Consider the following 57,671-nt stretch of genomic DNA (forward strand, 5'->3'; position numbering starts at 1 on the left):
TCGTAGTGACCAGCCTGGCCTCCGAGGCTCCAGAGACTTTGTTCAAGACCTATAGACAGCGGGGCAATGCTGAGAACCAAATTAAGGAGCTGAAATGCGGGTTTGGCTTTGACAAAACAGACAGCTCAACTTTTGCACGGAACACTGCACGAGCCTTGATCACCGGTATTGCCTATAACCTGGTTCAGCTCTTTAAACAGCTCTTTGTCTCGGAAGACCGTCGTTCAACCATCTCCTCGCTACGGTTCAGTCTCTTTCACATCGCCGGTAGGATTACTTGGCACGCCCGTCGTGTGGTGATTCATCTTGCTTCTAACTATGTTTACAAGAACTGGTTTAGTCGGCTCATGGACGAAGTCCATCAGTTGGCGACCTGAACTGAATAACTGAATAGGTCGTGCGTCGAGCCGAAAACTGGGTCGGTCTGTTCGTGGTGCATCGATCACCAACTTCTCCGCTCAGTCAGTATTCGCAACGCTCCAAACGTTGCTTTCAGACCGGCCAGATGCGATTTCATGTCCCAAATACCGAGGTGAATAATCCAGGTTTGGTTACTTTGAACACGCCGGTCTTGATAGATTGGCCCCAAACTTGCTTGACCATCACGGAAAATGTTCGGTGCCATTCAGGGATTGCGACGTAATCAAAGCCCAACACCGCCTGCTTGAACTGCTCGCGCGACATGTTCCAATTCTCTTGGCCGACGACTTGATCAGAGAAAAAGTAATATCTCCCCACATAGCCGGCATAATAATTAGCGACGTCGTCCGCATGTGGATCAACAATCGCGACTTTGTTGTGGTTAAGCGTGGTACGTTGCGTCATGATCCGATCCAACTGTTGTGGCAAGGCATTCTTATTTTGCCGATTGGCATACGCGACGCCGTTGGATTCGGAAAACATCATGATGATCGAGAAGATCAATAACACCAATGTGGTGACTTGATAGGCGTTCTTGGTGAAGATGGAATGGAACGTGCGCAGGCTGCGCTTTTCGTAACGCTGTTCGTACATGCTTTCATCCATCACCACCACTGCAACCATTGTGGCCAGAAACAACCCGAAAATCACAATGCTGGACATATAGCGCTCATAACCATCCAGCAACTTGGCTTCACTGTATGGCATGGCCAGGACATACATGCCAAACAAGCTGATGACATACAAGCCAAACATGACATCCAGCCAAACCGCCGTCTTGAGTAATGGATTACGCCGCTTACTCCACAGGCGAATCACCAGCCAACCGATGAGCAACGCCGCATTGATCAGTAAGATGCCACTGGCCGAAAGCGAATGGCCAGACATTAACGTCTGGATCATGCGCCTGCCGATCCCCATGATCTGGGCCGTGGTTTCGTGGGCCAGTTGGTGCTGATAGGCAGCAGTCGAAATCTCATGCTTCGATAAAGTGAAGGTATGTTTGACGTGCCAATTCCACCAGGCAAATGGCAAATAGGCCACGATGCCAGTGGCTAGCATCGCCCCAATCGATGCCAAGCCCTTGCGCCACCAAGCCCCCTTGACGGTGTGGGCAACTTGATTGCCCAGATACACGACCATGACGACCACAAAGAACGTGCCTGAATTCTTCACAAGCAAGATACTGCCGCCGATCAAAGCCACCGTGCCTAGTTGCCACCAAGGATGACGCCGGTAAACGTACACTGCCGCCACCCCAGCGACTGCCAACACGGGCAAGATATAATCCACCAGCAGATTGTTCATGCGAATGGCGATGTTAAAGACGTTCGAAATGGCAATGACGAAGCACAACAGCAGTGAAAACAAGCCTCGCGACTTATCTTTCAACACCCCAAACATCGCGTACAAGCTACTCCAAATCAACAAGAATTGGGCGACTAACATCACGCCTGCCCGGAAGCCCAACAGCTTCACGATGCGGGTGATGAATAGCGCCGTGGCCGGCGGATAGGAAGTGTATGTGATCAAGGCATCATGCGCGCCGGGCAAGCGATTCGTGTACGTCAGAAACTTGACGATCAGGGCCCAATGCGTGTAGTTGTCATAATGGATCAACGGACTATTGTACAAAACGATGCCCATGAAGATACCCATGGCGATCATCCACAGATCAAACAGATGGGTGCCGCTGAATGGAAAATTCAGCTTGCCCAACAACAAGCCCAGCACGACTACCGCAAACAACAAGCACCCTAAGCCGTTGACAAAATACATGCCAAGCAACAGCTGGTGACACATCGCAAAGCCATACATGATCAGGATTTGTAATAAGAAGCTGGTGATCCAGGCCAGATGGACTTCCGCCCCTGCAACGCGCAAGGCAAAATCAAATCCAAATAACGAAAAGACTAATATCAGGATTCCAAACACACGCAACTACTCCTTAAAGTCGGGTCGCTGATTATGGTTGAGCTTAAGCATCAACGCGTCAATGCGCTTGAAGCGCATGACAAAGTTCATGTATAGCTCATCAAAAGGCGTGATCCAACGGTCTTGCGCCGATGGCAACAATTCATTCTCCCCGTCGTAGATCAACTGCAGGTAGTGATTACGATCTGCAGCGCTAGCTAATTTTGTCATAGCGGCACCATAGCCCGGCACTTCCTCTTGGGTCTTGCGGGCAATTTGCCCTGCGACCTTGATCCGGTAGCCATCATGGACCAACCACCCGGTGAAATGGTCGCCATGTGCCAGTTGCGGGCTTTGATCTTTGAAATGAAACGAAAAGCCGCCGTCAGAGATATCTTCAGTTTCGATCGCGGCATCAACCCCATCAACCGTCATCGCGCCTGACACATGGCGCTCAAAGCGTTCTGAATTGCGCACGATCCCGCGCCCTAAGCAGATGAACACACAAAACGATAGGTTGATGAAATGCATGACTAACCAGAACGTGATCACGGAGCCCACCAAGATCTCAGGCCCCCACTTGCCATAGTTGAATACGACAATGGCGACCAACGTCATTGCCCACATGATCAGATACGGTAAGATGTAGAGTTTATCTTTGAACGTCGAACGGGCTTTCTTATTGGTGACTTTGAACTTTTTGGCCTTGATGCCTATCGTTTCCAGCAATACCGGCAGGAACAAGTATGGCGCAAAGAAGGTCTCTTGGACCTCACCCCAGCGCTCATCGCGTATTTTGCTGGAAGCATCGCCTAACACAAAATGCAATAAGAAATAGCCTGGCGCCCATACCACCATCAAGACCCAGAAATTGGCATTCACCACTTGGATCTTAAACAAGGCATACAGCAAAGGCGCCGCAATATAAATCAAACGACGGGAAAACGACCACCAATACAGATATGAATTGATCAAGATGACCCGGTTGAGCAAGGGAATCTTAGGATTCAAGAAAATATGCAAGTTGCGACAACTTTGCATCACGCCTCGCGCCCAGCGGGTCCGCTGCTTGATCACGCCTTTGATATCGACCGGTGTCGTCCCGCTGGATTCAGGCTTTGCCGTGGCCAAGCTCGTATAACCTTCAAAGTTGATCTTGGCACCCAATTCAAAATCCTCTGTCAATGTATCCGTCGGAAAGCCGCCCACAGCATCTACCGCCTCGCGTAAGAAGACCGCGTTGGAGCCGGTGAACAAGGCCATTTGGTTGGCGCCGTTGAGAATGTTCACGTCGCGAGAGAAGAAATCTTGTTCATTGGCGACGATTTTCTCAGAATACAGATTAAACTGGAAAATATCTGCATTGTAGAAACTCTGCGGCGTCTGCACGAACCCCAATGGTGCCGTATCATTGTCATCGGCCAAGCGCTGCGCCCAATTCTGAGTGAAAAACGGTACCGAGTGCATCAAAAACGTTGAAAACGGGATCATATCAGCGTCAAGAATCGCGAATAACGGCGCGTGCAGTTGCTCAAGCGCATGATTGATGTTGCCTGACTTGGCCTGCTTATTATCGGCCATACCGATGTAGCGGATATGGTATTCTTTCGCCAAGGCTGCCGCTTCAGGACGATTGCCGTCGTCACACAACGCAATGGTGACCTTACGCTTGTCCGGATATTTGATGAAAGTCGCGGCGTTGATCGTCTTGCGCAAAAGCCCCACGTCTTCATTATGGGTGCAAATCAAGATATCCACTGCCGGCAACGTCATGTCTGGCGTCAACGGCGGCACTTGGATGCGCTGTTGTTTTTTGTCGTTCAACATCCGCAAGATGATCAAGATGAACGCCGTGAAGTTTGAAAACAGCTCACTGCCCACCAGCAACAGGGCAAAAATCAACACCGGAATGGCCGCATGCCACGGGATCGTGAAGAAGACGCGCCACAACAAATAAATGACTGACAACACCAGTGCCAAAACATATACAAACCGTTTCTTTTTAGACATGCCCATGGGTATATGTTTTCGCCTCCACAAAAATCAACCGTTTTTGCACTTGATAGCTTACCAAAAACAGCAAGAAGTCGATGACCATCTTGACCAGGGTCAAACCCAGCGTGTCTTTGCCCACCAAGTTAAATACCGCGCTCAGCGCCGTCGTGAACAGCCCTGACAAGCTCATCTGCACCACCATCACAGCGATGTATTTCAACAACGTGCGCTCACCTTTGCCATCAAAGACGACATGATGATTCAACAAATAATTTGCCACTGCCGACAACAGGCGCGCTGCCACCGTGGCAAGCATCACAGCAGATAAGTTTGCCGCAGCCAGCAGATGGATAAATAACGCAAATAAGCCGATGTCGACAACAAAGGAAACCAAGCCGCTCAATGCGAACTTAAAGAAGCGCCAATAGATCGCAATCGAGTCTCGAATCACCCGGAAATGCGAACTGCTGTTGCCATCTAAGTAAATCGTTTTGATCGGTTGTTCGACAATTGCCACCCCGTTAGCCTTGGCTTGCAACAACATGGTGAATTCAAACTCGAAGCGGTTGCCTGGCATGTTCAGGGCTTTTTTGGCGTAAGCCATCGGGATCACTCGCAAGCCGGTTTGCGTGTCAGAGACCTTCAGCCCTGTCAACATGCCCACCAACCGATTGGTCAACACATTCCCAAGCCGACTGCGAAACGGAATATCCTTAGAAAACTGTCGACAGCCCATCACCAAGGCATCTGGTTGCAACAAAAACTTTGCCACACATTTCTTCAGATCTGCTATGGTGTGTTGCCCATCGGCATCCAATGTTGCAATACCAAGCAGATCAGGTTCATGCTTGGCAAAATAGGCAAAGCCGGTTTTTAGTGCCGCCCCTTTGCCAATATTGTGTGGATGGTGAAGCACCACCACCTGGTTGGCAAAGCGTGTTTCGATTTCTTTAAAGATCGTTTGCGCGACGGTACCATCATCCACAACCAAGATATGGTCAGTGAGGTTCGCCGAGACGATGCTGTGCAATAAACTGATCAAGCGCTGATCGGGGTCTAATGCTGGAATCAAGACGCCAATCCGTGTGGAATTAGTTAACATAAATGTCACTCCCAATGTTTGCCGTTTTTATACAGAACCCGGCAATAATCCCCATTTATCGCCGTAATATTCGGATTCACTAGCTCAATCATAACATTATAAATATCTTAATTATGGCAATTTTGTGACATTTTAAGGCGTTTTTTTGGAAAATTTGGGACTGAGTTTTTACTTGTCAGGCTTTCGACCATCCTAAGAAACCCCACAGTCTCAATTGTTGAGGTTGTGGGGTTTCTTTGATTAGATTAGCTTGTAGATATTCTTGATGGCTTTGTGAGCTGCCACGCATTATTTATGCGATCGGCTTGCCCAATACTGGAAGTAATCGGTCCGCAACGCCCCGTTATACAGCTTGCGGCGCTTGGTGGCTTTGCTGCCAAAGGCCTTTTCAAAGCCGAGGTCGGCGGTCAAAATATACTTGCTCCAGCCGGTCAGTGGCGCGTAGGTTTGGCCCATTTCGCGGTACAGCTTGCGGGCGGCGTCGAGTTCTCCCAGCCGCTTCCCATAAGGCGGGTTGGCGACAATAACGCCGCGCGGCTTGTCGGTTTTGAAGTCTTTGACGGCCAGCTGTTTGAAGGTGATGTCATTGCCCAAGCCGGCTTGCTTGGCGTTTTCTTGGGCGATCTCGATCATCTCTTGGTTGATATCATAGCCGGAGATGTCGAGTTCGACATCCCAGTCGGCCGCATCCATCGCGTCGTCTTTGACCTTTTGCAAGATCTCAGGAGCGATGAATCGGAAGTCTTCAAAGGCAAAGTGGCGCTGCAACCCTGGGGCGATATGGTGGCCGAGCAACGCGGCTTCGATCGGGAGCGTTCCGGAACCGGTGGTCGGATCGACAAACGGCATGTCGGTATGCCAATTGGTCAGCATGACCAACGCCGCGGCGAAGTTTTCCTTCAGCGGCGCGTCCCCTTTGGCGACACGATAGCCGCGCTTGAAGAGACTTTGACCGGTGGTGTCGATGGTCAACGTGGCAATGTCTTTTAAGATCGAGACTTCCAGCGGATAAGTGGCGCCGGTTTCCGGCAGGCGGCCGCGGCGATGGTAGACGTCTGCGAGTTTGGACACGATCGCCTTTTTGGTGATGGCTTGAACGTCCGGTTCAGAGTGCAGCGTTGAGCGCACGCTCCGCCCGGCAACCGGAAAAGCCGCGTCCATCGGCAGATAATGGTCCCATGGCAAGGCCTTGACCCCTTCGAACAGGTCGTCGAAGGTGGTCGCCTTGAATTGGCCTAAGACGATCTTCACGCGGTCGGCCGTGCGCAGCCAGACGTTGGCGCGGGCGATGGCTTCTTCGTCGCCTTGGAAGTAGACCTTCCCGTTTTCACTGCGGGTCTCATAACCCAGATCCTTCAACTCACGGGCGACCAGCGCTTCAAGCCCGGCGGCCATATGTGCGACTAATTGATATTGCATATTTGCTCCTTCATTGTTCGTATTGCTTCTATTATAGTTCATTAAATGTCGAAAAAAAACGACCCGGATCGCTCCGAGTCGTGCCTGCTTGTAAACCTCTATAAGCCATGTTTTGTTCCAGCTCGCCTTCAGGCAGGTGAGCCTTCAGTAATCATCTATCTCAGCTTACGCTGTTGGGGGCATCAGTTCAAATTCCCTAGCCCTTGCGCCCCTACCAAAGTTTGGGTTACTCGCTCGCGGGGTTTACCCGTTCCAAGCCTAACGTTTCCATTAGGCATCGTCTCTGTGGCACTTTCAGGCGCAACCGCATGGCCGAAGCTTTAGCGATTGCCACCGCCGTTACCGTTGCCGGTACTCAGGCTTATTGGGCCTGACGCGAACACTACAAGCATCGCAGCTTGTGCGGGCATGGACTTTCCTCACCTGACAGATGCCAGGCGCGATTACTCGAAGTTTACAAGTGATGGATTAATATTGATCGATCCCGCTTCCGGAATTGTGGTTGCCAGTATTGTTGGCGCCACCGTCGGACAACTTACTGCCGAAGACGTGACGCTCCAAGTTGCTCAGACGCTTCAAGATGTCATAGTTGGTGACATTCCCGTTAGGTTGTTGCGGCGTTGCCGTTGCAACGTTCTTCGAAACGCTGAGTTGCTTGGTGAGCTCATCTACACGGCTGAATAGTCGGCTATTCTCTTCGTTCAGGCGGTCGATTTCGGCGACGAAACTCTCGTAGTCCCGAATAATCCCATCGAGGAACTCATCGACTTCATCTGGATCATATCCCCGGACTTTGTTCTTAAAACTCTTATCCAAGATATCCTTAGGTCCATATTGGATCTTGAAGGTTGACTCGTTCTTGTTATCCATATCGAACACCTCATCATTACAGCACAGGATACATTTATCATACCATGTCTTCCAAATCCATGCACGAGTTTTCTACAAAATCTGGCATTATTCGTCATTTTCCGCCAAATCACGGGCCGCATCATCAAGATCATCTACCGTGATCGTCGTCACCGGATAGTCGCGGCGGCCGCCTTCTGCCAGCGCCGCCTGATAGCCGTATTGGGTCTTGCCTGGGTAGTCGGTGTCATAGAGAAACAACGCGCCATCGGTGTGTTTCGCCATGAAGCGGTTGTAGCCGGATAACTGCGCCGGCCGCGAATACGGGGCCTGACTGGTGGCAGAGGTAAAGGTGACGCGCTTTTGCAGGCTGTGCAACTTGGCCTGGTTGTCGTCGTTCCATTGATGACCAAAATCAGTGAACGGCAACATGACCGCGATCTGTAAATTTGGATAGGTTGGTTGCAAATCCAGCGCCACTTCTGCGCCCCACTGTTCGACACCAAGCTCGCCGCCGGTGATCAGCCAGTCGAGCCCGTCTTCCAGATAGGCCGTCAAACGGTCTTTTAAGAGATATTTAATCACTTTGAGTTTCGGATCTTCGTCGCCATGAACGCCGAGTTCCCAGGCGCGATAGCCTGATAGCCACAATCGAGATAACACAGTTGGCCTTCTTTCCAGGGGATGCGTTAAGGTTTGGGTGACAATCGTGTATAATGTTGCTAGGAGTGTGATCGGATGCCAATACATTATCCTAATGGTAAGCCATACCAGAAGCAGGCGCAAATCGCCAGCACGCCAGTCGCTTATGGCGGCCGCGGCATGACGCTTGAAGAAGAGCTGAATGCCAGCAACGACTACTATCGCCAAACCAAACAAGCTGTGGTTTATAAAAAGCCGACGCCAATCCAGATCGTGAAGGTCGACTATCCACAGCGGAGCATGGCGGTGATCCGCGAAGCATATTTCAAAACGCCATCGACGACAGATTATAACGGGGTGTATCGCGGCAACTACCTTGACTTTGAGGCCAAAGAGACCAAAAACAAGGCTAGTTTCCCGTTGAAAAATTTTCATCCTCACCAGATCCGGCATTTTGCGGCGTGTCTCGAACAAGCCGGGATCTGTTTTGTCGTGATGCGGTTTGTGACCTTGCACCGCCTGTTCGTTTACCCCGCCAGCGATCTGGTTTTGGCGTGGCAAGCGGCAGATCAAGGCGCGCGCAAGTCGATCCCGTTGGCGACCATTGTTGCAAACGGCTTTGAGTTGCATCCCAAGCTCCAGCCACCGATCCCTTATCTATTGGGAGTCGATTGGTTAATTCAAACAAAGGTAGGAATCTCGCATGAGTAAACAAGCCCCTTCTCGGATGGCTCAGCGCCATAAGCGTTCAGGGAAGTCTGCGCCAAACGGGCGTCTTTGGGTGCGCATCTTGAAGTGGATCGCCATCGTGTTTGTCGTGGCGTTATTGGCTGGGCTGGCGTTGTTTGCATGGTATGCCAAAGACGCCCCTAAAGTGACCGAAAACCGCCTGAAGAGTGCGGGTAGCACCATTATCTATGATGACAAGGGCAAAGAAATCACCACCTTGGGCGTCGAGAATCGGACCTATATCCCAGACGACCAGATCCCCCAGACGCTCAAAGACGCGGTCGTGTCGATCGAAGACCGACGTTTTTATAAAGAAAAGTTTGGCGTCGACCCGATCCGGATCGGCGGCGCGTTCTTCAACAACATTACCAACCGCAGCAACGGTCTGGAAGGTGGTTCCACCCTCACCCAAGAGCTGATCAAGCTGTCTGTGTTCTCGACCAAAGCCAGCGACCAAACGCTACGCCGGAAGGCCCAAGAGGCTTGGTTGGCGATGCAAGTCGCACAGAAGTATTCCAAATCCCAGATCCTTGAGTATTACATCAACAAAGTCTGGATGGACAACAACCAATACGGGATGGCAACGGCGTCGAAATACTACTTCAGCAAACCACTGAAAGATTTATCGCTGGCCCAAACTGCTATGCTGGCAGGGATGCCGCAATCACCGGCGGGCTACGACCCATATAACCACCCTAACGCAGCCAAAGATCGGCGCGATGACGTGATTAACGCGATGTTGCGTGATTCCAAGATCACCGCCCAAGAAGCCGCCGCGGCCAAGGCCACCCCGATCACGGAAGGCTTGGTGCCGCAAAAGAGCACAACCACGACGAACACGAACGACAAAGTGGTCGACTCCTATCTGACTTCAGTCGTCGCGGAAGTCAAAAAGAAGATGAATACCAATCCGTATACGGCCAACCTGCGCATCTATACCAACATCAATATGGATGCCCAAAAAGAGTTGTACAACATTGTCAACTCCGACCAGTACGTGAACTTCCCGGATAACAAGCTGCAAACCGCTGTCACGATGACTGACCCGAATTCCGGTAAGGTCATCGCCCAAATCGGCGGTCGTAAAACCGGTGACGTTCAGCTCGGGTTCAACCGCGCGACGCGCAACACCCGCAGCAACGGATCGACAATGAAGCCACTGATGGATTACGGGCCGGCAATCGAGTATCTGAACTATTCAACTTACCAACAACTCGACGATTCACCTTACACTTACGCCGGCACCGACAAGCAACTGTATGACTGGGATAAGAAGTATCAAGGCATCATCTCGATGCGCAAAGCACTGGTCGGTTCCCGGAACGTACCAGCGGTACGAACACTGGATGCAGTTGGGCTGACGCGGGCAAACAACTTCTTAAAGGGCCTGGGCATCACCCTTTCAAAGAACGAACAATTCCTTTCCAGCGGGATCGGGGCTTCTGTGACAACGGAACAAGAAGCCGGTGCGTATGGCGCCTTTGCCAATGGCGGGACGTATTACAAACCTTACTACATCAATAAAGTCGTCGCCGCCGATGGCACCACCACCAGCTTCGATGCTACCGGGACCCGGGCGATGAAGTCCAGCACTGCGTATATGATTACCGACATGCTCAAAGGCGTGCTGACCGACAGCAGTGGCACTGGTACTGCCGCCAAGGTCTCAGGCCTGCACGAAGCCGGCAAGACCGGGACGACGGACTACACCGATTCGGAGCTCGCGGCTAACCCTGCATTAGGGGCTACGGGAATCTCCAAAGACTCCTGGTTCACCGGCTACACCAAACAACGTGTGATTTCGGTCTGGACCGGCTATGACAAGCCGACTTATGCGGGCTTGAATTACACGCAACAAGAGATTGCGATGAAGATCTACAAATATCTGATGAGCTATGAGTACGATCACAACAACTTGACCAATAGTGATTGGAAGAAACCTAGTTCCGTCTTGGTCGAGCATATCTTGGAAGGCTCAAACCCCGGCACCGCTGTCAGCGGCTCCACTGCCAATACGACGCGGGAGTTGTATGTCAGAGGCTACGGCCCGACATCTAAAACTGCAGTAGCAGGCACCGGCCGTGCAACGACTGACTCGAGTAGCAGCAGCGTCAGCGAAAGTTCTGAACCGTCAAGTTCCAGCTCCAGCATAGAATCTAGTTCCAGCAGCGATTCAAGCTCCAGCATTTCGAGCATCATGTCCAGCTCCAGTGCCGCGACAAGTTCGCAGGCGCCAAGTAGCAGTGCCTCGAGTGCGCCGGCTTCGAGCTCCTCGAGCGCCGCTTCCAGCGCCCCTGCCTCGAGTGCTGCCAGCGCTTCACAATGATAACCTGAAAAATAGCCCACTCCGAATCGATTCGGAGTGGGCTATTTTTTTATTCGCTATCGAGACCCAAGATCTGCTTGATGTCCTCTGGTGTCAGGCTGCCTTTGTTGCCGGTGCCTGAAAGCACCTGGTCGACAAAGTCGCGCTTTTGCGCCTGCAGCTTAAGAATCTGTTCTTCGATGGTGCCTTGCGTCACCAGGCGGTAGACGTCGACTTGGTGTTTTTGGCCGATGCGATGCGCCCGAGCGATGGCTTGATCTTCAACGGCGGGGTTCCACCAGAGATCACACAAGATCACCATGTCGGCGCCGGTCAGGTTCAAGCCGGTACCACCTGCTTTTAGCGAAATCAAGAAGAACTGGCGCTTTCCAGCATTGAAGGCATCGACCATCGCCAGGCGTTCTTTGGCCTTGGTGGCGCCTTGAAGCACGAACGCCGGTAACTTGGCGGCATCCAAGCGGGCTTTGATCTGTGCCAGCATCGTGGTGAATTGCGAGAAGATCAAGACGTGACGACCGTTGGCGGCCGCCTGTTGGATCAATTCGCTGAGTTGTTCGAGCTTACCGGATTCGCCGGTAAATTCAGGCATGTATAACGCCGGCGTGTCGCAGATCTGACGCAGGCGGGTGAGCCCAGCGAGGATCTCGAGACGGTTTTTGACGAAGCCCGACGCCGACAAGCCTGCCACCTTGACCTGCATCTGCTTGAGTTGCGCGAGGTAAACCGTTTTTTGGGCGGTCGTCATCTCGTTAGTGAGCGTGGATTCGACTTTTTCCGGCAGGTCTTTGAGGACTGTCGCCTTCTCCCGACGCAAAATAAACGGCTTGACCTGTAGCGCGATGGTTTCCGGGGAAAGCTGGTTGAACGCCTTTTTGGCCGGCAACAGGCCTGGCATAACCAAAGCAAACAGTGCCCACAGCTCTTCGGCCCGATTTTCAACCGGCGTACCGGAAAGCGCAAAGGTGTTGTGGCGCTTGAGCCGGCGGAGGCATTGGTGGGTCTTGGACCCGGCATTTTTAACATATTGGGCCTCGTCGAGCACCAAATACTGCAAGTCCCGCGCGGCGTAATCGTCAGCATCGCGCAAGATGCTGTTATAGCTAGTGATCAACAGTTCGTGTTGGTCATCTGCGATCATCTCCCGCCGCACCGCCTTAGTGCCATCGACCACGGCCACGTTGATATCAGGCGTGAACTTGTGGCATTCTGCCAGCCAGTTGTAGAGCAAAGACGCCGGCACGACCACCAAGCTGACCTGGTTGGCAGCCAAATGGTCGTGCAAAAACGTCAGCAGCTGCAGTGTCTTGCCCAGGCCCATTTCATCAGCCAAGATCCCACCGAAACCGTGGGCGTTGAGCATCTCCAGCCATTGCACACCGGCCAGTTGGTACGGGCGCAAGGTGGCATGGACTGGACGGGGCGTCATCGGGAAAGCTTCCGGATGAGCGAGATCGCGGGCAAGCGTGGCAAACTGGGCATCAAATTCTGCTGTGTCCCCGAGCGCAGCCTGCACGACCAAGGCTTGCGCTGCCGGTACCTGCACCACCCCACCGCTCGGGCGCCCTTGTTGCCTGAGTTGTTTTAACGCGTGCGACATCTGCGTCAGCGATTCATCGACTTGGACGATACTGCCGTCTGCACGGGTCACGTAAGGCTTGTTGGTTTCTAACTGCGCCAAGATGGCATCGACTTCTGAATCCCCGATGCCGTTGAACGTGAAGTTAACCGCCAACAACCCGCCGCTTTCGCTGACCTTAACCTTGGGCGCTAACGCCGCCCCCGCTTGCAGCCGGGCGGCCAAGGCGGAATCGAGCGTCACGACGCCATTGGCGCGCATATTGGGCAACTCCGCCGTGAAGAAGTGATAAAGCGCCTCTGCGTCGTCGAAATCTCGGCGCCAAACTGAACCCCGTGGCTTGAATCCGAGTCCTTTGAGATACGCGTGGGCTTGTTGTTCTTGGGGCATGTTGCGCGCTACCGGGGTATCAGTGGCCCCGTCTTGGATCAGTGTCCCGTTGTAATCAAAGCTGAGCGTCAACTCAGCGGCATTGCCCGCCCGGTGCAGGTCAAAATGCGGCGTCATCGGCGCCGGCACCAGGTCTGCTGGGGCCTGCACCGTGCCAATTTGATGGAAATATGCCAACAGTGCGACCAGGCTGTCTTTTTCTGCGGCCTTGAAGCGCAAGACTTCCGCCTCTTGATCAACGCCGGCCCGGGCTTGGATCGATGCGATAAAGGTGGTCAACACGTCTTGCTGGGCGGTAGAAATCGTGTAGCAGGTATCGCCGCGAATCACAACATGTTCATCTGGCACCACCCCATCTGCATAGATCCCGACGGCCAGGGCATAATCGCCGTTCGTTTCGGTGACAGTGGCGGTATAGACTGCCGCTTCCGGCGTCAGCGCTTCGAGCTTTGGCGCCGGCCCGACCGGAGTGTTGCCATCAGGGGCAAACACGATGGGTAACTTGGCCAGCAGCGGCTGCAGGTGCTGGAAGCTGCCCAGCGGCAACACCACGTACCGCTTGTAGTCGCTCATGCCCCGCAGCTGATATGATGCCGGTAGCTCCATGCCGGCGATGGTCGCCAACAGCTCCCGCTCTTCAGGTGTGAAGACAGCCGGTGACAGCTTGAAGCGCGCCTTATTGGTGGCGAGAAATTCACCGTTATGGCCATAGGCGTTGAGAAAATCACCGAGTTTGCGGATGATATAGCGCTTGTTGCTGCCGCGCTCACCGATGCGGAATTTCAGCGCAAAGCGGTTGCCGATCTGGTAGGTTTCGTCGACAAAGCGCACCACCACCAGCGTGATTTCCAGTGCCAGCTTCGGTGCCGGGGCTTCAGGCAAGCCGTGAAAATACGCCGGTGCTTGAATGCCAAGTTGGGCAACCAAGCGGGCCCCTTCTGATGTTTTGGTCGCCGCGGAGGGGAAAAGCGTGTGCGGGCGGGCTTCGCCACTGGGATCTGCGATGAAGTCTTCAACGGAATTGGCGTGTTCTTGGGCGTAGATCACCACCGCGGCGACGTGTTTGCAAAAGCCGTGCGCACCAAAAAATGGACAGTCGCAACCGTCTTCTGATGCGTCGACGCCAACGGTCACCACATACGGCCAGGTGCCGTAGACGATCGCGTTGATAACGCCGAGATCAGCGTCGACGTCATCGATTTGCACGTCCCCGTTTTCGACGATTCGCCGGCCACGCGTCCACATGATACTGGGCATTTTTCTATCCATCTCAACCATCCTTTTCTCCGCTTCGGCTACCAGATCACTGTTCGTTCAGCGGCAGGTGGTTGACCGGGACCTGGTGATTGGCCAATAATTCCACCGCGTAAGGGTCGTTGCGGTAGTCGTTGGCGTAATAGATTCGCGAGACCCCGGCTTGGATCAGCGCCTTGGTGCAGTTCAAACACGGGAAAAACGTCACGTACACGGTCGCCCCGCGCGTCGACACACCGTTGAGCGCGCATTGCAAGATCGCGTTCATCTCCGCATGCAGCGTACGGATACAGTGGCCGTCGCGCATGAGGTGGCCGGCGTCGTCGCAATGCGGGTCGCCGGAGATGCTGCCGTTGTAGCCGGTGGCGATAATGCGGTGGTCTTTGACCAACACCGCCCCGACCGTCGCCCGCTCACACGTCGAGCGTTCGGCAACATTGCCGGCCAGTTTCATGAAATAATGGTCCCAAGACTCGCGGTTGGCGTGCCGCTTGGACGGTAAGATCGTATCAGTCATGCTTGTTCCCCCTTGTTGAGTGGTTGATACCATTGGGCAAAACGTTCCCATTCCGGCGGTAACTTTGGATCGCGGGCGGTCAGCCACTCCCGCCCCACCCGGATCAGCGCGCGGTGCAGATTGATCCAGGTGGCTTGTGGCATCAGGCTTTCCAGCCGGCGCTGGATCTGGTCCGGCGTGGCAGACGCGGGAACGATTGCAAAGCCCTTGCAAATGCGGCTGACATGCGTGTCAACGGCGATGCCTGGAAGATTGAACGCATCGGTGCGCACCACCGTCGCGGTTTTGCGCCCAACGCCTGGCAGCGCGGTGAGCTCGGCGTATGTTTGCGGCACCGCCCCGTCGAAGCGATCGACCAGCTGCACGCTTAACGCGTGCAGGTACTTGGCTTTGTTGTGGTACAACCCGAGACGGTCGATGTAAGGTTCGATCGCCTCGGGGGTCGCTTCGGCCATCGCCTTGGCGTCTGGCAGCGCCGCAAACAGCTTCGGGGTCACCGCGTTGACGGCAACGTCGGTGGTTTGGGCCGACAACAACACGGCCACCAAGATCTCAAACGGATTCTTGGCGTTGAGCGTCGGCGGTACGTTAGGATATCGTTGTAACACCGCGTCGAAAAATTCTCGTGCTTGCTCGTCAGTCATGTTGCCCTCCTTGTTAAAGCCGGTTGCGCTGCGCCTGGTAGGCCTGCACTTGTTGCGGGGTCGTCAGGTGTTGTTTCTCCCAGGCGATCAAGATGCGGTCGATGTAGCGCAAAGAATACTTTTGGTTGACCACCGCTTCGCGCAGCGCCAATTCGATGACGCCAGGATCGTAGTGATCGATGTTCAACCAGTCGCTGATGGTTTGCTGCTCGATCGGCGACAGCGGCCGGGCAAACTCGATTTCGATCTGGTTGAAGACGCTGCTGCCAGCACTGCTGGGCACCTGCGTTGTCGCTGTCGGCGTGTCCAGCAGCCGGCGCAACAGCGGCGTGACGTCGTATTGATCGACGCTGTGGCCGGCGTTGTCGGTGTGGCTGACCAACGCGATGGCTTGTTTTTGAATCAGACTGTTGATGGTGGTGTACACCGCACTCGGCGTCATCTTCACCGCCTGCGCAAACGCGGCGGGTTCAGGCGCTTCTGGGTGGTGTTGCCCCCAGCGCGTCAAAAACAAATACACGACAAACTCACTGTGTGTCAAATCACTTTGGGCATAATGGGCAAACAGCGCGTCTGAGAAACTGGTTTGGCCGGTTTGGATGAAGCTATTCAAAGCGTCAGACATGCAATAAATCCCCCTTGAGATAGCACAACAGGGTCAAGACGGCGGTCTCGACCCTGTGTGTGATTACGGCTTGATCCGGTTGATCATGCGTGGGAACGGAATCGCTTCGCGCAGGTGATCGAGATGGCAGATCCAGGTGATGGCGCGTTCGAAACCGAGGCCGAAGCCGGAATGCGGAACGCTACCATACTTACGCAAATCTAAGTACCATTCATATTCGTCCAGTGACAGGCCTTTGGCAACAATCTGGGCTTTGAGCTTGTCATAGTCGACTTCACGCTCGGAGCCGCCAATGATTTCGCCATAACCTTCCGGTGCCAGCAGGTCAGCGCAGACATAAGTGTCGTCGCGGCCTTCTTCTGGCAACATGTAAAACGGCTTGATTGACTTTGGGTAGTTCAGCACGAACACCGGTTGTTCGAACTGGTCGGACAGATAGGTTTCTTCAGGAGAACCGAAGTCATCGCCCCACTTGACGTCGAAGTCTGCTTTTTGCAACATTTCGATGGCTTCGTCGTAGCGGATCCGTGGGTATGGCAATTTCGTGTACTTCTTGAGCGTGTCGACGTCGCGGTCGATCAGCTTCAGTTCGTACTCGCAGTTGTCGATGACACTTTGAACCAAAAAGGCGATGTAGTGTTCTTGAATCTCCAGGCTTTCGTCTTGATGCATGAAGGCCATTTCCGGTTCAATCATCCAAAATTCGGTCAAGTGCCGGCGAGTCTTGGATTTTTCCGCGCGGAATACCGGTCCGAAAGTGAAGACCTTGCCATACGCCATCGCCCCTGCTTCAGCATACAGCTGGCCGGATTGGCTGAGGTAAGCAGGCTTATCGAAGTATTCGGTTTCGAACAATTCGGTGGTGCCTTCTGGGGCACTGCCGGTCAGGATCGGTGGGTCCATCTTGATGAAGCCTTCGTTGTTGAAGAATTCATAAGTTGCGCGGATCATTTCGTTGCGGATCTGCTGGATGGCAAACTGCCGCTTGGAACGCAACCACAGATGACGGTGATCGAGCAAGAACTCGATACCGTGTTCCTTAGGCGTGATCGGGTAATCTTCAGACTCACCGATCACCTCGATGGTGTGCACTTCGATTTCATAACCAAAATGGCTACGGCTGTCCTCGTGGATCGTGCCGGTGATCGTCATGCTGGTTTCTTGGCGCAGTTCTTTAGCGGTAGCAAACGTTTCTTCGGAAACCGCGTTTTTCAACACGACGCCTTGGAAAAAGGCCGACCCGTCACGCAGTTGCAAGAACGCGATCTTGCCGCTGGAACGTTTGTCGGTCAACCAGCCGTTGATGGTTACTTCTTCATCAACGTGCTGGGCGGCATCTTTGATACGGATTGTTTCAGTCATAGGTTCAAATTTCTCCTTGTGATGATCTCAGTTGTTGCCAACGAACGCTGCAATGCGGTCAAGGGCTTCCATCAGGCTGTGCATATCCTTGGAATAACTCAACCGTGCGTGTTCTGGCATGCCAAACGCGCGCCCTGGTACCAGCGCGACGCCGGTTTCGCTCAGCAAGGCCGCGACAAAGTCGTCGACGCTGGCGTAGTTGGTGAGCTGTGCGGCCCGCCGCACGTTCGGGAACAGGTAAAAGGCCCCTTGCGGCTTTTGAGCAAGCTCGAAGCCAGGGATCTTGATCAGGCGATCGTAAACCGCGTTCAAGCGCTGTTCAAACGCTTGACGCATGGTTTCAACCGGTGCTTGGTCGCCGGAAAACGCCGAAAGTGCCGCATATTGGGCGACGGCGGTCGCGTTGCCGGTGGCGTGGCCAAGCATGGTGCCAACGGCGGTGGTGATTTTTTCCGGGCCGGCCAAGAAGCCGATCCGCCAGCCTGTCATCGCATAAGACTTGGAAACCCCAGAGATCAAGACCGTGTTGGCGGTGATCAGCGGATCGATTTCGATCATCGAGGTGTAACTGGTGCCGTTATAGATCAAGTCACGATAAATATCGTCAGCCACGACCAAGATGTCGTGTTTCAATGCCCAATTGCCGATCAGCGTCAGCTCTTGGCGTGAATAAATTGCCCCGGTCGGATTCGTCGGTGAGTTGATAATCACGGCGCGCGTCTTGCCAGTGCGCTGTTCTTCAAGTTCATCGACAGTCACCTTGAAGTTCGCCTTGGCAACGACCGGCCGCGGCACGCCACCAGCCAGACGGATCTGCTCGACATAAGAAACCCAGCCCGGAATTGGCACCAGGACCTCTTCGCCTGGATCTAACAACACCTGGAACAAGGCGTATAAGGCGAATTTCGCGCCGGTGGTTACCACGATCTGCTTGGGATCGTAATGGACTTTGGTCTGCGCCTCAACATGTTCGCTGATGGCTTCTCGCAGCGGCAAAATCCCAGTGGCCGGCGTGTAGAAACTCGTCAGGTTTTGGTTAATGGCATCAATGGCGGCTTGGTTGATCGCCTTGGGTGTTTCAAAATCAGGCTGGCCAATCGATAAATCGATGACATCTTCCCCCCGCGCTTTCATCTGCTTGGTGAGGTTTGAGACGGCTAAAGTGGCAGAAGGCGCCACGTTGATGACACGCTTTGCTAAATGCATAAATTCATCCCCAATTCTACTCGATTACAAGTTTGCGACGGCAAAAAGCTGTGCACCGCTCTTGAAATCATACGTCACATAGCCTAGTTTACCAGACTTTGCGCGGTAGCCAACATCCCAAACGAATTTCTTTCCACGTTGGCTGAGGCCAACGGAGATGATCTTCTTGGGGGCAAAGCTGGCGATCGCCTTGTTTTCCGCGGTTTCACGCGTGATGCCGGCGTTTTGCTTCAGTACGGTGACATGGCCGTTGTGTTGCGCGATCAACACGTAGATGCGCTGGTTTTTCTTCGTGGTACCGGCGACGGTCAGATAAGACTGACGCTGTTTATCCCAATAAAACGCGCTGACGTCTTGCACGTCAGCTTTTTTTTCGGCGATGGCGATCGCCTCTTTGCGAACCTGGTGAAGTGGCGCCAGACTGCGCGCATAAATGCCTAAAACAACAACGATCAACGCCAAGCCGGCGATGATCCATGCGCGACGCTGCCAATTGCTGCGGTTTGCTCTACGCATGTGAGTCCTCCTTTGAATGGTTCAGTGGTTGATGATTTAACCACGCATGGGCGTAACGCGTGATCGTGGTGACATCCAGTTGCATCGGTTTGAGATTGGGCAAGGCGTGTTGGAGTTGGCGGCCGTATTTGGTCGTCACCAGCCGCGAATCCAAACAGACGAAGACGCCGCGGTCGTGTTCAGTGCGGATCAGCCGCCCGAAGCTTTGCCGCAGGCGGATCGCCGCGATCGGCAAGGCGTCGGCGGTGAAGGCGTCGATACCTTGAGCTTCGAGCTGCTGATGTTTGGCCCAGGTGAGCGGTGCTTGCGGCGCGTCAAACGGTAGCCGCGTGAGGATCACCATTTCCAACTGCTTGTCCGGATAATCGATGCCTTCAAAGAAACTGGCCGCGCCTAACAAAAGCGAGTTGTCTCCGAGCGCAAACCGCTTGGCGATTTTTTCCGCGGAACCGGTCACCCCTTGCGCCAAGATCTCTTTGTTCCCAGCGATTGGTAATTTCGCTAACCGCGCATAAACGGCCGCGATCATCTTCAAAGACGTAAACAGCGCGATGGTTTGGTGCTTGCCCTCTGCCAGCTTACTGATGGCAGCCACCAGGTAATTGAGGTACTCACCTTCGTCACCGTTGGGCTCAGGCGCTTGCGGGTCGACGAACAGCTGGGCTTGTTGTTTGTAGTGAAATGGACTGCGAAGCTGCAGGCTGGGCGTATCAGCTGGCAACCCCAGCTGCTTGGTGAGAAACGCAAAGCTACGATCGACGACCAAGGTCGCCCCGACGATGACCGGGGCAACAAATTTTGCGAGCATGGCGTGAACGCGATCGGCAACGTCGAAACGGTCCCAAGCGATCTGGAGGCTGAACACATCACGCCCGTTGGTCAGCTGCAGGCGACATACGCCGTTGCGCCCGTCTGCTAGAGCATCCAAGTCGACCGCCGGCAGATCTTGGGCGGTGGTCGTGATCGCCGCCACGACGGCGACTAGCGCCTGAAACAGCGCGGCGTCATCGCGAGTGAAGCGTTCGGGATGGCTGGTAAAATCTGTGGCTAGTTGGTTGCCAACGGCGACGACGGCATCCAGCTGCGCGTTGAGCTTGGGGATGACCCGCGCCAAGTCCGCCGCCAACCAAGCGGCATCGGTGTCGATCAGTGTCTGCTCATGGAACCCTTCCGGTAACGTCGGACAAAAGCGTTTGAACAGCCGTTGCTGGGTCGATTCGATCGTGGCGATCGTCGCGGCGACCGCTGTCGCCAGGCTTTGCAGCTGATAGGTGTTGACCTTTGAATGCGCGTAAATGGCTAACAGGCTATTTTTGCCCGGATGGTCGATCAACTTGGCGAGCCGCTGCAGGTGTTTGCGCAACTTGGCAAACGCGATCCGCTGTGCCTCTGCCGCCGCGACGTGGCCGGCAAAATGTTGCGCCTCATCGACGACCAGATAAGGCCGCTTGGCGGCGAGTGCTTCCACGTGATGGGCCAGATATGCGTGGTTGGTGATGATGATCTGACTTTGGGTGATCCGGGTCTGCAGGCGCGCATAAAAATCATACTGCCGCCACGGCCCGTTGCTGGCACCGGCTTGGTTACCGTTGTGACTGACCTTGTTGAACAAAGGGGCGCGGTAATTGGTCAGCCGTAGCTCTTCCAAGTCGCCGGTGGTGGTTTGAGTCAGCCACACGACCAGTTTCATCTCTAAGAGTCGCGTCAGTCGATCGGCGTCAGGCACCTCAAGCGCCGTGTGGAATTCCGCCAGGTTGAGGTAATGCCGTGGGCTTTTGACCACCACCGCGGCCAGCGGCAGATCACACAACGCCGCCACGGTTTGGACCTGGTCAAAGACTTGTTGTTGCAACACGGTGGTGGCGGTGGTGACGACCAGTTGCTGCGTCGTGTCGACGACAAACGCGTAAGGCAACAAGTACCCCATCGTTTTGCCCAGCCCGGTGCCGGCTTCGATCAGCAGCGGTTGTTTGGTGGTCGTCGCATTGTGATAGATGGCATCCATCATCCGAGCTTGGGCGGCGCGTAACTTGAAGCGCGGCGCTAACAAGGCACGTTTGGCCTTGTCTGTTAGCGGATAATACCGCTGCGCCAGGCTCTCAAGTGGCTGAGGCAAGCGTTTGAGCACCAATTCGCCGACTTGCACCTGATCGCTTGCCGGCGTCACGCCGGACTGCAACTGGGCGGCCAAAAACTGCCCGGTTTGCCGCGCCAGATGACCGCTAAGGTGCACGAGCAACTTCTGGATGCTGGTCGGTAGCGCCTGGAACTTGGCGGTCAAGGTGTTGAACAGATGCGCGGTACTAATCGCATCACTGTCTGCGCGGTGCGGATTAAGATGGGTGATGTTGAGCGCTGCTGTCAAGTCCGATAATCGGTAGCTGCCTTGTGTGGGCAACAAGATTTGGGCAAGCTCGACCGTGTCGATTGCCGGATTGGTCAGCGCCGGTAGCCCTACCCGCTCGAATTCAGCACTCAAGAAAGGATAGTCAAAATTGACGTTGTGCGCGACGATCACGGTATCTGTCAGCTTCTTGGCGAGATCAGGGGCCACTTCAGCAAAATAAGGTGCCGCGACGAGGTCGTCGGGATGCAGGTGTGTCAGCCGCTGGATCGCCGCGGGTACCGGTCGATCTGGATTGATCAGCTGGTTGATCGTCGCGATCACCTGCGAATTTTGGACGAAGGCACACCCGATCTGGATGATGCGGTCGCCATTTTTGACGGTGGTGCCGGTTGTTTCAAGGTCAAGCACCGCATAAATGGTGTCTGAAGACATGACTTCACTCGTTTCGTTAATAATGTATCTATTCTACTATTCTTGAGCGCCCTTGGCTACGGCAACGGTACTGCCATGCACCAGTGAAACCAGATAGCGCCCAACGACCGGCCGGGGTTGCATCAGCGCCAGTGCTTTGGCATAAAGCTGCAGCTGGGTGGTGTAGCGCGGCAACAAGGCGTCAGCATTGGCGACCCGATCGGTTTTATAGTCAAACACAACGATGCCATCAGGTGTGTCGATGAAGCCGTCGATGATCCCATGGACCATGATGTCGCTGCTGGCATCACCTGCCATTGTGGCAAAAACGTCACTGGCCGGCAGCAACAGTGAAAACGCGACTTCGCGCTGCAATGAATCTGCATGCGCGGCGATCAACTGGCCAAACTCAGACTGGCAAAAGGCCACCAAGTTGGTTTGGTTGATGCCTGCCGCGACATCTGCGTCGACCTGATCAGTCGCGACCAGCTGGCCAATGGCATCAGGCACGGCGTTTGCGGCCGGTTGGTGCCAGTCGAGGATCTGCAGCACCCGGTGCGTCGCCGTCCCGATGGCAGTGGCCGAGACGCCTTGCGGCCGGGCTAAGAATTTCGGCGTCGCAAAATCGCTGACAAAACGGTTGCCGGCGAGCTGGCGGCCGCTTTTGACCAGCTCTGCGTTGGTCGGGTCTTCACTCAGCGCCCGCTTGATCTCGGTGACGCTTTGAAAACCGGTGGTTTTGGTCGCCGCGGCATGCGGATACTGCCAATCAAACCAGGTGGTCAGATCGAGATCCAACGCCGGCATGGTCGTTGTTTCGACCTTGGCCGGTTGGCTGGTTGTCGCAACTTCTGTTGGCGTGGCAAATTCGATCTTGGCCTGGGCGTTGAACGTTTCCGGCAGGCCGTCGCCATCAAGGGCCGGTGTGCGCAACAGCGCCATCAGCAGCCAGTCCAGGTAACTTTTACCCTTGGCGCGCAACTGGGCCGGCAAGATCTGCGAACCGGCACTGGTCGCACTTTGCCAAGGCTTGAGCGCGGCTTCTTTGTCTTTGACGGTCCCCACGATGTATAAGTATTGTTTGGCGCGGGTCAGCGCGACATACAGCAGCCGCATTTCTTCGGCCAAGAGTTGTGACCGCTTTTGCGTCTTTGCCTGCAGATACTGCGGCAAGAGATAGCGCACCGAAGACTCAGGATCCGTCCATTGGATTCCGGCCAGTTCCGGCGTGAGGACCGACGTGGCGCTGAGGTCGCGCAGATTGAACTGCTTTTCCGCCGACAGCAGGAACATCACCGGGAACTCCAGGCCTTTGCTGGCGTGAATGGTCATCAACGACACGGCATCGACATCAGGATCGACGGTGACAGCGGTGTCGAGGTCTTTGTCTTGTTTTTGCATCAGCTCGATGAAGTGGATGAACGCAAACAAGCCGCGGAAGCCGCCGTTTTCGTAGTTGGCCGCCCGGCCGGCCAGTGCGCGCAGGTTGGCCTGGCGCTGGTTGCCACCTGGCAGGCCGCCGACGTAATCCAGATAACCGAATTCGTCGTAACACCGCCAGATCAGCTCGACCAGTTCGTGTTCCTTGGCAAAGTCGCGCAGGTCTGCCAACTGCTGTTGGAACCGCTTGGCCTTGGCCTGGGTTTTTTGGCGCCAAGTCGATGCTGCCGGCGCGGCCAAAAATGCTTCCCAAGCGTCATCGAAGCTGGCTTCGGGCTTGGCCAACCGGATCAACGCGAGCTGATCGGCAGACATGCCCACCAGCGGCGAGCGTAACGCTGCGACTAGCGGGATCTCTTGGTGCGGATTGTCGATCAGCCGCAAGAGACTGAGCATCGTCATCAGCTCCGTGGTTTTGAAATAGTTTTGCGCGTCTGCCACCACGATCGGCACATTGGCGGCGGCAAAAGCGCTTTGAATCGTGACGTTTTGGGTGCGACTGCGGACCAACAGAGTAATGTCGCGGTATGCGATCCGCCGGGTACGCCAAGTCTGGGTCTTTTTATCAAACCCTTCATATAAGACGGCCTTGGGGTCGTTGACTAACGCTTGGATCTTGGCGATGACGCGTTGCACCTGCCGAGTCGCCTTATCGATTTCCGCCTGTTCTGTAGCGTCCGCGTCTTCTGTGGCGGATTCGTCGACGTTCACCAACAGCTCGGTGGTCGGCGCAAAGTCAGCTGGTGCGTCGAAGGTCCCGCGTTGCAGTTGGGCGTCTTGATCGTAGTCCATGTCCCCGACTTGTTCATCCATCAGCTGGCTGAAGATCAGGTTCGTGAAGTCGATGACGTTGCTGGTGGACCGGAAGTTCTTGGCGAGTACCAGCCGCTCGCCTGGCGTGTCGGCATCGCCGAAGCGGTGATACTTCGCCAAAAACAGCCTCGGGTCGGCCAAGCGGAAGCCATAAATACTCTGCTTGATGTCCCCCACCATGAACCGGTTGCCAGGCGTCAGCTGGCTGACCTCATCTAGAAGCGCTTCTTGCAACGGATTGATGTCTTGGTACTCATCGACAAACACCTGGTCGAAGCTGGTCTTGAAGTTATCCGCGATCGGCTTGCCGGTGTGGGGGTCAATGCTTTGCAAGATCGCCAAGGCGTTGTGGGCGATGTCGGTGAAGTCTTGCAGGTGACGCTCTTGTTTTGTTGCCGCAAATGCATGGAAGAATTCTTGAGCAGCGGTGCTGAGCGTCTGCATTAGCGGATAGGCGTGTTCAAGCGCGTGCTTGAGATCATCGGGCGCGATGGTCAAAGCGTCGGCAACATCTTTGGTGAACCGATCTTTGATCGCGTTGCGTGCAGCTTTGGTGTGGTCTTTGGCTGCCTGGGCCGCGTCTGACGCCGCCTTGCCGCTTGGCCAGCTTCCCCATTTGAATGCGGCCAATGCCTCATAGGCCGCTTGATAATCTGCCGGGGCGCTGGCGGCCAGCACCTTGAGCGCTTCGATCGTCTGATTGAGATTCTCGATGCCTTTAAGGTGGGCCTTGTCATCAGGATCAAGATCTGGGAGCAACGCTTCCAATTCCGCGGCGGCTTCTCGGCACTGCGCGGCGATGGTCGGCCAATAGCGTGTGGCGTAGTCTTGGTCGAACGTCTCTGGTGCATACGGCGTCGCCAAATCTGCCAGCCACTGGACGGGATTGGTGGTGGTGTTGGCAAAGTCGATCAGTTTAAAAACTGTCGTCATCAAGCCGGAATCATCTTGACCTTGGCTGAAGTTGTCCGCCAAGGCGGTGAAAGCCGCTTGCTCGTCGCTGGCGTACAAAACCTCGCAGACATCCCCCCATACCTCTTCTTCCAAGATGGTCCGCTCGATCGGATCGGACAGCAGACGAAACCCGGGATCCAACTCGATGGCATAGTAATACTGCTGGACGATCTGATTGGAAAAGGCATCCAAGGTCATGATCGGCGCCCCGTTTGAAATCGCCAGTTGGGTGACGAGATGCCGGTGGATGGCCGGATCCTTTTCTGCGTCGATTGCCTCTTTGAGCTTTTTTTGAATCTTCAGCTTCATGTCTGCAGTCGCGGCGTTGGTGAACGTCACGATCAGCATGCGCGACAGCTGTTGGCCTTGGCGCAAGCGATGCAAGATTCGCTCGACTAACACGGTGGTTTTACCTGATCCGGCGCTTGCAGAAACAAGCACGTCATGGCCGCCATGTTCAATCGCCTGGCGTTGGCTCGGTGTGTACTCCGGCATCTTCTTCCTCCTCGATCTTCTTCAAAACTGTCGCTTGATCCAGCGGGTCAACGTGATGGTACCGGTCTTTGCCGGTCGCCGGATCGAACAACATGATGGCTTGGTAATCGCTGTTGGTGATCGTGGTGGCTTCTTGTTTGAACTGAATCGGTGCCAGTTCGATGTCGCCGGCCATGATGGCTTCTGCGGCTGTCACGATCTCGCGGCGGTTGTGCGCCAAATACAAGTCCAGCTGCGCTGGGGTGACGAACTTCGAACGGCTGGCATAGAGGCCACCGTTTTTCAACGTTTCCAGCTGCACGATCGGACTGGCGATACCGCCATCAGGCAATTGGTCATCCAATGCAGTCAACAATGGTAACGCCAGCGAATAGTCATCAGGCAACACCAGCAACCCGAGCATGCGGTGTTGCTTAAACAGCTCGGTTTGCTCGGACTGCCCTTTGCGATAGCTGGCCTTGTAATCGATGGCCGGCTTTTGCATGTGCATATACACCGCCCCGGCTGGCCGCTGCTTTGGCAAGTCGTGTTTGGCCGCGTCAATATACGTCAGCATCTGCATGGACACGCCGTAAAAGGCTTCTTGCGGCTTAAATTCATGTTTGCTGGACTTATAATCGATCACCATGAAGTAGTCTTGCCCGTCGATGCTGACCATATCCAACCGGTCGATGATGCCACGGACGCTGATCTGACGCCCGTTTGCCACCGGCAACACCAACGGCGCCATGGCGATTTTCGGATCGCCTAGGCCAAACGGTTGCTCCGTGCGCTTAGGGCGAAAATGCGTCCGCTTTTGCTGATCGCGAATGGCCTTGACCATCGTGGTCAACAGCGCCTGCATGCGATAGGTAACGTAGTGCATCCGGTTGCTTGAAGACAAGATCTCCCAGCCCCCTTTGCCGATCACCTTGGCCAACGTGTCGCTGACCAGTTGCGCGACCTGAGCGTCGCTTCGCTTGACCAACGGCAGCTCGGGATCATTGATGGCGGCTTTAAGCGCTTGGTCGAGGACGGCATGATAAAAGCTCCCGGAATCCAGCGACGTCAGCGCAAATTCCGGCCGTGGCTGCAGATTCAGCCCGTATTTCAAGAAATATTCAAACGGGTTGCGATGATACGTTTCAAGTCGAGAAATCGAGACGTTCAGATGTTCACCGTACAGTTTCTTGGCCAAGTCAGGATCGAGCTTACCGACACTGTTGTCGTAGTCAAGGCTGGCGTCCAAGTGCATGGCCAAATCGTGCAGGTGCGCTGAGCGTTGTTTGATGGCGGCCAACACTGCCGGCCACGCGTGGCCGATGGCGACGTTGTGGTCGCGACTGAGACGCGCGACGCGGACAAAGTCGCTCAACAGGCTACGCGGCGTGCCGGCGACTTCTTTGACCGCCGTCGCCAACCCTGCCGGCCCCCAGGTGATCTCTTTCACCCCTAGCGCCTGGGACAAGCGCGTGTAATACACAGACGGATGATTTTCTTGGTCCGCAAAGCCGGGATAACTGATCGTCAGCGTCTGGCTTCCCGCCAGCATCGCGACGTAGTTGATGAAGGGATCGCCAAGCGAAGACTGCGGCCCGTTCAACGGCAACCAGGCGGTGTCTGGCAGATAAGGCTGTAACTGCTCGCGGTCGTCTGCAGACAACAAGGCGGAATCGTCGGGCACGTCAGGCATCACCAGGCTTGTGGCGCCGATGACAAAGACGTGTTTGGCTTTTGGCAGCCGGGTCAGCGCGGTTTCAGAAACCACGACTTGATCCAGCGTCGATGGAATCTGGGTGTACGTCGCACTGGCAAAACCCGCGGCGATCAAATCGCGGAACTGGCCTTCATCAAAGGGCGTGTTCCCGAGGATCGCGACGTAATTGTCTAAGATCCCAACAAACGCCTCCCAGGCTTGTTCCCCAGCCTGGCTTGCCGCCAGGTCCCCGCGGTCGATTGCGTTTTGCCGCCAGGCCGACAGTTGCGCGACGACGCCGTGATTGATAAGCCACTGATACAAGGCAGTTGCGGCTTCTTGGCCGGTGGTTGCGGCTTTTAACGCGGCATACAACGGCGGCAGGCTGGCTTTCACGAAGCGGCGAACCGTGTTGATCGCGGCAGTTTTATCCGGATCGAACGCGTCTGGCTTGGTTTCGTCTTGACGCCGGCGGAAATACTGCCAGTCTTCATCTTTCAGCCAAGCGCTGCCGGTAACCCCGGTGCGCAACAAATGATTGTCGCACAAATCGACGGCGTGGCGCCAATCGTCAAGCGCGATGTCATCTGGCACGACCAACTCGGTGCGCAATAGCCGCATGACGTCTTGATATTGATAGTGATGGTCGTTGATGGCAAACAGGCTATCCATCAGCGCCACCAGCGGATGGTGTTGCATCGGCTGTTCCCGATCGACAAACACCGGCAGGTCGTATTCGGCAAAAATCGGCGCGATCAGGTCTTGGTACGGGTCGAGGTGCCGAGCGATGACGAGGTAGTCACGATACCGCGCCCCGGCGTGAACGCCTTGATCGATCAGCTGTGCGACGCGACGCAACTCATTGTAAGGCGAATCGGCCTTGGCCAAGGTGATGCCGCCGTCTGCTTCGAGCTTGGTCTGCCAAGTTTTGGCATCTGCCAGCGGCGCCATCTTGGTGTCCGCGACAAAAAAGGCCTCGGTCGCTGCCATCGCGGTGCTGATCGCCCGCGGCGCCGCTTGGATCGGCGGCAATACCGGTACCTTCAATGAAGTTGCGCGTTGGGCTAAGCGCGCGTACAACCGCTTGGCCGGCAAAAACAAATCGGGGCCTTGCACCTCACCGCTAGGCGGCGTGTCGAGCGTTAAGCAGACGCTGACACACGCGGCGTTGGCCATCATCATATCAACGAGTTGGGCTTCACTGGCCGCCAGATCGTTGAAATGGTTGAGGATGAAATAAGTATGGCTGAGGTCGGCTTCGGTGAGGGCCCGGTTCAACCCCGCCAAGAGGCTTGGTTGCGTGGCAAACGGGCCGATGGCAGCTTCATAGGCGTGCATCATCACGACCAGGTCTGCGAGCTTGGCGCGGTGGCGATCAGATCCTGGCAACCCGGCGACCGCTTGCGCCAAAATACCTGCGTCGATGCGGCCTTGCAGTAATTCGGCCAGCTGGGCAGCCAGCTTTTCCACGAAGCCCTGCGCGCGAACTAAGCCGTTGAACAGCTGCAACTGGTCCGCGTTTTCTTCCAGCAGGCGCGCCACGAGCATAGTGTTGCTGGTGGTGTCTAGCCGCGGTTGCGCGTACAGCGGCGAGTCTTTGAGGAAGTACCAGGCCAAGCGCGAAAACGACAAGACCTGGACCCGATTTTGCGCCACCGCCGCATGAGGCGTTTGGCGTAACCCTTGCATCAGGCTGACTTCGGATTCGAATTTGACGTGGTTGGGCACCAAATAGAAGACTTGGGCTTTCAGATCAGCCAATGCGGCTTGCACCTGCGCGATGACTGCTTGGCGGTGGTCGGCACTGGCGGTGCCAAGAATGAACTGTAAGGCCATGATTTCCCCTCCTTGATAACTCTTTCAAGTGTAGCACAACCTAGCCGATTTCCATGCTTTAGGGTATAGTTTAAAGGGAAGTTTAGAGGGGATAAATTATGCATGAAGCAAGTGGCAAAAGTTTTGCCAAAATCATCTTGATCGGCGAGCACGCGGTAGTTTATGGCTACCCTGCCATCGCTTTGCCGGTGAAGTCCATCCGCTTGGTCGCCAAGCTGATCCCGCGGGCGGATCATCACCAACAGATCGTCTCTGAGTTTTATACCGGGGCACTGGACGCGGCGGCAACGACGAATTTTGCCGGGATCGCGCAACTGATCATGGACCTGCTGGCACATTTTGGGCAGGCCCAAGCCGGCTTGACGTTGACCATCGACAGTGCGTTGCCGCCTGAGCGCGGCATGGGCAGCTCTGCCGCCACCGCCACGGCGGTCGTGCGGGCCATTTTCGCGGCCTGTGACGCCAAGCTGTCGCGCGCGGAGCTGTTGGCATGGACGGCACGCTCCGAGCATGTCATCCATGGCAACCCCAGCGGGCTTGATGCCGCGACGACCAGCGCCGAGGCGCCGCAGTGGTTCACCAAGGGCCACCCGACGAAACCGATCGCGTTTCCGAGCAACGGAACGCTGGTAATTGCAGACACCGGGATCCCCGGCCAGACCAAAATCGCCGTTGGCGCCGTCGCCATGCGCCTGGAAGCCAACCCGCGTGCAACCAAACCGCGCCTGGCCGCCATCGGAACGGCGGTGCAACGCGCCGCCCGCGCGCTGGCAGAAGACGACCTGGTCGCTTTAGGGCACCAACTGGATGTCGCGCAGACCCAGCTGGCAGCCCTTGGTGTTAGTAACGCGCAACTCGATCGCTTGATTACTGCAGCGCGCGCTGCCGGAGCTTTGGGCGCCAAGCTGACGGGATCCGGTCAAGGCGGTTGTTTGATCGCATTAGCTCAAGACGCCCAGCAAGCTGCCGCGATCCAAACGGCGCTGATTGCCGCAGGCGCGACGGCCGCTTGGCAGTATGATTTTGCCGCAGAAGCAGATTGAGGAGGAAAACATGTCGACAGTCACGGCTCGGGCCCACACCAACATCGCATTGATCAAATATTGGGGTAAGCGCGATCCCGCGTTGATCTTGCCTTACACCAGCAGCGTCTCGTTGACGCTGGCAGATTTTTATACGGACACGACCGTCAGCTTTGAACCGACGTTAGACCAAGACCGCTTCACCCTCGACGGCACCTTGCAGCCGACGGCAAAAATCAGCGCCTTCTTGGATCTCGTGCGCCAGCGTGCCGGCATCACGGCCAAGGCGACGGTGGTGTCGCACAACCACGTCCCCACCGCCGCAGGTCTGGCGAGTTCCGCGTCTGCCTACGCGGCGTTGGCGTTGGCAGCCAGCCGTGCCGCGGGATTGACGTTAGACGATCAAGCGCTGTCACGTCTGGCCCGCCGTGGGTCGGGCTCGGCGACGCGCAGTATCTATGGGGGCTTGGCGATCTGGCACCGCGGCGTCGACGACGCGTCGAGTTTCGCAGAGGCCTTGCCTGATACGAGCTTGCCGTTGCGGATGCTGGTCGTGATGGTCGACAAAGGCAAAAAGCCGATCAGTTCGCGGAATTTGATGGCCAACACCGTTGCCACCTCGCCTTATTACCCGGCATGGGTCGAACACAACGAACAAGCCGCCAAACAAATGGTGGCGGCCCTAGCGGCAGCAGATTTCGAAACGATCGGCCACCTCACCGAACAAAGCAGCATGCAGATGCACGCCGCGATCCTCGCCAGTGACCCGGCGTTCACCTACTGGACGCCGGAGACCCTGCAAGCCTGGGCGATCGTGCGCGACTTGCGAGCGGCAGGCGTACCGGCGTATGCGACGATGGATGCCGGCCCCAACGTCAAGATCTTGACGCTGGCGCCTTATGTTGCCCAGATCCATCAGGCCTTGACGCCAGCGTTTGCCGGGCGAGTTTTGGCAACCGCGCCGGGACCGGCGGCACGCGTTCTTTCGGAGGAAGCATGATGACAGAATCCCTGCAGTCTCACCGCAAAGACGAGCACCTTTTTTTGGCGGAAAAATTCTACAAGGCCCAAGCGGCGGCGGGTTTTGACCAAGTTCGCCTGCTACACGACCCCCTGCCGGAAATGACGGTCGCAGAAGTCGACGTGCGGCCGCAGATATTGGGTTGGCAATGGCCGTTTTACATCAACGCCATGACCGGCGGCTCCAAGCAAACCGGCGCGTATAACGCCCGCCTCGGCCGACTCGCACACGCCTTGCATCTGCCGATCGCAAGCGGCTCACAATCTGTCGCCTTGCGCGAACCCGCTCTCGTCGACACCTTCTTGCCGCTGCGCCGCGAAAATCCCGATGGCTTCGTGCTGGCCAACCTCGGCGGCGGTGCCACCTGGCAACAGGCGCAAGACGCCATCTCAATGCTCGATGCCAATGCACTGGAGATCCACCTTAACGCCGTTCAAGAAGCCGTGATGCCCGAAGGCGACCGCGACTTCCGGTGGCTAGACCACATCCAAGACATTGTCGCCCATGTCGACGTCCCAGTCATCGTCAAAGAGGTGGGCGCCGGGATGACCCGCGAAGCGATCGCTCAACTGGTGGCCGTCGGCGTGGCGTACATCGATGTCGGCGGTCGCGGTGGGACGAATTTTGCCCAGATCGAAAACGCCCGCACGCAGGCACCAGAGTTGCTCGCGGATCTGCAAGGCTTCGGCCAATCCACCGTCGAGTCGCTTCTAGAGGCGCAAGGCAGTTCTGCCACTATCTTAGCCACCGGCGGCGTGCGCACGGTGTGGGATATGCTCAAGGCCCTGCGGCTTGGTGCCAGCGCCGTGGGAGTCAGCGGACAGGTCCTCCACTGGCTGATCCAAGACGGTGACGCCGCGACGCAAGCCCATCTGGAAGGCTGGCAGGAACAGTTGCCGATCTTGATGGCGATGCTTGGGGCCAAAGATTTCGCCGCGCTACGGAAGGTGCCTGTTATTTTAAGCGCAGAATTGCAAAACTATGCCCACCAGCGCCGCATCAACTTCAATTAATGCCAATGCCGCTAGCACCCGAATCGGTCGAGAATCGCGTGATAGCGGTGTTTTTGTGCCTTGAACGGTTGTGGATGTCGCCGATTAAAACGAGCACATTAAATAACGCCGCTTGAATTTCAAAATAACAGTGTGAGATTTCTACCATGATCTTCCTTGCCAACGTCTCCGAGCTATGGGATACTGTTAACAATTTGAGCTAATTTTTAGCTAAAATTTGTTAATTAATTTTCAGCTGTGACTGGAGGATTATCAAATGCATTATGAAGAAGATTGTGTCGGGCGTATCCGCGTCCCAGACAACGTCCTGTACGGGGTCCACACCATGCGGGCCATTGAGAATTTCCCGATCGGCGATGCGCGCGTACACCCGGCGCTGATTCAAGCGACCATCACGATCAAAAAAGCCGCCGCGATCGTCAACGAACAAGGCGCCACCCTCGCCCATGATAAGGCTCAGACGATCATCGCTGCCTGTGACGCCTTGTTACATGGGGATTATCACGACGCGTTTCCGATCCGGGCGATCCAAGGCGGCGCCGGAACGTCGACCAACATGAATGTCAACGAAGTCGTTGCCAAGCTCGCCAAGCGTCAAAGTGGCATCGCCATCCATCCCAACGACGAGGTCAACCAAGGCCAATCGACCAACGATGTCTACCCCACCGCCGGGAAAATGGCGCTGTTGACCATGACCCCCGGCCTGTTGACGGCCATCGCGGCTTTGATCGCCCAGTTGCGCGCCAAAGCCGCACTGACGCAAACGCTTCTACGTGTCGGGCGGACGCAACTGCAAGACGCCGTGCCGACAACTTGGGGCAACACGTTCAACGCTTATGCCAGCATGTTCAGCCGCGACGTTCGACGCGTGCGCCACGCGGCCAGCGAATTGACCGCCGTCAACCTCGGTGGCACCGCCATCGGCACCGGATTGAATGCCAGTCCCTATTATCAGGCGCACATCGTGGCAACGGTCAATGCCCTCAGCGGCTTGCACCTGAGCCAGGCCGCCGATCTGATCGATGCCACCCAAGACGTCGATTGCTTCGTCAGTTTTTCCGGTGCGTTGAAGGCGCTGGCGGTGGATCTCAACAAATTCTGCAACGACCTCAGGCTTTTGGGCAGCGGCCCGCAAGCCGGGCTCAACGAACTCCAGCTCCCTGCCCGCCAAGCCGGCAGTTCCATCATGCCCGGCAAGGTGAACCCGGTGATCCCAGAGGCCGTCAACCAAGTGGCGTTTGCCGTCATGGGTAACGACTTGACGGTCACGCTCGCCGCCCAGTCAGGCCAGCTCGAGCTCAACGCCTTTGAACCGGTCATCTTCACCAGCCTTTTTGCCAGCATGACCCAACTGACGCAAGCCATCGAGACGCTGACGACCAAGTGCGTCGCCGGCATCAAGGTCAACGCCGGCGACTGCCAGACGATGGTCGAACACTCTGCCATCGCCGCCACCGTTTTGGTGCCGACGATCGGTTACGAGGCGACCATGCGGCTGATCAAAAACGCCGTTGCCACCAAGCGCTCTGTGCGCGAGCTGTTGCTCGAACAACACCTGCTAACACCGGCCGCAGTCGCGCAGCTTTTCAGCGCGGCCAGCCTGGTTGGCGCCCGACTCCCGGTTGCAGAAGCCGTCGGAGAATGATTGCCAGCAACTGCGAAAAAAATCCCGTCCAGACAAGAAAATGTCTGAACGGGATTTTTTGATTAGACGCGTAAGCCTTTGGGATAAACATTCTTGATGCTGCCAGCAACGAGCTTGCCCAGTGCAAACCCTTTGCCTTGGTGTGTCAACAACACATACCGTTTGCCCGGCAGATCGCGGTGGAGCAACTCACCGTGGCGATAGCGGACATATTCGTCTGCGGACACTTCGACCACGGTTTGGAACGCTTCCGGCGCCAACGCTGTGGCCAGGCTGTGGCTGGCTTCAAAGCGGTTTTTCTTGAAGGTACCCACATGCACCCCGGCGCGGACGAGGTGAACCTTCGCCCAGTCTGGTGCACCGACAGGAACGGCAAACAACTGGTCTTTGACCGCCGACAAGTTACCTGCCGGCACTTGGGTCAGGCTGGCGGCGACGAAGGCGTCAAAATCTCGGCGTTGGGTGGCAGACAGGCGGCTGATCGCAGCTGGCTTAACATGCGCTTCTTGGTCGCCGGCCTTGCGGAAGCACGCAACAAAATGGCCTTCACCTTTAAGCGCTTGCGGCCACAGGCGGGCACACATGGCGACACTGGGATCGCCGTCGGCCCATTCTGGGCGACCGGACGCGATGCCGTCGTGTTTGGCGATCGGGGTTAAGGTCAGCGGCAGTTCGCGTTGCGCCCAGCTGGCGATCTGTTCGTCTTCTTCTGGGCTGAAGGTGCACGTCGAATACACCAGTACCCCGCCTGGGCGCAACATTTTGACAGCTTCAGTGAGGATCTCGCGCTGGCGGCGCGCACATTCAGCGGGATAATCCGGCGTCCAATATTGGGTAGCATCGGGGTCTTTGCGGAACATGCCTTCGCCAGAACACGGGGCGTCGACCAAGATGCGGTCGAACGCCTCTGGCCAGGCGAGTGCCAGGCTGGCCGGATCGTTGTTGGTTACCAAGGCGTTGGTGATGCCGAAGCGCTCGACGTTGCTGGCCAAAACCTTGGCCCGGCCGCGGTTGATCTCGTTGGTGACGATCACGCCGCGGTTTTTCATGAAGCTGGCGATGTGGGTCGTCTTGCCGCCTGGTGCCGCGCACAGATCCAAGACCGTTTCGCCGGGTTCTGGCGCCAACACCGTGGCGACAAATTGCGCACTGGGTTCTTGGCTGTAGACATAGCCCGAGACGTGGTCGATGTCGTTGCCGGCCACCTTGCCGTATTGTCCCCACTGGCTCCACGGGATCGCGGGGCCTTCGAGGTTTAATGGGCGCGACTTGCGTAGCGGGTTAGTGCGGAAGCCGCTGGCCGCCGGTTCATGGTAGGTGGCAAAAAAAGCGGCGGCTTCATCTTGTAAAAGGGTCTGGTACTTGGCTTCAAAGCCGTCTGGAAATTGCATCTATGCTACTCCTTCTTCCCGATGGAAACGTGTGGTCAACCCGTAATAGGTGCCGGTGCTGTAGATCATCAACGCCACTAAGCAGAAAACAACCAACTGGATGTGGTCGGTGAGGTAAAACGACCACCAGCCGATGGCCAGCCCGATGGCGCCGGCGACGACGGCATGGGCGGTCGTCCGCCCCCACCAACCGCGCACAAAGGCATGCGTCATGGCGATGTCCAGCCCGGTTGTTGCCGCCCGCGGGGCCAGGCGGCTCACGACCAGGCTAAGCAACCAAGCCACGATAGCGATGAGGGTCGAGAAGACCACGGTTTGCCAGTTTTCGGTCCACCAGCTGTGCGATTGACTCCCAGAATCATAAGTGTAAGGACTGGTGCTGGTCGCGCCCAGCGTTTTTTTCAACACCGCCGTTTGCGTATCAATGTCTTGTCCGTCAGCGACGACGCGTAACGCGCTGATCGCCGCGGCGCGAGTGGCGGCGCTGGCATTGAGAAACAGCGCTTGGTTGAGCTGACTGCCTTTGCGTGTCGCCACGACCCCAAGCACCGGGATGTAGTTATGATTTTGCATCAGGTAACGCTGGTTGCTTCCGGAGTAGAGTTGCTCGGCCTGGGTCTGCCCGACGACCGCCACCGACAGCGGCGACCGCAGATCGCTGTCCGAAAACCAGGTCCCATCGGTCACAGGCAGGCTGGCGTAATCGCCTTTGGCATAAAGATACACCGTTGGTTGCGGGTTGCGGGTCTGAAACTGAACTTGGATGTTGTCTAATTTGGTAGCGGCAAGCTTGGCGGCGGCTTGGGCCGGAGTCATCTTGCTTTTGGTGTTCACGATCAAGGCGGATTCGCTCAGGCCGTAATGATTCAGCCGGTCGGCGTATTCGGATTGATCATGCACCGACCAGGTCAAACAGGCCAGCACGATCAAACCAGCCCAGAGTAAATCGATCAGCAGTAACCTTTTCAAGGCATCCTCCTTTTAGCGCACGAGATAGATGCGCTCGTTGATGGCATCAAATTGTGGCAAGGCGCGGTTGAGCGGCAACAGCCGCCGGTCCGTCACCAGCCGGGCTTCTTGCCAAAACAAGCGGCTGTTGGTCGCCCCGGCCCGCTCGCCGATGACAAAGCAAGCCAGCTGCGGAAAATGTTGTCGCAATAAATGAAGGAAGTGCACGTCGTTGAGATCCTTGTCCGGACTCCACGCCATGACCACCGCATCAACGCTGGCCCCGTAAGTCCACAACGCGGCATTGGCGGTCAAAGCGGTGATCGGCACCAACGGCGTGCGCCCAGTCACGTTTTCGCTGGTCCAAGTCAGCGGATCAGTCGTGATCACGGTGTTGCCTGCTTGCCGCAAGCCGGCGCTGATGTAGCCATTGCCGGCCGCAACTTCCAAATAACGCTGCTGGCCAAAAAGATCCTGCCACGTCGCAAACAACGACTGGGTGACAAACGACCACATCCCGTAATGATACGCGATGTATTGCCGGAAATTCCGGAACAACGCATCGATGGTGCGGATGCGGGCTTCGGGTTGCTTGGCCAGCAACAGCTCCGCATAAACCTGCGGCGTCACCCCCAGCCGCATCAGTGGGCGCTCCGGGAGTTGGTGATGCTGCAGGCTGGCACGAAACTGCGTCATCGCCGCGACTTGTTGTTGGATCTGGGGATGATCGATGTCGGCAGTCATTGCCAACAGGCGTTGCCAGTAATCCATAAACCTCTCCTACGAATTGAAAAAACCGCCAAGTGGCGGTTTAGTGGATGCCCAATGCCATCTTGGCATAGCGGCTCAAACGTTCCGGTCCCCATGCAGGATACCAAACCAAATGGATCTCGACGGACTTGATGCCATCGATGCCTAACAAGGCGCGATGGATGTCTTCATCTAAGATATCCGTCAACGGGCACCCCATCGTGGTCAGCGTCATTTCGACTTCACACTTGCCATTCTCATCGAGATCGACGCCGTAAATCAAGCCCAGATTGACCAAGTCGATGCCGAGTTCCGGATCGATGACCGTTTCGAGCGCTTCCAGGATCTCGGTTTTCATCTTCTCGTAGTACTGCGGATCAGTTTCTGTGGCCATAAGCCATGCCTCCTCTATTCGTCGGCTTTAAGCACGCCACCGACGGCATAATGTTCCTTTTGCATTTCGTTGAGCACCACGTGGATATGTTCCTTGGGGGCGCCTGTGTTTTTGGCGATGGCTTCGGTGACATCGGCCACCATTGCCCGCAACTGTTCGCGCGAACGCCCTTCGATCAAATCAATGTGTACTAATGGCATGAGCAACTCATCCTGACGGCAAATGACTTGTATGACGTTATTTTAGCACATGTTCCTACCTGTGTTCTATAAGGGTATAATATTTAATGGAAAAGGAGGGCTTTTATGCAAACACGCAGTTCATGTACCAGCATCTTGATTGGGAAAAACGCGAGCACCGACGGGTCGGTGATGATCGGCCGCAACGAAGACGCCAAGGCGGCCTGGCCCAAACACCTCGTGGTTCGCCCGGCCGTCGCCGCTGCGCAAACCTTCACCTCTAAGGACAACGGCTTCACACTCACACTGCCAGCCAACGCTTTGTCCTACACCGCAACCCCGGAATGGACGGATCGTTTTGGGGTGTTTGAAGAAGCCGGCATCAACAGCGCAGGCGTCGCCATGAGCGCCACCGAAAGCGCCTATGCCAACGCTCGGGTTCAGGCTTACGATCCGTTTGTCGAAGATGGCATTCTCGAAGAAGCGATGGTGTCTGTGGTGCTGCCATTCATCACCTCGGCCCGTGAAGGCGTCCGGCGGCTGGGAGAAATCGTGGAAAACGCCGGCACCGGCGAAGCCAACGGCGTGTTGTTTGCCGATCACGACGAAGCGTGGTACATGGAGATCGCCACCGGCCACCGCTGGGTCGCCCAACGCATTCCCGATGACAGCTATGCCGTCGTCGCCAATCAGCTGGCGATTCAGGTCGTGGATTTTGACAGCGACGACTTCATGTTCAGCGCAGACCTGCGCGACTTTGCCGCTAGCCACCACCTGTGGCAGCCGCACACACCGTTCAACTTTCGCGAGATCTTTGGCACCGACAGCGCGTCTGATCGTACCTACAACACCCCGCGGGTCTGGGATGGCCAGCGGCGTTTGACCCCGAGTCGCCAGGCCGACCCAGAAGCGTCAGATCTGCCGTTTTGTTTGAAACCAGATCACCTGTTGGCTGTCGATCAGGCGTTTGCCGTGTTGAGCAGCCATTATCAAGAAACGCCTTACGATCCCACCGGCATGCAGACACCTGACGCCCACCGGTATCGCCCGATCAGTCTGGCGCGCACCCAAGAAGCACATGTCCTCCAGCTGCGGCCAGCGTTGCCCAAGCAGATCGCCGACATCCACTGGTTGGCCATGGGCGTGGCCGCCGAAAGCCAGTTCGTGCCGTTTTTCGCCGGGGCCCGGGAGTTTCCGGCAGACTACAGTCGCGGCGAGCTGCCGGCGAGCCTAGATTCGGCTTATTGGCAATATAAACTGGCCAGCGTGCTGGTTGACGCGCACTTCAACAAATTCGCCAAAGCCCTCGATGCCGTTCAACAAAGTACCCACGCCAAGCTCTTGGCCAGCATCGCTCAGGCTGACGCCGCCAGTGTCGGCTTAGATGCCCACGCGCTGGGCGGCCTGGCGACCACGGCCAGTGCCGCCAACGCCGCTATCGCCAAAGAAGCCTGGCAGCAGTTCACCATGCAACTACTTGTCGACAGCACCGACCTGTCGCCGCTGAACTTCAACACCGACGCTAATTTATAAAGCAACGCTAAACACAAACAGCTCTGCACCGCGATTCAAAGGATGAATCGTGATGCAGAGCTGTTTGCGTTATTGGCTAAAACCACTTGTGTCTCAGCCTCGCTGGGTGATCGTGACTACATGAACCGGTAAGGATCTGTATTCAGCTGTGACGCGCTGACTTGCAGTTGCCAACCGGCTTCATCTGCCCAGTCTTGAAGCAACGCCTGGACGTTGGCCTTCATGATGCTTTCAATGTGGTGGCCGGGATCGATCACCGGCATGTCGTGGGCCAGCATGTCGTGGCCGGTGTGGTAGTAGACATCCCCGGTGATATAGACGTCGGCGCCGGCGGCTTGCGCGTCGAGATAAAACTTCCCGCCATCGCCGCCTAAAACCGCAACGGTTTTGATTGGCCGCGTCAAGTCGTTGGCGACGACGCGCAAACCGGGCACCTGGAAGGCCTGCTTAACGATGGCGACAAAATCCGCCAGCGGCATCGCCGCCGGCAGTTCCCCGACACGCCCCATGCCGGCCTCGTCGCCTGCTTCGATAAACGGCCGCACGTGTTTCAGTGCCAAGGCGGCCGCCAGCCAGTCGTTCATACCGCCGGCAACGCGATCGAGATTGGTGTGCGCGGCGTAAACCAACAGATCGTGCCGCAGACAGGTCGCATACATCAATTTTTGCGGATCACGCAGGTCGAGGTTGGCGACCGGGCGAAACATCGCAGGATGGTGGGCAAAGATCATGTCCGCATGCATGGCGATCGCCTCTTGGACGACTTCCGGCCGGACGTCGAGGGTGACCAAGACGCGTTTGACCTCACGTGTTGGATCGCCCAGCTGGATCCCGATCGGGTCGCCTGGCACCGCCAACGCCTTCGGGGCAAACTGCTCGAAGCGTTCGATGAGCTCTTTGCCTTTAGGCATCATGAGCCTCCTTTTCCAGCAGCGTCAAGCGTGCTGTCTCGGCGTCGATCTTAGCACTCGGCGTGGTGCTGGCTTGTTGCAGACCAGCGAGCACTTGCTTGGTCGTCTTGATCGCCCGCTGCAGTTCTTGCAAGAACAAGGCACTGCGTTCTTTGCGAAGGACCGGCCCGAGGATCAGATCGGCTTGGGTATAAGGTACCTCAGGCCTGGTTTGGCCGGCGACGATGATCGGATAGACATGGCCGTCGTCTTCGATCAAGGCCTCATCGAGGATCCCAAATTCGTGTTCGGCCAGCCAGCTACGCACAGCGTAGTCGTCGCGGTTAGGCTCTAAGATCAGGCTTTCCGTGCCATCTAAACGTTCCAGGCCGGCTTCGAGGATCTCAATCATCAGCTGCCCGCCCATGCCGGCGATGATGATCGTGTCGAGGCCGTCTTCAAGACGTAACCCGGCCAGCCCGTCTGCTTGGCGGACGACGATCTTGTCGCTCAAGCCGGCGTTTTTGATGTTGGTGCGCGCAATGGCGCAAGGCCCGGCGCCGATGTCAGAGGCGACGGCAAAATCGATGGTGCCGGCTTGCGCCAACGCGATGGGAATGTAGGCGTGGTCCGTGCCAATGTCAGCGATACGCGCTTGGGGTTCCACAAAACTGGCGATGCGCGCCAAACGTTTGGATAGATGAATGCTCATGATGTTGCTCCTTTATATTGTTCTAGTCTCAGTATACACGAACCCTGGGCATTTTGAACCGCAGACGAAAAAACGCCTTTGCCCCAAATCGTGGGGTAAAGGCGTTTGATCAAGACGGTTATTTATCCAGCGGTAACACCGCCAAGACGCCGCGCATCAAGATCGCGCCGACGCCCATCGAGATCGCCTCGCCCAGCGCGATAGTCGCGTAGCTTGGCCAAAATGGGATGTGGTTGACGATCGTCAATTGGCCCGCGACGGTGAACATCGACAAGGTGAACAAGACGCCGGTGATCAGAAACTTCAGCCACAGGCGGTCGGTTTTGCCAGCCAACCAGCGGCTTAACAGCAAGAACACCAGCGTGCCGATCGTCCCGACCGGCACATCGATCAGCCAGGTCGGACTGAATAAATTGGCAATAAAAACACCCAGTGTCACTGCCCAGAGGTACCGCTTCTTGAATAACGCGGTGTAGTTGAGCATCTCAGAAAACCTGACCTGCACGACGCCATAAGACAACGGGGCGAACACCACGGTCAAGACGACGTAGATGCCGGCGATGATCGCGATTTGAGTCAGTTTCAGCAGTGAACTGTGTGTATGTGTAATGGTTTGCATATTTTCTCCTTTGTAACCCTGCGGTTAGTGATAACTGCGACCAAAGGATTCTAAGTGTCGCAGTGAGCGCGTTGCTCATTCAGTTTATTTTTCCAGCCAGCCGCCGTCGATCGGGACGACGGTGCCGTGAATATAATCGGCCGCATCGCTGGCCAAAAACAAGGTCAGCTGCGCGACTTCTTCTGGTTTCGCCCAGCGTTTGGCCGGCGTTTGGTCGGCGACCCAAGCGGCCATGTGCCCGTCACCGGCAAAATCGGCGGCGTTCATCGGCGTGTCGATCGCCCCTGGCGCAATGGCGTTGGCGCGGATCCCAGAAGCGGCGTAATCCAGATCGAGCTGTTTGGTCATCCCGATCACCGCGTGTTTGGCGGCGGTATAGGCGATCCCGCCGCCACCACCGACCAGCCCGGCGATCGACGACATGTTGACGAAGACGCCGTGTTTTTGCCGCAACATCTCCGGCAACACCGCTTGGATCACACGAAACTGGCTGGTCAGATCGACATCTAAGATGTGTTGCCAACTCGCCAGCGACGTTTCCAGCACCGGCTGATAGCCATCTAAGACCCCAGCGGTGTTGCAGACGATCGCCGGGGCAAACGCCGCGATTGTCGCCGCCGTTTGTGCCTGGGTGACGTCGGCTTGCAGGCAAGCTGCGCCGTCAATGTCAAACGCGGCTTGATCCACCGCCAGCACCTGGGCGCCGGCGGCAACAAACGCGGCTGCCTGGGCGCGCCCGATCCCGGAGGCGGCACCGGTCACGGCCACCTTCACGCTTGCAAATGTCATTGGACTTCGCGCCAGTCATCGGCCAAGGCGTCACAGCCGGTCGGTTCCCAGATGCTATAATCGGTTTCGCCTGCGACCTTGATGAGGAAAAACGGCGTGATGGCGATGCCGTCGTAATGTTGGTCACCGACCAGCTTAATGTATTCTTCGCCGCCGCCCCAGCCGCCGCGCACCGCTTTGGCGCCGGCTTTAAGGCGCGGTAAAATTGCTTCAAATGTCATGATAAGCTTCTCCTCCTTTCGTCATAAGCATAAGCGTAGCACATGGCGCCTGTTGCATCAATGATTGGCAAGCAAACGATGATTTTTTGCCCACGACAAAGACGCGTTTTGAGGATCCAAAACGCGTCTTTTTAGCTGGCTTACCGTGTCTATTCGATTTTCCCTTGTGGTGGTAATTGGTGCGTTCGATTACCCTGTCCTTGCCGCGGTGTGGTCACGCAGCTTCATGGCGCGTGCGCTCTGGGTAGTAGGATCCCGGCCAGGGAAGCCGGCGAACCCGATCCAGTACGCCCCCATGGAAGCAAGCGACCCTGCAGTGCCGCTTCACGAGAACACGATGAATTCTCCAATAATATAACACCACAGCTAAAATAATGCAAGCGTTTTAGCAAAATTTTTTTTAAATTGGTCTATCAGTCTTTTGTGCCTACTGATTAGGAATTACCGCGATAACAATTGATATTGGTTGAGGAAATCGGCAAGTGCAAACAATAACAACTCGATCCGCTGGGAGACACAAAAAGCGCCAGTATCGCGGCTCTTTTCAGGGCGGGCGATACTGGCGCTTATGTGTGGGCTGAGATTGGTTAACTCAGCCGAAGAAATGAATTATTCGAGGAAGTCTTTAAGCTGCTTGGAGCGGCTTGGATGGCGGAGCTTGCGCAGCGCCTTGGCTTCGATCTGACGAATACGCTCACGGGTGACGCCGAAGACCTTACCCACTTCTTCGAGGGTGCGGGTGCGGCCGTCGTCTAGGCCGAAGCGCAGACGCAAGACGTTTTCTTCCCGATCAGTCAGCGTGTCCAAGACAGATTCGAGCTGCTCTTTGAGCAATTCGTAGCTGGCATGGTCTTCTGGGCTGGTGGCGTCTTGGTCTTCGATGAAGTCACCGAGATGGCTGTCATCCTCTTCGCCGATTGGCGTTTCCAGGGATACTGGTTCTTGCGCGATCTTCAAAATCTCACGCACCTTCTCCGTTGGCATGTCCATTTCGGCACCAATTTCTTCAGGCGTTGGTTCGCGGCCAAGGTCTTGAAGTAGCTGCCGCTGGATCCGGATCAGCTTGTTGATGGTTTCAACCATGTGGACCGGAATCCGGATCGTCCGCGCCTGGTCAGCAATCGCACGGGTAATGGCCTGCCGGATCCACCAGGTCGCATAGGTGGAGAACTTAAAGCCCTTGCGGTAGTCGAACTTTTCGACCGCCTTCATCAGGCCCATGTTCCCTTCTTGAATCAAGTCGAGGAACTGCATCCCCCGCCCAACATAGCGCTTGGCGATGGAAACCACCAGCCGCAAGTTGGCTTCAGCGAGACGTTGCTTGGCTTCTTGGTCGCCTTCTTCGATCTTCAAGGCCAAAGCCACTTCTTCATCCGCGGTCAACAAGTTAACGCGGCCGATCTCTTTAAGATACATCCGCACCGGATCGTTGATCTTAACGCCGCTTGGGGCGGTGAGATCTTTCATTTCCTTTTTGGTAACGGCCTTGGTGTTTTTCAGCGAGCGTGCGGTTGGTTCGCCGTTTTCGTCGACAACCGAGATCCCGGCGTCTTCGAGACGTTGCATCAACTCGTCGAGCGCTTCACTTCGCAAACCATACGGCTTGACGACTTTAGCGTACAGATCGGCGTTGGTGATCTGTTTTTCCTTCTTGTAGTCCTTAAGGATCTTCTTCACCGCAGCATCATATTTTGGCTCTGTTTTGGTCGTCTTTTCAGCCATTAATGTTCCTCCTTGTTTCGGCAAAATGCCTACTCAACGTTACTGTTGGTCTTATAAGTGCGCAACAGTTCAATATATTGCACGCCTAACTGGGTCGCCCCCGCTTTGTCGCCAAGCTGTTGGGCCTGGCGCAAGTCCTGCTTGAGTTTTTGTAGCCGTTGATGGGTGCTTTCGGCAGCCACGGTTGCGATCAAGTCGCTGATCAGCTCGTCTTGCGCCTCTGGCAGATCAAGCATCGAAATGTCAGTAGCCAAGCTGACCAGTGGTTGTGGCAGGTCATCGAGGTAGCCGGCAAACGTCGGCTGCTCCGCCGCCTGCGCGTACGTCAGCCACGCATCAAACAACGACTGGTATTGTTCATGGAAAAATTGAAAGTCGCGGTTGTGCAATTCGCGCGCCACAAACGGTTCTTTCCAGACATATGCCAGCAGTGTTCGCTCTGCGCGTTCGAACTTGTCGTATTGCACCGGCGCCGGCGGAGCGTCTTGAAACCCTTCAACCGGCATCGGTGGTGGCTCGTCTGGCGGCGGAATCGCAGGCCCTGGCGCCGTCTGAGTCGGCAACGACAACCGCAGATCCGCCACAGGAACCCCAGTGGTGTCACTGACTTGCTGGAGATACACCGCCTGAGTCGCGCCTTGTGCCGTTTTGGCAATGGCAGCCAGCGCCGTGTCGATGTATGCCAGTTTGTCGTGGTCGTTGGTCATATCGCGATCTTGGGCGAGATAATGTAGCTGAAACGCGGTGGGCGTCAGTACCTTCTGGACTTGCTTGGCGAAGGCATCAGCACCATGGGCTTTGATGAATTCGTCCGGGTCGTTGCCATCAGGAAGCACCACGACGTTGGTTTCCAGACGCGGGTGGTTGGCAACTAGCGCCAACGCCCGCTCAGTGGCCTTTTGGCCAGGGGCGTCGCCGTCGTAGCAGATGGTCAGCTGCCGCGTATGGTGCGTGATGATCCCGACTTGTTCCTGCGTGAGGCTGGTGCCCATCGACGCGATCCCCACCGGCACCCCGGCTTGATAAGCCGAGATGACATCCATGAACCCTTCAAACAAGATGGCGGACCCGTATTGGCGGAACTCGCTTTTGGCGACGTCAAGGTTGAACAAGACATCGCGCTTGTTGAAAAGACTGGTTTCTGGACTGTTCAGGTACTTTGCCTGCTGGTGCCCGGCGGTCAAGACGCGGCCGGAAAAGCCGATCACGTCCCCATATTCGTCTTTCAGCGGGAACATCACCCGGTCGTTGAACCGGTCGAACAAGGTACCTTGCTCGTCTTCGACGAACAAGCCGCTGGTCCGCTGGGTGGCGTAATCGAATCCTTGGTTCGTCAAGAACGTGCGCATCAGCGTGCGGCCGCTTGGCGCGTAGCCGATGTCAAAATGGGCGATGGTTTCTTCCGTCAAGCCGCGCTGTTGCAAATACGCCAGTGCGGGCTCGCCACTTTCGGTGTTGACCAGAATGTGGTGGCACATGTCCGTGATCTTGCGCAACAGCTCTTTTTGCTTGGCCTTGGCCGGATCTTCCGGCGGCCGAGAGCTTGGTAGCTGGATGTTTAACGGGATATGCGCGAACTCGGCGACCTTGGCGACCGCTTCTGGAAACGAGACCTTGTCGTAATCCATGACAAAGGTGAACACGTTGCCGCCGCGCCCACACGAGAAGCACTTGAAGATCTGCTTGGACTCATTGACCGAAAATGATGGGGTATCCTCTGCGTGGAAGGGACAGATTCCAAACAGATTTTGGCCCGCCTTGTGCAAGGCGACGACCTGGCCGACATAATCGGCGATGTTCACGGCCGAGCGGATCTGCGTGACGGTTTCTTCTGGAATCATCCCTGCCATTTTGCCACACCTCCTCACCAACCGATAGCGGTAAAAAGTCGCACTTCGAGGTGAAATGCGACTTTCGTTAACGATTCATAGCAGAATACTGCAACCTATAGTATAAGGCATCCCCAACGAACTTGCAAGTCTTGATCAAACGCAACGACTGACAAGCTCGATAAGGCTATTTGACGATGACGCTGGCGACGTCACCAAACTGATGGATCAACATCGCCAGGTTAGTCAGCTCGCGCAGGCGGTTGGTCCGCACGGCCGGATCCTCGGCCATGATCATCGTTTCCGTGAAGTAGTCGGTGATGACGTCGGTCAGGCCTGCCAAGGCCTGATAGTTAGCGTCGCTTGGTTGGTCGTCGAAGCCCACAGCGACAGCAACGGCGGCGGTGTGTAAGGCGCCTTCGCTGGCGTTTTCAAACAGCTTCGGGTCGACCGGGCCGACTTCTGGGGTCTTGTCTGCGATGCGGGTCACCCGCCCGAGCGCTTCGATGACCGCCTTGAAGTCGGCATCTTCGGTGTGGGCGCCGAGGATGGCGGCGGAATCGATCATCGCCGCGACGTTGACCTTTGGTGCGGCGGCAACGGCGTCGACGATATCGTGGCGCACCTTTTGGCCGGCAAGGTATTGGTTGACCCGATCGCGCATGAAGTCACTCAACGCGTTCGCATTCTTGGTGAAATCCAGATCAGCGAGCTGATCGTTGGCCTTGAAGGCGTCAACGATCGCCTGTTGGATGTCATCGATTGCCAAGCTGTAATGGTGGGCAGCAAGCATCCGCACGATACCATAGGCCTGACGACGCAAGGCATACGGGTCGTTGGAACCGCTTGGGATCAAATCAACGGCGAAGAAGCTCATCAGTGATTCGAGCTTGTCAGCCAAGGCCAGCAAGGTGCCGGCGGTGCTGGCTGGCAGATCGCCTTCAGCAGAGATTGGCATGTAGTGTTCGCGGATCGCTTGGGCGACGGCAGGCGTTTCCCCAGCAAGGCGAGCGTAGACTTCACCCATCGTACCTTGCAATTCCGCAAATTCGCCGACCATTGCAGAAACCAGATCGAACTTGTAGATCTCAGCGGCACGAAGAACGGCCTGCTTGTCTTCAGCAGCGAGCCCAAACTTATCTGCCAACAAATTAGCGATCGTCTTGGTGCGGGCCATCTTGGCGGCCATGGAACCGATCTTGTCGTGGAAGCTGACGGTTTCCAGACGCTTGGTGAAGTCGGCGATGGACTTCTTCTGGTCTTCGGCGTAGAAGAAGGCGGCGTCTTCTAAACGCGCGGTCAACACCTTGACGTTGCCGGCAATGACATTGTCGAGGTGGTCGCTGTTGCCGTTGCGGACCCCGATGAACGCGTTGACCATCTTACCTGCCGCATCGCGGGCATAGAAGTAGCGCTGGTTGTCTTTCATCGACGTGATCAACACGGCTTCTGGAATGTCGAGGTACTTTTCATCGAAGCGTCCGGCAAAAGCGGTCGGCCATTCGACTAAGTTGTTGACCTCTTCGAGCAAGTCAGCGTCGAGATCGATCGTCCAGTCGTTGTCCTTGGCGATTTGCGCGATCTGGGTCGAGATCAATTGCTTGCGTTCTTGAGGCGTCACGATCACCTTTTGCGCGCGCAAGGCTTCGACGTAATCGCTGGCGTCTGCCAAATCAACGGCCTTGCCCAAGAAACGATGGCCTTGGGTAGTGCGGCCGGCAGTGACGTCGAGCAACTGCATCGGTACGACTTCGCCATCTAATAAGGAAACGATCCAATGAATCGGGCGGATATATTCGAAGTCGTAGTTCCCCCACTTCATGCGCGTCGGGAACGTCAGTGACTTCACGACGTCGATCAAGCCCGCCAAAATTTCTTGGGCAGGCTTGCCTTTGATCGCTTTGTGCAGGTAGACGTAGTCAACGCCTTTGAGCTGGCGAAACTCGATGTCATCGACGGTCATGCCTTGGCCACGAGTGAACCCGATGGCGGCTTTACTCCAGTTGCCATCTGCGTCTTGGGCGATCTTTTTGGCAGGGCCTTTGACGTCTTCTTCAACATCGGCTTGCTTGTCAGCGAGGCCTGTGATGTAAAGCGTCAAACGCCGCGGCGTCGCGAGCTGGGTGATCTGGTCATAGTCGAGATGATTTTCTTTGAGGTACTTGGCCGTTTTTTGGGCGAACTGCTTCACGCTTGGGGTGACGACATGCGCCGGCATGTCTTCGAGGCCGATTTCTAAGAGATAATTTGCCATTATTTTTCTTCCTCCTGCTGGTGAGCGAGCAACGGGAAGCCGAGCTTCTTGCGCTCTGCAACGAATGCACGGGCTACTTTGTGGGCCATCTTGCGGATCCGGCTGAGATAGCCGGCCCGTTCGGTGACAGACACAACACCGCGGGCATCAAGCAGGTTGAAGGTGTGGCTGCACTTCAAGATGTAATCATAGGCCGGGTGCACGAGGCCGAGATCCATCAGGCGCCAGGCTTCTTTTTCATAGGCGTCGAAGAACTGTAGTAGCATCTCTTGGTTGGATTCTTCAAAAGAGTACTTGCTGTGTTCGTATTCAGGTTCTTTGAAAATATCGCCGTACAACACGCCGTCGCCCCATTCGAGGTCGAAAACGTTATTGACGTCTTGGATGTAGCTGGCGAGGCGTTCGACCCCGTAAGTGATTTCAGAGGTGACCGGGGAAACTTCCAGGCCGCCAACGACTTGGAAATAGGTGAACTGGGTGACTTCCATGCCGTCCAGCCAAACTTCCCAACCAACACCGGCACAACCCATCGATGGGTTTTCCCAGTTGTCTTCGACGAAGCGGATATCGTGTTCCAACGGTTCGATACCAAGCGCCCGCAGTGAGTCTAAGTAATACTCTTGGACTTCTTTAGGTGAAGGCTTGATCACCACCTGAAACTGGTGGTGTTGGTAAAGCCGGTTGGGGTTTTCACCATAACGCCCGTCGGCTGGCCGCCGGGAAGGTTCAACATACGCCGCCGCCCATGGTTCTGGACCGATGGCGCGCAAGAACGTGTAAGGGCTCATGGTGCCGGCCCCTTTTTCGGTGTCGTAAGACTGCATCAACATGCAGCCTTTGTCGCCCCAGAATTTCTGGAGCGTTTGGATCATCTGTTGCACAGACATCTTTGTGGTCATTCGAATTCTCCTCTGAAGATTTTTTCGGTGACAAAAAAAGCGCCACTATGCCAATAATTGACATAGGGACGCTTGCGCGCGGTTCCACCCTACTTCAAGCCCAACGGCCTGCACTTGATTGGACGGTTCAAGAATGCCGCTCGGAAGCGTTGTGAGGCTTGCACTGTTCCTCGCTCGCTGAAGTCGCTCCGATTTATTCTCTCGTCACCGAATATTAACTTTAATTATACTAGTTAATGCCGGCGTGTCAATGCTTGCAGGGGGGGCAACCCACGCGCATCAATACTTGCGAATGGTTGGCGGGGTGTAGCTGGCAAAAAAGTCCCCGATCTCATCGAGGTCGCTGGCGAACAGCAACTTGCTGCGGTGTTCAGCGGTCAAAAAGCCGCTTTCGACCATCTTGTCAAACATCGCCGCCAACGGATCCCAATACCCGTTCACGTTATAAAAAGCGCACGGCGCGTCGTTGTCGCCGATACGCGCCCAAGAATACGCCTCGACGATTTCTTCAAGCGTCCCGGGACCGCCTGGCAAGGCGATACAGCCGTCTGCCATGCGCAACATTTCTTGCTTGCGCGTCGCCATATCCGGCACCACGATCAGGTCTTCCAACTCGGGCAAGCTGGCACCGCGCTCATACAAGTTTTGCGGCATCACGCCGGTCACCCGGCCATCGAGAAGTAAGACCGTTTTGGCCAAGACGCTCATCAACCCAACACCGCCGCCACCGTAAACCAAGCTATATTTATTGGCAACAAGCCATTTGCCTAAGTCCTTGGCCGCGTTGATGTATTCAGGCTGGCCGACATTAGCCCCACAATAAACTGCGATCCGTGTCATGAAAGCTCGCCTCCATTGTCCAGAATCGAGATGATCTTTTCTGCGACAGCATAATCGGCGTTGCTGCCGATCCGTGTCGCGTAAGGCTCCAAGCGGGCATGGGCGGCTTCAACGATGAAGCTGTGGCCGGCCATCTGGAGCATCTCGGTGTCGTTGAGATTATCGCCAAAAACAACCATCTCTTCCGGCTTGACGCCAAGCTGCGCGCCCAGTGCCTTCAGCGAGCTGCCTTTGTTAACGGCTTTGTGCATGATGTCGAGGAAATAGTCGCCACCGATCGTGACGTGAAATTCATCGGCCAACGGTTTGGCATAATCGTCGTCAAACACGCGGTAAGTGTCTTTGCCAGGGAAGAAGACGGTGTATTTTGCCACCGGCACATCCAAGGCGGTGAGATCTGGCACGATCTTCAGCTTCATGAAGAACTGCCGGAGAAAATCCGCATGTTCTGCTGCAGACTCCCCGATATAGGCGGTGTCGAGTGCACAAAGTAACGGTTCGCCTAGTCCCTGGTTTTGGGTGTAGTGGATCAGGTGGACGTAATCGGCTTTGGGGATGAATTGGGTGTGCACGATCTCGCCGTCGCGCATGACCACCGCCCCGTTTTCAGCGAGCAGGCTGAGGTAATCCTTGGCGGGTTCAAACATGGGCTTGAGCGTGTACAGCGGCCGGCCGCTGGCAGCAACAAAGTGGATCCCGGCATCGTGAACGCGCCGGATCGTGTCGAGAAAATGCGGTGGCAACTCCCCTGCGTCGGTCAGCAGTGTGTGGTCGAGGTCGGAGGCGATCAGTTTAATTTGGGTCAATGTAGACATCCTTTCAGAGATGATGACTTCAGTATACCGCCTTTGATGAGAATAAATAAGTAAGCAAGCCAAAAACTTACCCAGGCGTGGTGGCGGCAACAAGAAAGCGAGCCGCAATGCGGCCCGCTTTTTGAGTTGACGTTAGTTCAGCGATCAGTCCTTGCTGGTGTCGCTGACGGTTTCGTGTTCCTTGTGTTCGTGCCATTCGTTCAGGCTGATCAAACCAGACATCGCGATTGGCAACAAGATGACCAAGATCACCAAACCGATGATGACGCCTAACGCCACTTGGATCAAGGTGGTGACGCCAGATGGGATCAAGGCAGCAAAGGTCCCGCTCAAGATGATCGCAGCGCTGATGACGACCGCCCCGATGGTAGTTGACGCCTGCAGCATACGTTGTTTGATGTCGGGTTCCAGCTTGTTGTCTTTGAAGCGGATCATCAAGAAGATGCTGTAATCCACCCCGAGCGCCATCAACATAATGAACGTGAAGAACGGCGTGTTCCAGCTCAACAGGTTGTCACCAAGCATGTGGATCGAGATCAGGCGCGTCAAGCTCATTGAAGCGAAGAACGCGGTGACCAAAGTACCGATGATGGTCAGCGGCTGCAACAGCGACTGAGTGACAATGATCAAGGCGATGCTGATGCCGATAATCATGATGGTCGCGGTGCGTTGGAAGTCGCCATTGGCCAGCTTGCGCAAGTCGTTATCTTGCGATGTCTGGCCGCCGATGGCAACCGTGCTGTTGCGCAGCGCGCTGTGCTTGATTTTCGCATTCAAGTCGGTATCCAACGTCTTGAACTGCGCGTTAGCCTTCGTTGAGTTGGGATCACCTTTGAACACAACGGTCATGGACGTGATCTTCTTGCCGTCTGCCATGTAAGTGTCGATTGCAGGCTTGAAGGCCTTGCTCTTGATCGAGGCCTTAGGGAGGTAGAAGGCGTTGCCCATGTACGAGTTTTGCATCTCGGTGAGATAGGCGTTCATCGAATCGTTGCCTTTTTCCAGTGCCGTCAAACCGCTGTCGGCTTGATCAAGCCCGGAGCCGAGCTCGGAAACTTTGGCGCTCATCGCCTTGAGCTGCGTGTTCATCTGCTGAACGCCGGCGTTGACCTGGCTGGTGCCAGAGGCCAAGGTGTTGGTGCCAGACGTCAGCTGGCCGCTGGAGCTGTTCAGCTTGTTGGTGCCGGCAGCCAATTGTCCGGACCCATTGGCGAGCTTGCTGGCACCTGAGTTCAACGCGCCAAGCCCGGAAGCTAAGGTGCCGGTGCCGTTTGCCAACTGACCAGAACCACTTGCCAGCCGACCTGTGCCAGAATTCAGCGCGCCAAGCCCGGAAGCTAAAGTGCCGGTGCCGTTTGCCAATTGACCAGAACCGCTTGCCAGCTGACCTGCACCTGAATTCAACGCGCCAAGTCCAGAAGCCAAAGTGCCAGTACCGTTTGCTAATTGACTAGAGCCAGAGGCTAAAGTGCCAGTTCCTGAGGCCAGTTGCCCGGCACCCGTTGCCAAGGAACCGGTGGCGTTAGCGAGCTGTTGGGTCGAATCTGCCAGCGTCTTGTTACCGGCGGCGAGTTGCGCGGCACCGGTGGCTAAGCTGTTCGTGCCATCGGCAAGCTTCGTTGCACCGCCAGCCAAGGCGTTAAGGTTCGTTGCCAATTCCCCTGCGCCGGAGTTGAGCTTCGGCATCTGAGTGTTCAAGGTGGACATGCCGGAACTCAAGGCGTTGGCGCCGTCGGTGAGTTGCTTCAATGCCGTTGCGGCTTGTTGCACCTTTACGGCATCCCCGCTATCGATCAGCTTCAGCAAAGCCAGCAGTTGGCTGGCTTGCGACTGCAACTGGGTCATTTGGCTATTGAGTTGCGTCAAGCCGTCGCTGACCTTCGTGCCATTGGTGGCCAGTTCGTTGACCGCACCAGAGACACTGTTGACGCTGGCTTGCAGACCGTTGCTACCGCTGACTGCACTGGCCAGCTGGTTGCTTCCAGAAGCGACCTGTTGGGCAGCCGAGTTAGCCGACTGCGCACCGGCGCTGGCTTGTTGGGCTGCAGAACTGGCGGCGCTAGCGCCGCTGGCGATTTGGTTGGCGGCGGTGTTTAACTGCTTGCTACCATTGGCCGCCTTTTGGGTCGCCCCGTTGACCTGGTTGGCACCGGAAGCGACTTGCTGCGCCGCGGAATTGACCTGGTTGGCGCCATTGGCAGCCGTTTGCGTGCTACCAGCTAAGGTGCTGCTACCAGATGCGACTTGTTGCGCCGCGGAATTGACCTGGTTGGCGCCGTTGGCAGCCGTTTGCGTGCTGCCAGCTAAGGTGCTGCTGCCAGCTGCGACTTGTTGCGCCGCAGAGTTGACCTGGTTGGCGCCATTGGCAGCCGTTTGCGTGCTACCGGCCAAGGTGCTGTTACCGGAAGCAACCTGTTGCGCCGCGGCGTTGGCCGAAGCCACGCCGGCAGTGTATGTCTTCACGCCACTGTTGAGTTGTTCTGCACCTTCTTGCAAGTCACTGGTGCCGTCGGCGAGCTTTTGCACTTGCGCAGTGCTACCCGATAAGTTGGCGTTAGATAGTTGTGTGTTAGCGGATTGGAGTCCTTTTTGAATCTTGGCGAGACCAGCTTTAGAAGTCTTCAGGCCAGACGTGATCGTCTTGAGCTGATCGCCGAGATACATCGACTCGATCTTGCTGCCGCCGGGTTCGGTGACAGACGCGACGGTTTTGACGCCGGGTTCTTTTTGCAGATATTGCGTCAAGTCGTCGATCGCCGCCAGCTTGCCTTGCGTATTGAGCGGTGTGTCGCTCTTGATGTAGATCGTCGCCGGTGCAGACATGCCTTTAGGAAAATGATCCTGGATGACGACATAGCCGGCCTTGGATTGGTAGCTACTTGGCACTTCATCTGCGTTGTTGAAGTTCAACTCGGAATCGTACCCGAGTGCTGCCGGAACCCCGATGGCAAAAATCACAGCCAAGGCGACGACAGGTTGAGCCAAGGCGGCGCGGGAAAGACCGTGCCAGAGCTTGGAAGACCCTTGCCCGTCTGCCACTTTGCTCGGCCAAAACATCTTCGGCCCCAAAGCGGTCATGAAGAACATGTTCAGCGTCAACAGGACTGGCAATAAGACCAAGACCCCGATGGCGACCGCAGACGCACTTTGATAGAAGGAAAACTTCGCCAACCAAAGACTGGTGAACCCGATCAAAACTGACAACCCACTATATAATACCGTGCGGCCTCCGTGTTTGCGTGTGGCGCGGGTGGCTTCTAAGACAGGCACGCCTTTGGCCAACTCGCCTTTGAAGTAGTCATACAATAGAATGTTGTAATCCGTCCCGATCCCGAACAGCACGATGACCAAGAAGACTTGGGTGAAGTTCGATAGCGGGAAGTTCAGATGGGCGGCGAGGTTCATAACGATGCTCAAGCTGGTGATGAACGCCACCCCGACGTTCAACAGTGAGATCAGCGGCACGATCGGAGACCGGAACACGAGGATCAACACGATGAAAATGAAGACCACCGCGATCAGCTCAGTTTTTTGGATGCCACGTTCGGTGACCGTGGTGAAGTCATCGTTCAACGCGTCAGCACCGGTGATATACGTATCGATACCGTTAAGTTTGAGCTGATTGCGCAGCTTTTTGACTTGGCTGGAGATCTGGCCGTTTTGTTTGACGGTGATCTGCGCTAGCTGGGTGGTGCCGTCTTTGGCGATCAGCTGCTTTTTGGTTTCAGCGTTGTCGCTTGGCCCCATCACCTTTTCGATGTTCAAGCCGGATTCGTCTTTCAGTTCGGTCAGCTGCGTGGCGATCCGGTGAGATTGCGCCTGAGACAGCTTCTTGTCACCGTTGCTGAAAACTGCAGTGTAGGTGCGAACCGCTTTGTTCCCGTTGGCCTGTTTTTCGATGCGTGTCGCCACTTGGCTTTGCACGTTGTTCGGCAACTTGACCGCGCCGTTGTCCCGCACGAGCTGAGAGACGTTAGGCATGGCAATGATGGCAACTGCCACGATCACGATCCAAGCGATCAGTGCGGGATAATTCTTCTGCGTGAACTGCTTCATGATTCTTCCCCGTTTCCGAGTGGTGACCCCATTGCCACCACAAATTTAAATAGTCGTCAAAAAATTGACGGTTGTCAAACTACAAATTTAATGATAAATTCGAGTTAAAGCTTAGACAAGAAACAATTCTTGGCTTGTTGTCTAGACTTAGACATATCGTGTAATAGTGTCTAAATGTAAGGGGATTAATTTACGATGAAATACGATCCGCATCAGAAACTCAACCGCAACACCCAGCGCACCCTTAAGGCTTTTTCTGAGGCCATGTTTTCCTTGCTGGGCGAAAAAAATTTCGATAAGATTACCGTCAACGAAGTCTGCACCCGCTGCGACTATCCGCGGGCGACGTTTTATAATTATTTTGACGACAAATACGACCTGGTCAGCTACTGCTGGTATCAACTGGGCAAAGACAGCCATCTCGACCTGGCGCAGGTGCACCCGACCAACGAAGCACTGCTGGCGGTGTTCGACGAGCTGTATCGCCTGTTTGCCACCCATCGCGAGTTGTTGAAGAACGTCGTCGCCCACAACCCGATCGACGGGCCGCTGGTCAACGACTTCATGACGCACTTCACCCGTGAAATGACGGCCATTTTCTCCAACAACCTGACGGCACGTAACGCCCACACCCCACTACCGCTGGTCGCCCAATATTATTCCAACACCGTATTGTTAGTGTTGGAATGGGTCTTTTTGGCCCAACACGACATTAACCTAGAAGAAGCGCGCAGCTACTTGATCGAACTCCTCGGGGCGCCGTTTGGTCCGGTTGGGACAGCCCAACCAAAAAGTAGTGGCGCACATTAGCGGTCAGGTAGCGTAGCTAGCTGTACCCGCGTTGCGCCACACAACGTGACGAAGAATTCAAAAAGCCGCTTGTTTCGAAATTTCGAAACAAGCGGCTTTTTACGTGCGGTCAATGCGTCAGTTGTTGAAGCTTCTCGTCGAGCAACGCCACCAAAGTCGCCTGATCACAATCCAGCTTGGCGGCCAGCCAGTCGGCGATGATGCCCATGCTGCCGCTGACGACATACATCACGTCTAGGCGCGATCCCGAGAGTTGACTAGCAAACGCATCACGGATCCGGCGGTAGACGCTGGCATCGAGCTTGGTTCGCTGCAACAACCCCAAGGCGGCCTTGTCACTTTGCAGATAAGCCAGCAGGCTGTTCAACCAGCTGTGATAACTGCCGTCGATGGCGACCGGCGGCGTCTGGGCAAACCGGTCAAGAAGCGTTTCGATATGCGTGGTAACCAGTTGCTCTTGCAGATCCGCGACGTCTTGATAATGCAGATAAAACGTGCCGCGCCCCACATCCGCTAAGGCAGTCAGCTCGGCGACGGTGATTTGAGCGGCCGGTTTTTGATGTTCGAGCGCGATAAACGCGTCTTCCAACGCTTTGCGAGTTTTGCGAACACGACGATCCATAGTTGCCTCCGTCATTATTGAACAAGTGTCTATTTATACACAAATCTTACCGCAAAACTGAAGCACATTAAAGTTCCATTACCATCAGATTGCGTTCATTAGTAGACATTTGTTCATTAAAAGACATAAAAATCGCCACCCGGCAACTGCCTGGTGGCGATTCACTCGTCTTTGGGTTCTGGCGGGAGCTTGTTCTCCCAGCCTTGCATCTGATCCAAAAATCGTTTGGCTTTGGGCAACACCCCGACCATATCACGATAGATCCGATCGAGGACGCGCCGCAGGTCTGCCTTGGTGGCTTCAGAAACCGAAACGCTGTGCAGTTGGTTGAGATCCAACACGGAAAACCACCGCAAGAGATACATCGCCTTGGGCGTGACGTGGAAGCGATAGTTATCCAGATGCCAGTGGGCCTGACACAACAGCCCGCCGTAGCTTTCGGAAAAATCTAACGGCAAGTCTGTGCGCCCGTCGATAACACAGCCACGCCATTCCGGTTGTACCCCGAAGGCTTGTAGTAGTTGGACCTCTGCGATGTTGGTGATGATCGCCGGATCGACCCCGTCATCGATCAGCGTCAACGATTGTTTGGCATGGGCATACCAGCGCGGAATCGCCTCACCGTCGGGGAAAGCCTGATCGATCAGACTCAAGATATAGGTCGCGTAAGCATTCAAGGTGATCTCTTGGCTGATGGTTTGAAACTGAGTCGCTTCTTTGACCGTGGTCATGAAGCTCAGCCCGTTGTCGTTGATACTGCCAACGTAGGTCCCTTCGGTGAACGGCAGAAAGCCCGCCGCCATCCGAAAGCCCGGCTTCCGCGCCCGGTGCAACATGAACATCTTCTTACCGAAGTGATCCGTCAACAGTTTGACGAGCATGTCGGATTCGCGATAATTATGCCGCGCCAAAACCAGCCCTTGAAATTCCGCGACCTCGCGACTCATCTGAGTTCCTTGAGGTTGTATCCGAGCGTGCGGAGATATTGGTTGTTGTCGCGCCAGTTTTTCTGAACGCGAACCCACAGCTTGAGGTTGACCTTCTCCCCTAACAAGAGCTCGATCTCACGACGCGCGCGCGTCCCGATCTTCTTGAGCATGCTCCCGCCTTTGCCGATCACGATCGCCTTTTGCCCGTCACGCTCGACGATGATATAGGCTTCAATGATCAGCTTGCCGGCGGCGGTGCGGTCTTTCATGCGTTCAACTTGCACGGCGGCAGAATGCGGGATCTCTTTTTC

At 55.8% G+C, this 57,671-nt stretch carries 45 protein-coding genes and 1 other RNA gene (1 of these 46 running past the window's edge); 9 read left to right on the top strand and 37 right to left on the bottom strand.

Annotation, left to right across the window (positions count from 1 at the left end; genetic code table 11):
- Positions 1 to 377 (top strand): transposase (locus tag ACYVRB_RS06395; RefSeq protein ID WP_461212776.1); only part of this gene is annotated, 377 nt, incomplete at its 5' end.
- Between the two features lie 136 nt (positions 378 to 513).
- Here the strand turns inward: ACYVRB_RS06395 and ACYVRB_RS06400 are convergent.
- From ACYVRB_RS06400 to ACYVRB_RS06430, 7 genes are all read right to left on the bottom strand, one after another.
- Positions 514 to 2,355 (bottom strand): ABC transporter permease, encoded by a 1,842-nt coding sequence (locus ACYVRB_RS06400; protein ID WP_461214269.1) that lies wholly within the window; start codon positions 2,353 to 2,355, stop codon positions 514 to 516.
- Between the two features lie 6 nt (positions 2,356 to 2,361).
- The gene (locus ACYVRB_RS06405) at positions 2,362 to 4,344 is read right to left on the bottom strand and encodes a glycosyltransferase family 2 protein (protein ID WP_461214270.1); all 1,983 of its coding nucleotides are present in this window, start codon (positions 4,342 to 4,344) and stop codon (positions 2,362 to 2,364) included.
- Positions 4,337 to 5,431 carry a glycosyltransferase gene (locus ACYVRB_RS06410; protein WP_461214271.1) on the bottom strand — a complete coding sequence of 365 codons (1,095 nt, stop codon included), beginning with the start codon at positions 5,429 to 5,431 and terminating at the stop codon, positions 4,337 to 4,339. The genes ACYVRB_RS06405 and ACYVRB_RS06410 overlap by 8 nt, the downstream gene beginning before the upstream one ends.
- Positions 5,432 to 5,719: 288 nt before the next feature.
- A complete protein-coding gene (locus tag ACYVRB_RS06415; protein ID WP_461214272.1) occupies positions 5,720 to 6,850 on the bottom strand; it encodes a THUMP domain-containing class I SAM-dependent RNA methyltransferase in 1,131 nt (376 codons plus the stop codon).
- Positions 6,851 to 6,946: 96 nt separating this feature from the next.
- Positions 6,947 to 7,305: RNase P RNA component class B (rnpB, locus tag ACYVRB_RS06420), an RNA gene on the bottom strand.
- Between the two features lie 13 nt (positions 7,306 to 7,318).
- A complete protein-coding gene (gpsB, locus tag ACYVRB_RS06425) occupies positions 7,319 to 7,720 on the bottom strand; it encodes a cell division regulator GpsB (RefSeq protein WP_461214273.1) in 402 nt (133 codons plus the stop codon).
- An 87-nt stretch (positions 7,721 to 7,807) separates the two neighbouring features.
- On the bottom strand, positions 7,808 to 8,362 hold the full coding sequence (locus ACYVRB_RS06430) for an SLOG family protein (protein WP_461214274.1): 555 nt from the start codon (positions 8,360 to 8,362) through the stop codon (positions 7,808 to 7,810).
- A 75-nt stretch (positions 8,363 to 8,437) separates the two neighbouring features.
- Between ACYVRB_RS06430 and recU the strand changes: the two genes are divergently transcribed.
- Both recU and ACYVRB_RS06440 read left to right on the top strand, forming a co-directional pair.
- Positions 8,438 to 9,052, top strand: a complete 615-nt coding sequence (gene recU / locus ACYVRB_RS06435; protein ID WP_461214275.1) for a Holliday junction resolvase RecU — start codon at positions 8,438 to 8,440, stop codon at positions 9,050 to 9,052.
- Complete coding sequence (locus ACYVRB_RS06440) at positions 9,045 to 11,396, top strand: PBP1A family penicillin-binding protein (RefSeq protein ID WP_461214276.1); 2,352 nt, start codon at positions 9,045 to 9,047, stop codon at positions 11,394 to 11,396. Before recU ends, ACYVRB_RS06440 begins: the two co-directional genes overlap by 8 nt.
- 49 nt (positions 11,397 to 11,445) lie before the next feature.
- Here ACYVRB_RS06440 and ACYVRB_RS06445 read toward each other — a convergent pair whose 3' ends face one another.
- The 10 genes from ACYVRB_RS06445 to ACYVRB_RS06490 form a co-directional block, all read right to left on the bottom strand.
- Positions 11,446 to 14,631 carry a DEAD/DEAH box helicase gene (locus ACYVRB_RS06445; protein WP_461214277.1) on the bottom strand — a complete coding sequence of 1,062 codons (3,186 nt, stop codon included), beginning with the start codon at positions 14,629 to 14,631 and terminating at the stop codon, positions 11,446 to 11,448.
- A 34-nt stretch (positions 14,632 to 14,665) separates the two neighbouring features.
- Positions 14,666 to 15,133: a deoxycytidylate deaminase gene (locus ACYVRB_RS06450; protein ID WP_461214278.1), complete on the bottom strand. Its 468-nt coding sequence runs from the start codon at positions 15,131 to 15,133 to the stop codon at positions 14,666 to 14,668.
- Positions 15,130 to 15,777, bottom strand: a complete 648-nt coding sequence (locus tag ACYVRB_RS06455; RefSeq protein WP_461214279.1) for an endonuclease III domain-containing protein — start codon at positions 15,775 to 15,777, stop codon at positions 15,130 to 15,132. Before ACYVRB_RS06455 ends, ACYVRB_RS06450 begins: the two co-directional genes overlap by 4 nt.
- A gap of 13 nt (positions 15,778 to 15,790) precedes the next feature.
- Positions 15,791 to 16,402 (bottom strand): DnaD domain-containing protein, encoded by a 612-nt coding sequence (locus ACYVRB_RS06460; protein WP_461214280.1) that lies wholly within the window; start codon positions 16,400 to 16,402, stop codon positions 15,791 to 15,793.
- Between the two features lie 63 nt (positions 16,403 to 16,465).
- Complete coding sequence (gene asnS, locus ACYVRB_RS06465; RefSeq protein WP_461214281.1) at positions 16,466 to 17,764, bottom strand: asparagine--tRNA ligase; 1,299 nt, start codon at positions 17,762 to 17,764, stop codon at positions 16,466 to 16,468.
- 27 nt (positions 17,765 to 17,791) lie between these two features.
- Complete coding sequence (locus tag ACYVRB_RS06470) at positions 17,792 to 18,970, bottom strand: pyridoxal phosphate-dependent aminotransferase (RefSeq protein ID WP_461214282.1); 1,179 nt, start codon at positions 18,968 to 18,970, stop codon at positions 17,792 to 17,794.
- Between the two features lie 24 nt (positions 18,971 to 18,994).
- Positions 18,995 to 19,486 (bottom strand): cell wall elongation regulator TseB-like domain-containing protein, encoded by a 492-nt coding sequence (locus ACYVRB_RS06475; protein WP_461214283.1) that lies wholly within the window; start codon positions 19,484 to 19,486, stop codon positions 18,995 to 18,997.
- A complete protein-coding gene (locus ACYVRB_RS06480; RefSeq protein ID WP_461214284.1) occupies positions 19,479 to 22,265 on the bottom strand; it encodes a helicase C-terminal domain-containing protein in 2,787 nt (928 codons plus the stop codon). The genes ACYVRB_RS06475 and ACYVRB_RS06480 overlap by 8 nt, the downstream gene beginning before the upstream one ends.
- Positions 22,266 to 22,301: 36 nt before the next feature.
- Positions 22,302 to 25,946, bottom strand: a complete 3,645-nt coding sequence (gene addA, locus ACYVRB_RS06485; RefSeq protein WP_461214285.1) for a helicase-exonuclease AddAB subunit AddA — start codon at positions 25,944 to 25,946, stop codon at positions 22,302 to 22,304.
- Positions 25,909 to 29,457: a PD-(D/E)XK nuclease family protein gene (locus tag ACYVRB_RS06490; protein ID WP_461214286.1), complete on the bottom strand. Its 3,549-nt coding sequence runs from the start codon at positions 29,455 to 29,457 to the stop codon at positions 25,909 to 25,911. The genes addA and ACYVRB_RS06490 overlap by 38 nt, the downstream gene beginning before the upstream one ends.
- 98 nt (positions 29,458 to 29,555) lie before the next feature.
- Here ACYVRB_RS06490 and mvk point away from each other — a divergent pair, with 98 nt between their 5' ends.
- The 4 genes from mvk (at position 29,556) to ACYVRB_RS06510 (ending at position 34,158) form a co-directional block, all read left to right on the top strand.
- Positions 29,556 to 30,500, top strand: a complete 945-nt coding sequence (gene mvk / locus ACYVRB_RS06495) for a mevalonate kinase (RefSeq protein WP_461214287.1) — start codon at positions 29,556 to 29,558, stop codon at positions 30,498 to 30,500.
- A gap of 10 nt (positions 30,501 to 30,510) precedes the next feature.
- Positions 30,511 to 31,479, top strand: a complete 969-nt coding sequence (gene mvaD / locus ACYVRB_RS06500) for a diphosphomevalonate decarboxylase (RefSeq protein WP_461214288.1) — start codon at positions 30,511 to 30,513, stop codon at positions 31,477 to 31,479.
- The gene (fni, locus tag ACYVRB_RS06505; protein WP_461214323.1) at positions 31,479 to 32,513 is read left to right on the top strand and encodes a type 2 isopentenyl-diphosphate Delta-isomerase; all 1,035 of its coding nucleotides are present in this window, start codon (positions 31,479 to 31,481) and stop codon (positions 32,511 to 32,513) included. Before mvaD ends, fni begins: the two co-directional genes overlap by 1 nt.
- A gap of 256 nt (positions 32,514 to 32,769) precedes the next feature.
- A complete protein-coding gene (locus ACYVRB_RS06510; protein WP_461214289.1) occupies positions 32,770 to 34,158 on the top strand; it encodes an aspartate ammonia-lyase in 1,389 nt (462 codons plus the stop codon).
- Between the two features lie 62 nt (positions 34,159 to 34,220).
- Here ACYVRB_RS06510 and ACYVRB_RS06515 read toward each other — a convergent pair whose 3' ends face one another.
- The 5 genes from ACYVRB_RS06515 to ACYVRB_RS06535 are packed head-to-tail and all read right to left on the bottom strand — an operon-like array spanning position 34,221 to position 37,841.
- Positions 34,221 to 35,549, bottom strand: coding sequence for an RsmF rRNA methyltransferase first C-terminal domain-containing protein (locus ACYVRB_RS06515; RefSeq protein WP_461214290.1), 1,329 nt, complete (start codon positions 35,547 to 35,549; stop codon positions 34,221 to 34,223).
- Entirely contained in the window at positions 35,550 to 36,518 is a 969-nt protein-coding gene (locus tag ACYVRB_RS06520) for an ABC transporter permease (protein ID WP_461214291.1), read from the bottom strand. It lies immediately after the preceding gene.
- Between the two features lie 12 nt (positions 36,519 to 36,530).
- Positions 36,531 to 37,268, bottom strand: coding sequence for an SAM-dependent methyltransferase (locus tag ACYVRB_RS06525; protein ID WP_461214292.1), 738 nt, complete (start codon positions 37,266 to 37,268; stop codon positions 36,531 to 36,533).
- Between the two features lie 40 nt (positions 37,269 to 37,308).
- Entirely contained in the window at positions 37,309 to 37,641 is a 333-nt protein-coding gene (locus ACYVRB_RS06530; RefSeq protein WP_461214293.1) for a metal-sulfur cluster assembly factor, read from the bottom strand.
- A 14-nt stretch (positions 37,642 to 37,655) separates the two neighbouring features.
- Positions 37,656 to 37,841 (bottom strand): 2-hydroxymuconate tautomerase, encoded by a 186-nt coding sequence (locus ACYVRB_RS06535; protein ID WP_461214294.1) that lies wholly within the window; start codon positions 37,839 to 37,841, stop codon positions 37,656 to 37,658.
- A gap of 105 nt (positions 37,842 to 37,946) precedes the next feature.
- Between ACYVRB_RS06535 and ACYVRB_RS06540 the strand changes: the two genes are divergently transcribed.
- The gene (locus ACYVRB_RS06540; protein ID WP_461214295.1) at positions 37,947 to 39,353 is read left to right on the top strand and encodes a C69 family dipeptidase; all 1,407 of its coding nucleotides are present in this window, start codon (positions 37,947 to 37,949) and stop codon (positions 39,351 to 39,353) included.
- A gap of 116 nt (positions 39,354 to 39,469) precedes the next feature.
- On the opposite strand, the gene ACYVRB_RS06545 is transcribed toward ACYVRB_RS06540, so the two are convergent.
- The 12 genes from ACYVRB_RS06545 to ACYVRB_RS06600 form a co-directional block, all read right to left on the bottom strand.
- On the bottom strand, positions 39,470 to 40,264 hold the full coding sequence (locus tag ACYVRB_RS06545; protein WP_461214296.1) for a Nif3-like dinuclear metal center hexameric protein: 795 nt from the start codon (positions 40,262 to 40,264) through the stop codon (positions 39,470 to 39,472).
- Positions 40,257 to 40,958, bottom strand: a complete 702-nt coding sequence (locus ACYVRB_RS06550; protein WP_461214324.1) for a tRNA (adenine(22)-N(1))-methyltransferase — start codon at positions 40,956 to 40,958, stop codon at positions 40,257 to 40,259. The genes ACYVRB_RS06545 and ACYVRB_RS06550 overlap by 8 nt, the downstream gene beginning before the upstream one ends.
- A 115-nt stretch (positions 40,959 to 41,073) precedes the next feature.
- Positions 41,074 to 41,574, bottom strand: a complete 501-nt coding sequence (locus ACYVRB_RS06555) for a QueT transporter family protein (RefSeq protein WP_461214297.1) — start codon at positions 41,572 to 41,574, stop codon at positions 41,074 to 41,076.
- Positions 41,575 to 41,658: 84 nt separating this feature from the next.
- On the bottom strand, positions 41,659 to 42,363 hold the full coding sequence (locus tag ACYVRB_RS06560) for a 3-oxoacyl-ACP reductase (RefSeq protein WP_461214298.1): 705 nt from the start codon (positions 42,361 to 42,363) through the stop codon (positions 41,659 to 41,661).
- Positions 42,360 to 42,584: a DUF2829 domain-containing protein gene (locus ACYVRB_RS06565; protein ID WP_461214299.1), complete on the bottom strand. Its 225-nt coding sequence runs from the start codon at positions 42,582 to 42,584 to the stop codon at positions 42,360 to 42,362. Before ACYVRB_RS06565 ends, ACYVRB_RS06560 begins: the two co-directional genes overlap by 4 nt.
- A gap of 609 nt (positions 42,585 to 43,193) precedes the next feature.
- Complete coding sequence (gene rpoD, locus ACYVRB_RS06570; protein WP_461214300.1) at positions 43,194 to 44,306, bottom strand: RNA polymerase sigma factor RpoD; 1,113 nt, start codon at positions 44,304 to 44,306, stop codon at positions 43,194 to 43,196.
- A 29-nt stretch (positions 44,307 to 44,335) separates the two neighbouring features.
- Positions 44,336 to 46,147, bottom strand: coding sequence for a DNA primase (gene dnaG, locus ACYVRB_RS06575; RefSeq protein WP_461214325.1), 1,812 nt, complete (start codon positions 46,145 to 46,147; stop codon positions 44,336 to 44,338).
- A gap of 175 nt (positions 46,148 to 46,322) precedes the next feature.
- Positions 46,323 to 48,392 carry a glycine--tRNA ligase subunit beta gene (gene glyS / locus ACYVRB_RS06580; protein WP_461214326.1) on the bottom strand — a complete coding sequence of 690 codons (2,070 nt, stop codon included), beginning with the start codon at positions 48,390 to 48,392 and terminating at the stop codon, positions 46,323 to 46,325.
- Positions 48,389 to 49,288 (bottom strand): glycine--tRNA ligase subunit alpha, encoded by a 900-nt coding sequence (gene glyQ / locus ACYVRB_RS06585; protein WP_461214301.1) that lies wholly within the window; start codon positions 49,286 to 49,288, stop codon positions 48,389 to 48,391. The genes glyS and glyQ overlap by 4 nt, the downstream gene beginning before the upstream one ends.
- 279 nt (positions 49,289 to 49,567) lie before the next feature.
- Positions 49,568 to 50,128, bottom strand: a complete 561-nt coding sequence (locus ACYVRB_RS06590; RefSeq protein ID WP_461214302.1) for an LOG family protein — start codon at positions 50,126 to 50,128, stop codon at positions 49,568 to 49,570.
- Entirely contained in the window at positions 50,125 to 50,934 is an 810-nt protein-coding gene (locus ACYVRB_RS06595; RefSeq protein WP_461214303.1) for an HAD family hydrolase, read from the bottom strand. The genes ACYVRB_RS06590 and ACYVRB_RS06595 overlap by 4 nt, the downstream gene beginning before the upstream one ends.
- 153 nt (positions 50,935 to 51,087) lie before the next feature.
- Positions 51,088 to 54,999 carry an MMPL family transporter gene (locus tag ACYVRB_RS06600; RefSeq protein WP_461214304.1) on the bottom strand — a complete coding sequence of 1,304 codons (3,912 nt, stop codon included), beginning with the start codon at positions 54,997 to 54,999 and terminating at the stop codon, positions 51,088 to 51,090.
- Between the two features lie 195 nt (positions 55,000 to 55,194).
- On the opposite strand from ACYVRB_RS06600, the gene ACYVRB_RS06605 reads away from it, so the two are divergent.
- The gene (locus ACYVRB_RS06605; RefSeq protein ID WP_461214305.1) at positions 55,195 to 55,809 is read left to right on the top strand and encodes a TetR/AcrR family transcriptional regulator; all 615 of its coding nucleotides are present in this window, start codon (positions 55,195 to 55,197) and stop codon (positions 55,807 to 55,809) included.
- A gap of 109 nt (positions 55,810 to 55,918) precedes the next feature.
- Here the strand turns inward: ACYVRB_RS06605 and ACYVRB_RS06610 are convergent, their stop codons facing one another.
- The 3 genes from ACYVRB_RS06610 to era form a co-directional block, all read right to left on the bottom strand.
- Positions 55,919 to 56,431, bottom strand: a complete 513-nt coding sequence (locus tag ACYVRB_RS06610) for a TetR/AcrR family transcriptional regulator (protein WP_461214306.1) — start codon at positions 56,429 to 56,431, stop codon at positions 55,919 to 55,921.
- A 161-nt stretch (positions 56,432 to 56,592) separates the two neighbouring features.
- Positions 56,593 to 57,378, bottom strand: a complete 786-nt coding sequence (gene recO / locus ACYVRB_RS06615) for a DNA repair protein RecO (protein ID WP_461214307.1) — start codon at positions 57,376 to 57,378, stop codon at positions 56,593 to 56,595.
- On the bottom strand, positions 57,375 to 57,671 hold the 3' portion of the coding sequence (era, locus tag ACYVRB_RS06620; protein WP_461214308.1) for a GTPase Era. Its footprint extends 606 nt past the window's final position; the window shows 297 of its 903 coding nt (coding positions 607–903); its start codon lies beyond the right edge, outside the window; the stop codon is at positions 57,375 to 57,377. The genes recO and era overlap by 4 nt, the downstream gene beginning before the upstream one ends.

The organism is Lacticaseibacillus boliensis, assembly GCF_054784775.1.

What these genes read in the sequence shown, in the direction of transcription:
- ACYVRB_RS06515 (WP_461214290.1), bottom strand. Translation starts at nt 35,549, where the DNA reads ATGCAATTTCCAGACGGCTTTGAAGCCAAGTACCAGACCCTTTTACAA.
- ACYVRB_RS06410 (WP_461214271.1), bottom strand. Translation starts at nt 5,431, where the DNA reads ATGTTAACTAATTCCACACGGATTGGCGTCTTGATTCCAGCATTAGAC.
- ACYVRB_RS06450 (WP_461214278.1), bottom strand. Translation starts at nt 15,133, where the DNA reads ATGACTGATACGATCTTACCGTCCAAGCGGCACGCCAACCGCGAGTCT.
- recU (WP_461214275.1), top strand. Translation starts at nt 8,438, where the DNA reads ATGCCAATACATTATCCTAATGGTAAGCCATACCAGAAGCAGGCGCAA.
- recO (WP_461214307.1), bottom strand. Translation starts at nt 57,378, where the DNA reads ATGAGTCGCGAGGTCGCGGAATTTCAAGGGCTGGTTTTGGCGCGGCAT.
- ACYVRB_RS06525 (WP_461214292.1), bottom strand. Translation starts at nt 37,268, where the DNA reads ATGGATTACTGGCAACGCCTGTTGGCAATGACTGCCGACATCGATCAT.
- ACYVRB_RS06565 (WP_461214299.1), bottom strand. Translation starts at nt 42,584, where the DNA reads ATGACATTTGAAGCAATTTTACCGCGCCTTAAAGCCGGCGCCAAAGCG.
- ACYVRB_RS06610 (WP_461214306.1), bottom strand. Translation starts at nt 56,431, where the DNA reads ATGGATCGTCGTGTTCGCAAAACTCGCAAAGCGTTGGAAGACGCGTTT.
- dnaG (WP_461214325.1), bottom strand. Translation starts at nt 46,147, where the DNA reads ATGATTCCAGAAGAAACCGTCACGCAGATCCGCTCGGCCGTGAACATC.
- ACYVRB_RS06530 (WP_461214293.1), bottom strand. Translation starts at nt 37,641, where the DNA reads ATGGCCACAGAAACTGATCCGCAGTACTACGAGAAGATGAAAACCGAG.
- ACYVRB_RS06475 (WP_461214283.1), bottom strand. Translation starts at nt 19,486, where the DNA reads ATGCGTAGAGCAAACCGCAGCAATTGGCAGCGTCGCGCATGGATCATC.
- ACYVRB_RS06560 (WP_461214298.1), bottom strand. Translation starts at nt 42,363, where the DNA reads ATGACATTTGCAAGCGTGAAGGTGGCCGTGACCGGTGCCGCCTCCGGG.
- ACYVRB_RS06455 (WP_461214279.1), bottom strand. Translation starts at nt 15,777, where the DNA reads ATGACTGACGAGCAAGCACGAGAATTTTTCGACGCGGTGTTACAACGA.
- ACYVRB_RS06590 (WP_461214302.1), bottom strand. Translation starts at nt 50,128, where the DNA reads ATGACACGGATCGCAGTTTATTGTGGGGCTAATGTCGGCCAGCCTGAA.
- ACYVRB_RS06415 (WP_461214272.1), bottom strand. Translation starts at nt 6,850, where the DNA reads ATGCAATATCAATTAGTCGCACATATGGCCGCCGGGCTTGAAGCGCTG.
- addA (WP_461214285.1), bottom strand. Translation starts at nt 25,946, where the DNA reads ATGCCGGAGTACACACCGAGCCAACGCCAGGCGATTGAACATGGCGGC.
- ACYVRB_RS06405 (WP_461214270.1), bottom strand. Translation starts at nt 4,344, where the DNA reads ATGTCTAAAAAGAAACGGTTTGTATATGTTTTGGCACTGGTGTTGTCA.
- ACYVRB_RS06605 (WP_461214305.1), top strand. Translation starts at nt 55,195, where the DNA reads ATGAAATACGATCCGCATCAGAAACTCAACCGCAACACCCAGCGCACC.
- rpoD (WP_461214300.1), bottom strand. Translation starts at nt 44,306, where the DNA reads ATGGCTGAAAAGACGACCAAAACAGAGCCAAAATATGATGCTGCGGTG.
- ACYVRB_RS06460 (WP_461214280.1), bottom strand. Translation starts at nt 16,402, where the DNA reads ATGTCTGACGCTTTGAATAGCTTCATCCAAACCGGCCAAACCAGTTTC.
- ACYVRB_RS06470 (WP_461214282.1), bottom strand. Translation starts at nt 18,970, where the DNA reads ATGCATTTAGCAAAGCGTGTCATCAACGTGGCGCCTTCTGCCACTTTA.
- mvaD (WP_461214288.1), top strand. Translation starts at nt 30,511, where the DNA reads ATGTCGACAGTCACGGCTCGGGCCCACACCAACATCGCATTGATCAAA.
- ACYVRB_RS06490 (WP_461214286.1), bottom strand. Translation starts at nt 29,457, where the DNA reads ATGGCCTTACAGTTCATTCTTGGCACCGCCAGTGCCGACCACCGCCAA.
- ACYVRB_RS06600 (WP_461214304.1), bottom strand. Translation starts at nt 54,999, where the DNA reads ATGAAGCAGTTCACGCAGAAGAATTATCCCGCACTGATCGCTTGGATC.
- ACYVRB_RS06545 (WP_461214296.1), bottom strand. Translation starts at nt 40,264, where the DNA reads ATGCCTAAAGGCAAAGAGCTCATCGAACGCTTCGAGCAGTTTGCCCCG.
- ACYVRB_RS06440 (WP_461214276.1), top strand. Translation starts at nt 9,045, where the DNA reads ATGAGTAAACAAGCCCCTTCTCGGATGGCTCAGCGCCATAAGCGTTCA.
- ACYVRB_RS06510 (WP_461214289.1), top strand. Translation starts at nt 32,770, where the DNA reads ATGCATTATGAAGAAGATTGTGTCGGGCGTATCCGCGTCCCAGACAAC.
- ACYVRB_RS06540 (WP_461214295.1), top strand. Translation starts at nt 37,947, where the DNA reads ATGCAAACACGCAGTTCATGTACCAGCATCTTGATTGGGAAAAACGCG.
- fni (WP_461214323.1), top strand. Translation starts at nt 31,479, where the DNA reads ATGACAGAATCCCTGCAGTCTCACCGCAAAGACGAGCACCTTTTTTTG.
- ACYVRB_RS06445 (WP_461214277.1), bottom strand. Translation starts at nt 14,631, where the DNA reads ATGGATAGAAAAATGCCCAGTATCATGTGGACGCGTGGCCGGCGAATC.
- gpsB (WP_461214273.1), bottom strand. Translation starts at nt 7,720, where the DNA reads ATGGATAACAAGAACGAGTCAACCTTCAAGATCCAATATGGACCTAAG.
- mvk (WP_461214287.1), top strand. Translation starts at nt 29,556, where the DNA reads ATGCATGAAGCAAGTGGCAAAAGTTTTGCCAAAATCATCTTGATCGGC.
- glyQ (WP_461214301.1), bottom strand. Translation starts at nt 49,288, where the DNA reads ATGACCACAAAGATGTCTGTGCAACAGATGATCCAAACGCTCCAGAAA.
- asnS (WP_461214281.1), bottom strand. Translation starts at nt 17,764, where the DNA reads ATGACTGAAACAATCCGTATCAAAGATGCCGCCCAGCACGTTGATGAA.
- ACYVRB_RS06555 (WP_461214297.1), bottom strand. Translation starts at nt 41,574, where the DNA reads ATGCAAACCATTACACATACACACAGTTCACTGCTGAAACTGACTCAA.
- ACYVRB_RS06480 (WP_461214284.1), bottom strand. Translation starts at nt 22,265, where the DNA reads ATGTCTTCAGACACCATTTATGCGGTGCTTGACCTTGAAACAACCGGC.
- ACYVRB_RS06535 (WP_461214294.1), bottom strand. Translation starts at nt 37,841, where the DNA reads ATGCCATTAGTACACATTGATTTGATCGAAGGGCGTTCGCGCGAACAG.